Annotated in this window: 53 protein-coding genes and 1 pseudogene (1 of these 54 only partly in view); 29 read left to right on the top strand and 25 right to left on the bottom strand. The window is 73.6% G+C overall.

All coding sequences use genetic code 11. The features are described from left to right. Positions 1-808: the 3' portion of a LacI family DNA-binding transcriptional regulator gene (locus tag L1785_RS03755; protein WP_236087795.1), read on the top strand. Its footprint begins 203 nt before the window's first position; the window shows 808 of its 1,011 coding nt (coding positions 204-1,011); its start codon lies off the left edge, out of view; it ends in the stop codon at positions 806-808. A 171-nt stretch (positions 809-979) separates the two neighbouring features. On the opposite strand, the gene L1785_RS03750 is transcribed toward L1785_RS03755, so the two are convergent. Then, complete coding sequence (locus tag L1785_RS03750) at positions 980-4,444, bottom strand: proline dehydrogenase family protein (protein WP_236087794.1); 3,465 nt, start codon at positions 4,442-4,444, stop codon at positions 980-982. 53 nt (positions 4,445-4,497) lie between these two features. Here L1785_RS03750 and L1785_RS03745 point away from each other — a divergent pair, with 53 nt between their 5' ends. The 5 genes from L1785_RS03745 to L1785_RS03725 all read left to right on the top strand — a co-directional run bounded on the left by L1785_RS03745 (position 4,498) and on the right by L1785_RS03725 (position 9,889). Further along, complete coding sequence (locus tag L1785_RS03745; protein WP_236087793.1) at positions 4,498-5,262, top strand: helix-turn-helix domain-containing protein; 765 nt, start codon at positions 4,498-4,500, stop codon at positions 5,260-5,262. Positions 5,263-5,421: 159 nt separating this feature from the next. Next, positions 5,422-6,021: a biotin transporter BioY gene (locus L1785_RS03740; protein WP_236087792.1), complete on the top strand. Its 600-nt coding sequence runs from the start codon at positions 5,422-5,424 to the stop codon at positions 6,019-6,021. Positions 6,022-6,207: 186 nt separating this feature from the next. Continuing rightward, positions 6,208-7,500, top strand: a complete 1,293-nt coding sequence (locus L1785_RS03735; protein WP_268914815.1) for a Glu/Leu/Phe/Val family dehydrogenase — start codon at positions 6,208-6,210, stop codon at positions 7,498-7,500. 110 nt (positions 7,501-7,610) lie between these two features. Beyond that, entirely contained in the window at positions 7,611-9,098 is a 1,488-nt protein-coding gene (locus L1785_RS03730) for a M48 family metallopeptidase (RefSeq protein WP_236087791.1), read from the top strand. Continuing rightward, positions 9,098-9,889 carry a putative protein N(5)-glutamine methyltransferase gene (locus L1785_RS03725; RefSeq protein ID WP_236087802.1) on the top strand — a complete coding sequence of 264 codons (792 nt, stop codon included), beginning with the start codon at positions 9,098-9,100 and terminating at the stop codon, positions 9,887-9,889. The genes L1785_RS03730 and L1785_RS03725 overlap by 1 nt, the downstream gene beginning before the upstream one ends. Positions 9,890-9,917: 28 nt before the next feature. On the opposite strand, the gene hemQ is transcribed toward L1785_RS03725, so the two are convergent. From hemQ to L1785_RS03705, 4 genes are all read right to left on the bottom strand, one after another. Next, a complete protein-coding gene (gene hemQ, locus L1785_RS03720; protein ID WP_236087790.1) occupies positions 9,918-10,664 on the bottom strand; it encodes a hydrogen peroxide-dependent heme synthase in 747 nt (248 codons plus the stop codon). Further along, positions 10,661-11,815 carry a ferrochelatase gene (locus L1785_RS03715; protein WP_236087789.1) on the bottom strand — a complete coding sequence of 385 codons (1,155 nt, stop codon included), beginning with the start codon at positions 11,813-11,815 and terminating at the stop codon, positions 10,661-10,663. Before L1785_RS03715 ends, hemQ begins: the two co-directional genes overlap by 4 nt. Positions 11,816-11,914: 99 nt before the next feature. After that, on the bottom strand, positions 11,915-13,132 hold the full coding sequence (locus L1785_RS03710; RefSeq protein WP_236087788.1) for an AAA family ATPase: 1,218 nt from the start codon (positions 13,130-13,132) through the stop codon (positions 11,915-11,917). Between the two features lie 52 nt (positions 13,133-13,184). Further along, on the bottom strand, positions 13,185-13,790 hold the full coding sequence (locus tag L1785_RS03705) for a TetR/AcrR family transcriptional regulator (RefSeq protein WP_236087787.1): 606 nt from the start codon (positions 13,788-13,790) through the stop codon (positions 13,185-13,187). 205 nt (positions 13,791-13,995) lie between these two features. Here L1785_RS03705 and L1785_RS03700 point away from each other — a divergent pair, with 205 nt between their 5' ends. Beyond that, positions 13,996-15,507, top strand: coding sequence for an MFS transporter (locus L1785_RS03700; RefSeq protein WP_236087786.1), 1,512 nt, complete (start codon positions 13,996-13,998; stop codon positions 15,505-15,507). 97 nt (positions 15,508-15,604) lie between these two features. Here L1785_RS03700 and ald read toward each other — a convergent pair whose 3' ends face one another. Beyond that, on the bottom strand, positions 15,605-16,690 hold the full coding sequence (ald, locus tag L1785_RS03695; RefSeq protein WP_236087785.1) for an alanine dehydrogenase: 1,086 nt from the start codon (positions 16,688-16,690) through the stop codon (positions 15,605-15,607). 84 nt (positions 16,691-16,774) lie between these two features. Between ald and L1785_RS03690 the strand changes: the two genes are divergently transcribed. The 3 genes from L1785_RS03690 (at position 16,775) to L1785_RS03680 (ending at position 18,395) form a co-directional block, all read left to right on the top strand. Continuing rightward, positions 16,775-17,689 carry a LysR family transcriptional regulator gene (locus tag L1785_RS03690; RefSeq protein ID WP_236087784.1) on the top strand — a complete coding sequence of 305 codons (915 nt, stop codon included), beginning with the start codon at positions 16,775-16,777 and terminating at the stop codon, positions 17,687-17,689. A 288-nt stretch (positions 17,690-17,977) separates the two neighbouring features. Continuing rightward, the gene (locus L1785_RS03685) at positions 17,978-18,235 is read left to right on the top strand and encodes a helix-turn-helix domain-containing protein (protein ID WP_236087783.1); all 258 of its coding nucleotides are present in this window, start codon (positions 17,978-17,980) and stop codon (positions 18,233-18,235) included. Then, entirely contained in the window at positions 18,225-18,395 is a 171-nt protein-coding gene (locus L1785_RS03680; protein ID WP_236087782.1) for a HipA N-terminal domain-containing protein, read from the top strand. The genes L1785_RS03685 and L1785_RS03680 overlap by 11 nt, the downstream gene beginning before the upstream one ends. Before the next feature lie 191 nt (positions 18,396-18,586). Here the strand turns inward: L1785_RS03680 and L1785_RS03675 are convergent, their stop codons facing one another. Then, positions 18,587-18,829: a hypothetical protein gene (locus L1785_RS03675; protein ID WP_236087781.1), complete on the bottom strand. Its 243-nt coding sequence runs from the start codon at positions 18,827-18,829 to the stop codon at positions 18,587-18,589. Between the two features lie 237 nt (positions 18,830-19,066). On the opposite strand from L1785_RS03675, the gene L1785_RS03670 reads away from it, so the two are divergent. The 3 genes from L1785_RS03670 to L1785_RS03660 all read left to right on the top strand — a co-directional run bounded on the left by L1785_RS03670 (position 19,067) and on the right by L1785_RS03660 (position 22,542). Beyond that, a complete protein-coding gene (locus tag L1785_RS03670; RefSeq protein ID WP_236087780.1) occupies positions 19,067-20,404 on the top strand; it encodes an MFS transporter in 1,338 nt (445 codons plus the stop codon). Positions 20,405-20,408: 4 nt separating this feature from the next. Next, positions 20,409-20,765 (top strand): ArsR/SmtB family transcription factor, encoded by a 357-nt coding sequence (locus L1785_RS03665; protein ID WP_236087779.1) that lies wholly within the window; start codon positions 20,409-20,411, stop codon positions 20,763-20,765. Positions 20,766-20,856: 91 nt separating this feature from the next. Continuing rightward, positions 20,857-22,542, top strand: coding sequence for an ArnT family glycosyltransferase (locus tag L1785_RS03660; RefSeq protein WP_236087778.1), 1,686 nt, complete (start codon positions 20,857-20,859; stop codon positions 22,540-22,542). 1,367 nt (positions 22,543-23,909) lie between these two features. Here the strand turns inward: L1785_RS03660 and L1785_RS03655 are convergent. Together L1785_RS03655 and L1785_RS03650 are read right to left on the bottom strand one after the other, a co-directional pair. Further along, positions 23,910-24,386, bottom strand: coding sequence for a MarR family winged helix-turn-helix transcriptional regulator (locus L1785_RS03655; protein ID WP_236087777.1), 477 nt, complete (start codon positions 24,384-24,386; stop codon positions 23,910-23,912). A 62-nt stretch (positions 24,387-24,448) separates the two neighbouring features. Continuing rightward, the gene (locus L1785_RS03650; protein WP_236087776.1) at positions 24,449-25,210 is read right to left on the bottom strand and encodes an isoprenyl transferase; all 762 of its coding nucleotides are present in this window, start codon (positions 25,208-25,210) and stop codon (positions 24,449-24,451) included. A 385-nt stretch (positions 25,211-25,595) separates the two neighbouring features. Here L1785_RS03650 and trhA point away from each other — a divergent pair, with 385 nt between their 5' ends. Further along, entirely contained in the window at positions 25,596-26,258 is a 663-nt protein-coding gene (trhA, locus tag L1785_RS03645) for a PAQR family membrane homeostasis protein TrhA (protein WP_236087801.1), read from the top strand. Between the two features lie 43 nt (positions 26,259-26,301). Here trhA and L1785_RS03640 read toward each other — a convergent pair whose 3' ends face one another. From L1785_RS03640 to mca, 3 genes are read right to left on the bottom strand one after another with little or no spacing between them, the layout of a single operon-like run. Beyond that, entirely contained in the window at positions 26,302-27,153 is an 852-nt protein-coding gene (locus L1785_RS03640; protein ID WP_236087775.1) for a carbon-nitrogen hydrolase family protein, read from the bottom strand. Beyond that, the gene (locus L1785_RS03635; RefSeq protein ID WP_236087774.1) at positions 27,146-27,511 is read right to left on the bottom strand and encodes a hypothetical protein; all 366 of its coding nucleotides are present in this window, start codon (positions 27,509-27,511) and stop codon (positions 27,146-27,148) included. Before L1785_RS03635 ends, L1785_RS03640 begins: the two co-directional genes overlap by 8 nt. Further along, on the bottom strand, positions 27,508-28,401 hold the full coding sequence (mca, locus tag L1785_RS03630; RefSeq protein WP_236087800.1) for a mycothiol conjugate amidase Mca: 894 nt from the start codon (positions 28,399-28,401) through the stop codon (positions 27,508-27,510). The genes L1785_RS03635 and mca overlap by 4 nt, the downstream gene beginning before the upstream one ends. Before the next feature lie 107 nt (positions 28,402-28,508). Here mca and L1785_RS03625 point away from each other — a divergent pair, with 107 nt between their 5' ends. Both L1785_RS03625 and greA read left to right on the top strand, forming a co-directional pair. After that, the gene (locus L1785_RS03625; protein ID WP_236087773.1) at positions 28,509-29,003 is read left to right on the top strand and encodes a DUF4307 domain-containing protein; all 495 of its coding nucleotides are present in this window, start codon (positions 28,509-28,511) and stop codon (positions 29,001-29,003) included. 260 nt (positions 29,004-29,263) lie between these two features. After that, complete coding sequence (greA, locus tag L1785_RS03620; protein WP_236087772.1) at positions 29,264-29,746, top strand: transcription elongation factor GreA; 483 nt, start codon at positions 29,264-29,266, stop codon at positions 29,744-29,746. 117 nt (positions 29,747-29,863) lie between these two features. Here the strand turns inward: greA and L1785_RS03615 are convergent, their stop codons facing one another. The 7 genes from L1785_RS03615 to L1785_RS03585 form a co-directional block, all read right to left on the bottom strand. Then, a complete protein-coding gene (locus L1785_RS03615) occupies positions 29,864-31,354 on the bottom strand; it encodes an RNA polymerase sigma factor (protein ID WP_236087771.1) in 1,491 nt (496 codons plus the stop codon). After that, positions 31,351-31,725, bottom strand: coding sequence for a YciI family protein (locus L1785_RS03610; RefSeq protein WP_236087770.1), 375 nt, complete (start codon positions 31,723-31,725; stop codon positions 31,351-31,353). Before L1785_RS03610 ends, L1785_RS03615 begins: the two co-directional genes overlap by 4 nt. 1 nt (position 31,726) lies before the next feature. Beyond that, the gene (locus L1785_RS03605) at positions 31,727-32,062 is read right to left on the bottom strand and encodes a YciI family protein (protein WP_236087769.1); all 336 of its coding nucleotides are present in this window, start codon (positions 32,060-32,062) and stop codon (positions 31,727-31,729) included. A gap of 96 nt (positions 32,063-32,158) precedes the next feature. Then, positions 32,159-33,418 (bottom strand): threonine ammonia-lyase, encoded by a 1,260-nt coding sequence (gene ilvA / locus L1785_RS03600; protein WP_236087768.1) that lies wholly within the window; start codon positions 33,416-33,418, stop codon positions 32,159-32,161. 80 nt (positions 33,419-33,498) lie between these two features. Continuing rightward, positions 33,499-34,824 (bottom strand): AI-2E family transporter, encoded by a 1,326-nt coding sequence (locus tag L1785_RS03595; protein ID WP_308113245.1) that lies wholly within the window; start codon positions 34,822-34,824, stop codon positions 33,499-33,501. 50 nt (positions 34,825-34,874) lie between these two features. Continuing rightward, positions 34,875-36,110 carry a cystathionine gamma-synthase gene (locus L1785_RS03590; protein ID WP_236087767.1) on the bottom strand — a complete coding sequence of 412 codons (1,236 nt, stop codon included), beginning with the start codon at positions 36,108-36,110 and terminating at the stop codon, positions 34,875-34,877. Between the two features lie 78 nt (positions 36,111-36,188). Then, on the bottom strand, positions 36,189-36,782 hold the full coding sequence (locus L1785_RS03585; RefSeq protein WP_236087766.1) for a YdeI/OmpD-associated family protein: 594 nt from the start codon (positions 36,780-36,782) through the stop codon (positions 36,189-36,191). A gap of 456 nt (positions 36,783-37,238) precedes the next feature. Here L1785_RS03585 and msrA point away from each other — a divergent pair, with 456 nt between their 5' ends. The 4 genes from msrA to L1785_RS03565 all read left to right on the top strand — a co-directional run bounded on the left by msrA (position 37,239) and on the right by L1785_RS03565 (position 39,515). Continuing rightward, positions 37,239-37,910 carry a peptide-methionine (S)-S-oxide reductase MsrA gene (gene msrA / locus L1785_RS03580; RefSeq protein WP_236087765.1) on the top strand — a complete coding sequence of 224 codons (672 nt, stop codon included), beginning with the start codon at positions 37,239-37,241 and terminating at the stop codon, positions 37,908-37,910. A 146-nt stretch (positions 37,911-38,056) separates the two neighbouring features. Further along, positions 38,057-38,662: a pentapeptide repeat-containing protein gene (locus tag L1785_RS03575; protein WP_236087764.1), complete on the top strand. Its 606-nt coding sequence runs from the start codon at positions 38,057-38,059 to the stop codon at positions 38,660-38,662. A gap of 73 nt (positions 38,663-38,735) precedes the next feature. Beyond that, complete coding sequence (locus L1785_RS03570) at positions 38,736-39,146, top strand: hypothetical protein (protein ID WP_236087763.1); 411 nt, start codon at positions 38,736-38,738, stop codon at positions 39,144-39,146. Positions 39,147-39,170: 24 nt separating this feature from the next. Beyond that, positions 39,171-39,515 carry a hypothetical protein gene (locus L1785_RS03565; protein ID WP_236087762.1) on the top strand — a complete coding sequence of 115 codons (345 nt, stop codon included), beginning with the start codon at positions 39,171-39,173 and terminating at the stop codon, positions 39,513-39,515. Here L1785_RS03565 and L1785_RS03560 read toward each other — a convergent pair. Then, positions 39,512-40,390, bottom strand: coding sequence for a family 1 glycosylhydrolase (locus tag L1785_RS03560; protein WP_236087761.1), 879 nt, complete (start codon positions 40,388-40,390; stop codon positions 39,512-39,514). The genes L1785_RS03565 and L1785_RS03560 overlap by 4 nt on opposite strands. A 212-nt stretch (positions 40,391-40,602) precedes the next feature. On the opposite strand from L1785_RS03560, the gene L1785_RS03555 reads away from it, so the two are divergent. Both L1785_RS03555 and L1785_RS03550 read left to right on the top strand, forming a co-directional pair. Then, on the top strand, positions 40,603-43,203 hold the full coding sequence (locus L1785_RS03555; RefSeq protein ID WP_236087760.1) for a glycoside hydrolase family 2 protein: 2,601 nt from the start codon (positions 40,603-40,605) through the stop codon (positions 43,201-43,203). 19 nt (positions 43,204-43,222) lie between these two features. After that, complete coding sequence (locus L1785_RS03550) at positions 43,223-45,355, top strand: alpha-galactosidase (RefSeq protein WP_236087759.1); 2,133 nt, start codon at positions 43,223-43,225, stop codon at positions 45,353-45,355. Between the two features lie 81 nt (positions 45,356-45,436). On the opposite strand, the gene L1785_RS03545 is transcribed toward L1785_RS03550, so the two are convergent. Together L1785_RS03545 and L1785_RS03540 are read right to left on the bottom strand one after the other, a co-directional pair. Beyond that, positions 45,437-46,045, bottom strand: coding sequence for a RodZ family helix-turn-helix domain-containing protein (locus tag L1785_RS03545; RefSeq protein ID WP_236087758.1), 609 nt, complete (start codon positions 46,043-46,045; stop codon positions 45,437-45,439). 120 nt (positions 46,046-46,165) lie between these two features. Then, positions 46,166-47,011: a LysR substrate-binding domain-containing protein gene (locus tag L1785_RS03540; RefSeq protein WP_236087757.1), complete on the bottom strand. Its 846-nt coding sequence runs from the start codon at positions 47,009-47,011 to the stop codon at positions 46,166-46,168. A gap of 136 nt (positions 47,012-47,147) precedes the next feature. Between L1785_RS03540 and L1785_RS03535 the strand changes: the two genes are divergently transcribed. The 3 genes and pseudogenes from L1785_RS03535 (at position 47,148) to L1785_RS03530 (ending at position 48,788) form a co-directional block, all read left to right on the top strand. Continuing rightward, positions 47,148-47,564 carry a DUF5997 family protein gene (locus L1785_RS03535; RefSeq protein ID WP_236087756.1) on the top strand — a complete coding sequence of 139 codons (417 nt, stop codon included), beginning with the start codon at positions 47,148-47,150 and terminating at the stop codon, positions 47,562-47,564. A 134-nt stretch (positions 47,565-47,698) separates the two neighbouring features. Next, positions 47,699-47,860, top strand: a pseudogene (locus L1785_RS23560) (SAM-dependent methyltransferase); the annotation flags it as partial. A 34-nt stretch (positions 47,861-47,894) separates the two neighbouring features. Continuing rightward, positions 47,895-48,788, top strand: a complete 894-nt coding sequence (locus L1785_RS03530; RefSeq protein ID WP_308113242.1) for a class I SAM-dependent methyltransferase — start codon at positions 47,895-47,897, stop codon at positions 48,786-48,788. 49 nt (positions 48,789-48,837) lie between these two features. Here L1785_RS03530 and L1785_RS03525 read toward each other — a convergent pair whose 3' ends face one another. Next, positions 48,838-49,827, bottom strand: coding sequence for a DMT family transporter (locus L1785_RS03525; RefSeq protein WP_236087755.1), 990 nt, complete (start codon positions 49,825-49,827; stop codon positions 48,838-48,840). A gap of 82 nt (positions 49,828-49,909) precedes the next feature. Here L1785_RS03525 and L1785_RS03520 point away from each other — a divergent pair, with 82 nt between their 5' ends. Then, positions 49,910-50,869 carry a LysR substrate-binding domain-containing protein gene (locus L1785_RS03520; protein WP_236087754.1) on the top strand — a complete coding sequence of 320 codons (960 nt, stop codon included), beginning with the start codon at positions 49,910-49,912 and terminating at the stop codon, positions 50,867-50,869. Positions 50,870-50,874: 5 nt separating this feature from the next. Then, positions 50,875-51,276, top strand: a complete 402-nt coding sequence (locus L1785_RS03515) for an FKBP-type peptidyl-prolyl cis-trans isomerase (RefSeq protein WP_236087753.1) — start codon at positions 50,875-50,877, stop codon at positions 51,274-51,276. Positions 51,277-51,411: 135 nt separating this feature from the next. On the opposite strand, the gene L1785_RS03510 is transcribed toward L1785_RS03515, so the two are convergent. Both L1785_RS03510 and L1785_RS03505 read right to left on the bottom strand, forming a co-directional pair. Then, a complete protein-coding gene (locus tag L1785_RS03510) occupies positions 51,412-52,734 on the bottom strand; it encodes an RNA polymerase sigma factor (protein WP_236087752.1) in 1,323 nt (440 codons plus the stop codon). Further along, positions 52,731-53,159, bottom strand: coding sequence for a YciI family protein (locus tag L1785_RS03505; protein ID WP_236087751.1), 429 nt, complete (start codon positions 53,157-53,159; stop codon positions 52,731-52,733). The genes L1785_RS03510 and L1785_RS03505 overlap by 4 nt, the downstream gene beginning before the upstream one ends. Before the next feature lie 141 nt (positions 53,160-53,300). On the opposite strand from L1785_RS03505, the gene L1785_RS03500 reads away from it, so the two are divergent. Together L1785_RS03500 and L1785_RS03495 are read left to right on the top strand one after the other, a co-directional pair. After that, positions 53,301-54,566 (top strand): AI-2E family transporter, encoded by a 1,266-nt coding sequence (locus tag L1785_RS03500; RefSeq protein ID WP_236087750.1) that lies wholly within the window; start codon positions 53,301-53,303, stop codon positions 54,564-54,566. A 52-nt stretch (positions 54,567-54,618) separates the two neighbouring features. After that, the gene (locus L1785_RS03495) at positions 54,619-56,643 is read left to right on the top strand and encodes a glycoside hydrolase family 15 protein (RefSeq protein ID WP_236087749.1); all 2,025 of its coding nucleotides are present in this window, start codon (positions 54,619-54,621) and stop codon (positions 56,641-56,643) included. Positions 56,644-56,766 lie beyond the last annotated feature (123 nt).

Here is a 56,766-nt window from a genome sequence, read left to right as displayed (position 1 = left end):
GCTCGTCGTGCCCGAGCCGGACGGCCGCATCCTCACGGACCCGTTCCTCTCTGGCACGCTGCGCGGGGTCTCGGACGGGCTCCTGGGCACCGAGCTGCAGCTGGTCCTGCTGCTCGCCCGCCCGGGCGAGCACCCGGGCCAGATGGCGCGCTACCTGCGCAGCGGCCACGTCGACGGCGTCATCGTCGCGTCGCACCACCGCGACGACCGGCTCGAGCCGGAGCTCGGGCGCGGCTCGCTCCCGGTCGTGTTCGTGGGGCGCCCGTTCTCCGACGAGGCCGACCTGTGCTACGTCGACGTCGACAACGTCGAGGGCGGCCGCATCGCCACCCAGCGCCTGATCCAGGCCGGGCGGCGCCACATCGCCACCGTGACGGGCCCGCTCGACATGACCGCAGCCGTGGACCGCGCCGCCGGCTGGCGCGCCGCCCTCGCCGAGGCCGGCCTGCCCGACGACGCCGTCGTCGAGGGCGACTTCACGACCATCGGCGGGGCCGCCGCCACCGAGCGGCTGCTCGCCGAGCACCCCGACACCGACGCGATCTTCGTCGCGTCCGACCTCATGGCCCAGGGCACGCTGCGCGTGCTGGCCGCCCACGGCAAGAGGGTGCCCGACGACGTCTCCGTCGTCGGCTTCGACAACCTCGGGATCGCCGAGGCGCTCCGACCCCGGCTCACGACCGTGCAGAACCCCGTCGTGGAGATGGTGGAGGCGGCCACGGGGACGCTGCTCGACCTGCTCGCCGGTGCCCCGGTCCCGAGGGCCCGGGTGCTCGCACCGGTGCTGGTCGAGGGCGCGTCGGTGTAGCCCGGCGTGAACGTGCCTGGGTAGAACGTCGGCGGAGAACCCGCCGGAGGAGAACGGGGCGCGGAGGTCGTCGCGCCAGGCTGGATGGGCCTGGCGGGAGGCCGCGAGGAACGAGCGGCCGGATGGTCGCCTGGCGCGACGACCTCCGCGCCCCGTTCTCCGTCCCGACAGCTACCTCGCGTGCACGTGGCCGTACCGGTGCAGCGTCCGGCTCACCGCCTGCTCGCGCAGCACCGTCAGCAGCTCGCGCCGGCCGCTCGCCAGCACGGGCCCGTCGAGCACCGTGACCGTCCCGAGCCGCGACGCCGCGGCCTCGCGCAGCCCCGGCGCCTCGCCGACGACGCGCACGCGCCCCGTCCACCGCCCGTCGGCCACGACCTCGGCGAAGTCGTCGTGCGTGACGTCCTCGCCGACGACGGTCGCCGGCACCCCGGCCCGCTCCGCCGCTGCGAGCACCCGCGTCACCTCGACCGGGAGCGCGCCCTCGCCGACCCGGACCACGAGCGACGGCACCGGCCGGTACCGGAACACGTTCGCCTCGACGCGCAGGCCGGTCGGGTCGTGATCCGCCGAGAACTCCTGCAGCCACCAGCGGTCGTCGTCGGCCAGAGCCCAGGCCAGCCAGCCCTCGGGGTCCTCCTCGCGCGAGGGCACGTCGGCGGCGTCGGCCCACGCACCGAGCTGGGCCACGTAGTTGGGTCCGCCGGCCTTGGCTCCCGGGCCGACGACGGACGCCTTCCAGCCGCCGAACGGCTGCCGCTGCACGATCGCGCCGGTGATGTGCCGGTTCACGTACGCGTTGCCGACCTCGACCCGGTCGAGCCACCAGGCGATCTCCTCCGCGTCGAGCGAGTGCAGGCCGCCCGTCAGGCCGAACGCGACGGCGTTCTGCAGTGCGATCGCGTCGTCGAGCGTCGGCGCGGACATGATGCCGAGCACCGGCCCGAACGCCTCGGTGAGGTGGAAGAACGAGCCGGGCCGGACGCCGTCGCGCACGCCGGGGGTCCACAGGCGGCCAGACTCCAGAGGGGCGCCGCCCAGCCTTCTCGGCCGCACGAGCCAGGACTCCCCCGGCTCGAGCGTCGTCAGCGCGCGCAGCAGCTTGCCCTGAGCGGGTTCGGTGAGCGGCCCCATGACGGTGGACAGCGACGTCCCCGGGCCGACGGCGAGCGAGCGCACCGAGTCGACGAGCTGGCGCCGGAACCGCTCGCCGGTCACCGTGGCCGGGTCGCCCACGGAGCCCACGAGGATCACGAGGGACGCGGCGGAGCACTTCTGCCCCGCGTGGCCGAACGCGGAGCGCACGACGTCGGCGACCGCCAGGTCCAGGTCGGCAGACGGCGTCACGACGATCGCGTTCTTGCCCGACGTCTCGGCGAGCACCGCCAGCCCGGGCCGCCACGACGCGAACATCTCGGCGGTCTCGATCGAGCCGGTCAGCACGACGCGCGCCACGCCGGGGTGGGTGACGAGGTGACGGCCGAGGTCTCCGTCGGGCACCCGGACGAACTGCACGACGTCCCGTGCGACGGCGGGGTCCAGCCCGATCTCGGGCGCGACCTCGTCCAGCGCCGCGTGCACCGCCTCCGTGGCGACCTCCAGGCAGCGCGGCGTGGGCGGCGCGGGCTTCGCGACGACTGCCGACCCGGCCGCGAGCGCCGCGAGGACGCCGCCGACGGGGATCGCGACGGGAAAGTTCCACGGCGGGGTCACGAGGGTGACGCCGTCGGGGCGGAAGTCGGCGCCCGGGACGGCGGCGAGCAGCTCGGCCTGCGCCGCGTAGTACGCGGCGAAGTCGACGGCCTCGCTCACCTCGGGGTCGGCCTCGGCGACGGTCTTGCCGGCCTCGTGCACCATCGTGGCGACGAGGTCCGTGCGGGCGGCCGCCAGGTGCGTCGCGGCTGCGCGCAGCACGCGCCCCCGGTCGCGCGGGGTGATCCGGGCCCAGGCGGCGGCCGCCCGGGCGGCGCGCGCGACGACGTCGTCCACCTCGGCCGTGGTCGCCAGGGGCGACGCGATCGCCGGGACGAAGCCCGACCGCGCGCTCACCACCTGCTGCGCCCAGGCCCGGTGCTCGGCCACGGCGGGGTCGGTGTCGACGGCGTTGCGGAACGCGTCCCGCGCCGCTGCGGCGTCGTGGACGTCGTCGCGGGGCCGTCGTCGCGGGGCGACGTCGTCTGGCCCGTAGTCCACGCCGAGGGTGACCGACGCACGGAAGGCGGCCTCCTGCCGGTCCATCGCGCCGGTGCCGCCCTCCGAGGGCGCGAACATCGCGTGCAGGAAGTTCTGCTCCGCCGCGTTCTCCTCGAGGCGGCGCACCAGGTAGGAGATGGCGACGTCGAAGTCCTCGTCGCGCACGACCGGCGTGTAGAGCACGACCCGGCCACCGTCGCGGGCCACCTCGTCCCGCACGGCACGCGCCTCCGCGGGCGCCATGCCCTGCAGCATCTCGACGTCGAGCGCCTCGGCGACGCCGCGGGCGCGGCCCAGCAGGACGGCGAGCGCCACGTGGAACAGGTTGTGGGAGGCGGCCCCGATGCGGACCGCCTGCGTGCGCTCCGGGCGCAGGGCGCGGTCGAGGAGCCGCACGTAGTTGGCGTCCACGTCCGGCTTGGTGGGGTACGGCGCCTGCGGCCAGTCGTGCAGCTCGGCCTCGACCTGCTCCATCGCGAGGTTCGCGCCCTTGACGAGGCGGACCTTGATGCGGGCACCGCCCGCCGCGACACGCTCCGTGGCGAACGCCGTGAGCCCGTCCAGCGCGCCGAGCGCGTCGGGGAGATAGGCCTGCAGGACGATGCCCGTTTCGAGGTCGCGGAACTCGTCGCGGGCCAGGATCTCGGTGAAGACCGCCGTCGTCAGGGCGAGGTCGCGGTACTCCTCCATGTCGAGGTTGAGGAACACCCCGTGCTCCTGAGCCGCCCGGTACAGCGGCAGGAGCCGCTCGACGACGCGGTCGCGCGATCCCTCCAGGTCCCAGGTGACGAGCTGCGCGGCGACCGACGACACCTTGACCGACACGTAGTCGACGTCGGGCCGCCGCACCAGCGCGATCGTGCGCTTCAGCCGGGCGCGCGCCTCGTCCTCGCCGAGGACCGCCTCGCCGAGCAGGTTCACGTTGAGCGCGTAGCCCTCTGCCCGGGTGCGGGCGAGGTGCGTGCCGAGGCCGGCTCCGGCGTCGGCGACGAGGTGGCCGACGAGCTGCTTGAGGCGGGCGCGGGCGGCCGGGACGACGAGGCCCGGCAGCGCCCGGGCAGTCAGCGCGCCCGCGCGGAACAGCGTGCGGTCGACCGGGCCGAGGAACGAGGCGGCCCCGGCGTCCCGGCCCAGGCGGGCGAGAGCTTTGGCTGCGACGCGGGAGTCCTGCGGTCGTGCGACGTCGTCGACGAAGCCGACGGCCAGCTCCAGGCCCGCCGGGTCGGAGACGAGGGCGCCGAGGCGCTCCGCGGTCGCACGGGCGCGGGCCGTGGCACGGTCGGTCGCGCCGGCGGCGGCACCGTCGCCGGCAGCAGTGGCGTCGATCCAGCGGCGGGCGAGGGCGACGGCGTCGTCGGCCAGGTCCTGGGCGGTGACGGCGTGCAGCTCGGGGGCGGGCGCGTGGTCGTGGTCGGCGGGGTGGGCCGGGACGGTGGTGCTCATTCCTCCACTCTGCACCCGCCCGCCGGAGCCCGTCTTGTACGATCGGGCACGCGATGACAGCCGTTCCCGACAACGCGGCGTGGCCCGAGGCCCAGACCCTCCTGGCCGCGCTCAGCCCCGCGATGGTGGCGCTCATGGACGAGCTGTCGGACGTCATGTTCTGCGCGAAGGACGCAGGTGGGCGGTATGTCCTCGTCAACCAGGTCTTCGTCCGGCGCACCAGCGAGCGCTCCCGGCGCCAGGTGGTCGGGCGTCGCGCGCCCGACCTGTTCGTCCCGGAGCTCGCCGAACGGTACGAGGCGCAGGACGCCGAGGTACTGCGCACGGGGCGGGCTCTGCGCGGCGAGCTCGAGCTGATCCGCCGTGTCGGCGGCACGCCCGGCTGGTTCCTCACGTCCAAGCTCCCGGTGCACGACGACGGCGCCGTGGTCGGGATCGTGTCCGTCTCCCAGGACCTGCGGGAGGACGACGCCGACGACGCGACCATGGACGCCATGGCCCGGCTGCGCGGCTGGGTGGAGCACAACCTCGACACCCGCCCCGGGGAGACCCTCACGGTCGCGGAGATGGCCGAGGTCGCGGGCTGCTCGCCGGCCGCCCTGGACCGGCGGGTGCGCCGTGTCTTCGGGCTGTCGCCGCGCCAGCTCGTGCTGCGGACCCGGGTCGACCTCGCCGCGCACCTGCTCACGTCGACCGCCACGCCGCTCGCCCAGATCGCCGTCGTGGCGGGCTTCTACGACCAGCCGTCGTTCACGCGCACCTTCGCGCGGCTCACCGGGGAGACGCCGTCGTCGTTCCGCCGCCGGGCGGTTCGCTGACCACGTGTGGCGCGGCCCGATTGTCGGACCTCGACAATCTCAGGCAGTCCCGCAGGGCCGCAGCCCCCCTCCGTTGCGGGAACCGCACAACGAACCCCGCGCAACACAGGGCGGGGCGAACGACGACGCGGCTCGCCTCCCGCCGCTAGCGTCGTCGGCATGACAACCCTCGCGTTCCCCCTCGTGCCGCGCGCCAACCCGCGCCGCGTCCTCGCCGACCTCCTGCCCGGCGCGCTCGTGCGCGACGTCGCGCTGGTCCTCGGCGTGGCCGCCCTGACCGCCCTCGCCGCCCAGATCCGGATCCCCGTGCCGGGCCTGCCCGTGCCGATCACGGGCCAGACGTTCGCGGTGCTCCTCGGCGCCGCCGCGCTCGGCCCGGTCCGCGGCTCCCTCTCCCAGGCGCTGTACGTGGCGTTCGGCATGGTCGGGCTGCCGGTCTTCACGGGCGGCGCGTCCGGCGTCGAGACCGTGTTCGGCGCGACGGGTGGCTACCTCGTCGGATTCATCGTGGCCGGCTTCGTCGTCGGGGCGCTCGCGCGGCGCGGCCTGGACCGTGGCGTGCTGGGCACCGTGCTCGCCTTCGCCGCGGGCACCGCGGTCATCTACGCGATCGGCGTGCCGTGGCTCGCGCTCTCGACCGGCATGGCGCCGACCGCGGCGCTGTGGGCAGGCGCCGGCACGTTCCTCGTCGGCGACGCGATCAAGGCCGTCCTGGCGGGCGCCCTGCTGCCCTCGGCCTGGCGGCTCGCGGAGCGCTGACCGGCTGCTGATCGGCTCAGGTGGCCCTGCCGCGCGGCAGGGCCACTCGCGCCTGCCAACCACGCTAGGTTGGTACTGAGGCGCACGACCCGCGCCGCGCCACCCGCGCCCGGACCACACAACGGCCGGGGCGCTCCTTCTCCGGAGGACCCGTTGACGACGACGTCATCGAACCAGCCCACCACCCTGCAGACCGCCCATGGGCCCGCCCAGGAGGCGGGCCAGGAGGGGCCGCGCGAGGGATCACCCCTCGCCACCGCCCACGCCCAGCTCGCGAGCGCCGTCGAGATCCTCGGCTACGACGACGGGCTGCACACCATGCTGCGCACGCCCCGCCGTGAGATCCACGTGGCAGTGCCGCTGCGCCTCGACACAGGCGACATCCGGCTGTTCCACGGCTTCCGTGTGCAGCACAACGTGAGCCGCGGGCCCGGCAAGGGCGGCCTGCGCTACCACCCGGCGGTCGACATCGAGGAGGTGCGCGCCCTCGCGATGTGGATGACCTGGAAGTGCGGCGTCGTCGACCTCCCGTACGGCGGCGCCAAGGGCGGCGTCGCGATCGACCCGCGCGACTACTCCAAGTCCGAGCTGGAGCGCGTCACGCGGCGCTACACGTCCGAGATCATGCCGATGATCGGTCCGGACACCGACATCATGGCCCCCGACATGGGCACCGACGAGCAGACCATGGCCTGGGTCATGGACACCTACTCGGTGAACCGTGGCTACACGATCCCCGCCGTCGTGACGGGCAAGCCGCTCGCCGTCGGTGGTTCGCTGGGCCGCGGCACCGCGACCAGCGCCGGCCTCGTGCACGTCACCGCGTCGGCGCTCGCCGAGGCGGGCGCAGACCTGCAGGACGTCACCGTCGCGATCCAGGGCTTCGGCAAGGTCGGCTCGCACGCGGCGGCGATCTTCGCCGCGCGCGGCGCGCGCGTCCTCGCCGTGAGCGACCAGTACGGCGGCATCAAGTCCGACGACGGCCTCGACGTCCCCCGGCTGACGGACTACGTGCAGGCCACGGGCTCGGTCGTCGGGTTCGACGGCGGCGACCCGATCACCAACGCCCAGCTGCTCACCCTGTCCGTGGACGTGCTCGTGCCGGCCGCGATCGAGGGCGTGCTCGACGAGTCGACCGCCGACGGCGTCCGCGCCCGCTGGGTGGTCGAGGGCGCGAACGGCCCGACGACCGCCGCGGGCGACGTGCTGCTCAAGAAGAACGGCGTCACGGTGGTGCCGGACGTCCTGGCGAACGCGGGCGGCGTCGTCGTCTCGTACTTCGAGTGGGTCCAGGCGAACCAGACGTACTGGTGGACCGAGCAGGAGATCGCGGACAAGCTGGAGCAGCGGATGGTCGCGTCATACCGGGAGGTCGCGGCGCTCGCCCGGCGCGAAGACATCTCGCTGCGCGACGCGGCGCTCGTCATCGGCGTCAAGCGCGTGGCGGACGCGCACCTGATCCGGGGCCTGTACCCGTAAATCTCGGCAACCGCCGCCCCAATTCTGTGTCAACCTCCTGGTAGGGGCGAAGTCTCCTCGCTAAGGTCCCAGGGCTGCCCGGCCACAGCCCTGGGACCCGACCGAGGAGGATGACGTTGACCACCCCGCTCCGCGCCGCACTGTCAGTGGTGCTGCTCGCCGGCTTCTACGTGCTGGCGCTCGGCCTGATCGGCGTGCTCGGCGGACTCACGTTCGTCGCGGTGACGGAGGGCCGGGTCGGGCCCGCGCTCCAGCTCGGCGTGCTCACCCTCGTCTCGGTGACGGGTGTCGTCCTGGCGCTGGTCCGCGTCACCCGGGCGGCGCGCGCGGCCGGCCGTGGTGAGGCGGGCATTCTGCTCACCCGCCAGGACGCGCCCGAGCTGTGGCGCCACCTGCACGAGGTGGCGCGCATCGTGCGGACCCGCATGCCCGACGAGGTGCGGCTCGTCCCCGAGGTGAACGCCGCCGTGTCGGAGGACACGCGGTTCCTCGGCCTCGTGGGCGGCCGACGCCGCCTCTATCTGGGCGTGCCGCTGCTCCAGGGCCTGACCGTCGGTCAGGTCCGGTCCGTTCTGGCGCACGAGCTGGGGCACTACTCCAGCGCGCACACCCGGCTCGCCCCGGTCGCGTACCGCGGGCGCGAGGCCGTGCTCGCGACGGTCGCCGAGCTGCACGACAACGTCGTGGGCAAGGTCCTCGAGCGGTACGCCTACCTGTACCTCCTGGTCAGCGCGGCCGTCAGCCGGTCCCAGGAGCTGGAGGCGGACCGGCTCTCGGTCGCCGCCGCCGGCCGGGACGTCGCCCAGGGCGCCCTGCGGGAGCTGCCAGTCCTCGACGCCGCGTGGGACACCTACCTCGGGCAGTACGTCTCGATCGGCCTGCGCCACGGGTACGCCCCCACGTCGGCGGGGTTCTTCGCCGGCTTCGGCGCGATGCTCGCCGCCCGCACCGAGGAGCTTGGACGCCTGCGGACGCAGGCGCCCCTCGCGCGACAGTCGCGCTGGGACTCGCACCCACCGATCGCGGCCCGCGTCGAGGCTATGGAGGCCATGCCCGACGCCGGCTTCGCCGTGCACGACACCCGGCCAGCCACCCGGCTCGTCGCCGGTTTCGACCGGGTGGCCGCGACCGTCGTCGACGCGGCGTTCGAGTTCCGCGGCGTCCCGCAGCGGCTCGAGTGGGCACCGCTCGTCGCGCTGTCGGTCGGCAAGCACACCGAGGAGGTCGCGGCCGGCTTCCTGGAGACCGTCGCGCGGCTCGCCCAGCGCCCCTCGGCGGACGTGCCGCTGCTGCTCGACCTGCTGACGGCCGGCTGGTTCGCGGAGCTCGCGCGAGCCGTCGCTCCCGGCGAGCCCGCCGAGGAGGCGGCCGACCACACCCGGTACCTGATCCGGACGGCGTTCCAGGTCGAGGCCGTCCGGTCCGGCGCCGGTACCTGGCAGGGCTCGTGGGCCGGGCCGGCGATGGTCGTCGCGCCGAACGGCGCGGTGCTCGACATCGCGCAGGTCGCCGAGCTCGCGTCCACGACGCAGGGCGTGCCGGCCGCCCGGAAATGGCTGGAAGCGGCGGGGGTCCTGGCGCCTACGATCGCCGGGTGATCACCGACCTCGACCTCGTCTCCCGGCTCCGCGCGGCGGGCTGCGTCTTCGCCGAGGAGGAGGCCGCCGTCCTGCGCGAGGCGGCGGCCGGCGACCCCGCCCTCCTGGGCACGATGCTCGCGGCCCGCGTCGCGGGCGAGCCGCTGGAGCACGTCGTCGGCTGGGTGGACTTCGCCGGGCGGCGCTGGGCCGTCAAGCCCGGGGTCTTCGTCCCGCGACAGCGCACGGAGCTGCTGGTGCGGGAAGCGGTCGCCCTCGGCCTCGCCGGCGGGCACTCGGTAGTGGTCGCGGACCTGTGCTGCGGCTGCGGCGCCGTGGGCGGAGCGGTCGCGGCAGGCCTGTCCGACGCCGGACGCGTCGTCGAGCTGTGCGCCGTGGACATCGACCCGGTCGCCGCCGCGGTCGCCGCCCGGAACCTGACGCCGTGGGGCGGACAGGTCGCGGCCGGCGACCTGGACGCGCCGCTCCCCCAGACCCTGCGCGGACGCGTCGACCTGCTGCTGTGCAACGCGCCCTACGTCCCCACGGACGCCGTCGCGACCCTCCCGCCCGAGGCCCGGGAGCACGAGCCGCTCGTCGCCCTCGACGGCGGCGCCGACGGGCTCGACATCCTGCGGCGCGTCATGGACGCCGCCCCCGGGTGGCTCCGCCCGGGTGGCCACCTCCTCTTCGAGACGGGCGAGGACCAGGTGAGCTCCGCCGTCGGGCACGCGGAGAAGGTCGGGCTGACTGCCCGGGTGATCGAGGACGAGGAAGCCGGCGCCCTGGGCGTGGTCGCGACGCGACCCTGACGCCTATCCCGAGTGGTCCGGCTCAGGCTCAGGAGCGGGGCTGGCGCTCCGCCCAGGCCTGCAGGGTCGTGCGGGGGCCCGTGAAGAACGGGACCTCCTCCCGGACGTGGCGGCGCGCCTCGGTGGCGCGCAGGTCCCGCATCAGGTCGACGATGCGGTGCAGCTCGTCGGCCTCGAACGCGAGGATCCACTCGTAGTCGCCGAGGGCGAACGCGGAGACCGTGTTGGCGCGCACGTCCTTGTACCCGGCGGCGGCCATGCCGTGGTCGCGGAGCATCGTACGGCGCTCGTCCTCCGGCAGGAGGTACCAGTCGTAGGACCGGACGAACGGGTACACGCACAGGTAGTCGCGCGGCTGCTCGCCCGCGAGGAACGCGGGCACGTGGCCGCGGTTGAACTCCGCGGGCCGGTGCAGGGCCGCGACGGACCAGACGGGGTCGAGCGTCCGGCCGAGCGCGGACGCGCGCAGGCGCTGGTAGGCGCCCTGCACGGCCTCGATCGAGGGTCCGTGCGTCCAGAGCATGAGGTCGGCGTCGGAGCGCAGGCCGCCGACGTCGTACCAGCCGCGCAGGACCAGGTCGCCCTCCACGGCGGCCGGGTCGGCTCCACCGCCCACCGCGGACTCCGCGTCGGCGACGAGGTCCTTCAGCTCCGCGGGGTCCTCCGGGAGCGTCTCGGACAGCGAGAAGACCGAGAACATCGTGTAGCGGATGGCCTCGTTGATGGCGGCCGTGTCGACCTCGTGGCCGGTGTCGCCGTGCACATGGGTGGTCACTGGTGCATGTCCTCCGAGCAGAGTGCCGGGATGCCGCTGGGTTCCTCGTGACGACGAAGGCAGCAGCCCGGCGGGGTGACGGACGGGAAGGCGGGCAGGTCGCCCACCGTGGCCTCGGCCACCGACTCGCCGCGGGCCAGCGCGGCCCGCTCGAGCAGGAGGTCGACGAGGCCTTGGACGAACGGCGCGCGGGTCCCGACGGTGCCCGCGCGAACGGCCGTGATGCCGAGCTCCTTCGCCGTGGCGAGGGCCTCGGTGTCGAGGTCGTAGGCGACCTCCATGTGGTCGGACACGAAGCCGATGGGGGACAGCACCACGTCGGTGGTGCCGTCGGCGGCGAGCGCGGCGAGGTGGTCGTTGACGTCGGGCTCCAGCCAGGGCTGGCTGGGCGGGCCGGAGCGCGAGCAGAAGGCGAGGTCCCAACCGACGTCGTGCCCGAGCGACTCGGAGACCGCCGCCGCGACCAGGCGCGCGACCGACCGGTGCTGGTCGGAGTAGGTCGCGTGACCCACGCCGGAGGCGGCCTCCATCGTGTCGGGGATGGAGTGCGTGACGAAGACGAGGCGGGCCTTCGCCGCGTCGCCGCCGGCCTCCGCCAGGTTCGCGAAGCCCTCGACCACCGCGTCGACGTTGGCCCGCACGAAGCCGGGGTGGTTGAAGTACGACCGGACCTTGTCGAACTGGATGCCCGTGGAGCCGTCGGGGCCGAGCTGCCCCCGCTTGTCGAGCGTGAGCGCGAGGTCCTCCCGGTACTGGCGGCAGCCCGAGTAGGAGGAGTAGGCCGAGGTCACGAGCGCGACCGCGCGCCGCGCACCCATCGCCTCCAGCTCGTCGATCGCGTCGTTCGTGTACGGCGCCCAGTTGCGGTTGCCCCACACGACCGGCAGGTCGATCCCGCGGGCGGCGATCTCGGCCTCGAGCGCCGCCTTCAGCGCGAGGTTCTGCTCGTTGATCGGGCTCTTGCCGCCGAAGCCGTAGTAGTGCTCGCCGACCTCCTCGAGGCGCGAGTCCGGGATGCCCTTGCCCGCGGTCACGTTCCGCAGGAACGGGACGACGTCCTCGGGCTTGTCGGGGCCGCCGAACGAGTACAGGAGCAGGGCGTCATACGGCGCGACGTCTGACACCGCCGCCTGGGGGGAGGTCGAAGGCATGCGGCCATCCTTTCATCCGGTCGGGCGCCCCGGGTGCCCGTCAGAGAGGGAGGGTGACGTGACATTGACGGGACGTCCTGTCAGAACCCGCTCGCATCCTCAGCGGCGCGCCCAGTGCCACGCCGGCTGGTCCAACAGTCCCTCGCGGCCTGCCACGACCGTGGCACCGAGGTCCTTGACCAGCTCGAGGCGCACCACTTCCTCCTCCGGCAGCATCCCCCGCCGCCCGACGACGTCCGGCGCGCCCAGCGCTTCGACCAGCGGTCGCGAGTGGGTCACCACGAGCACCTGGGTGACCGTCGCGGCATGGGCCACGAGCGCCGCGAGCGCCGGGACGAGCTCCGGGTGCAGCGACGTCTCGGGCTCGTTGATCACCAGGAGCCGGGGCGGCCGCGGGCTGAGCAGCGCCGCGACCCACAGCAGGTAGCGCAGCGTGCCGTCCGACAGCTCCGCCGCGCGCAGCGGCCGGAGCAGGCCATGCTGGCGCAACGTGACCTCGAACCGCCCGTCGTCGTACGTCACCTCCAGGCGGGCGCCCGGGAAGGCGCGAGCCACGGCCTCGTCCAGCTCGTCGCCGCGGCCGAGGTCACGGACGGTCTCCAGGGCCGCCGCGAGGTCCGAGCCGTCGTGCGCCAGGACCGGGGTACGGGTGCCGACCTGGACCGCGCGTGCGGGTGCGCCCGGGTCGGTGCGGAACTGGTCGTAGAACCGCCAGGAACGCAGCCTCTCCCGGACCGCGACCAGCTCCGGCGCGCCCGCCGGGTCCACCACCTCCGTGAGCAGCGAGTCGAACGACCGCAGGCTCGCCGTCGGGACGTCCCACTGCCCGTCCGGGTTGCGTAGCCGGACCGCCGGGCCGCGGCGCTCGGCGACGAGAGTGCCCGGGCGCAGCACCTGCCCGGCCCACACGGACTCCACCTTGATCTCGGGATCCCGCCCGAACGGGTCGGGCGGTCGCTGCGGCAGAGGAAGGCCCAGGTCGATCGCGTACCCGAGGTCGTCGCCCGCGAAGCCGAGGCGCAGCGCCACCGGGCCCGTGCGCATCGTCCCCTGGACAGGCGCCCTGCCTTCGCGGACGGCCCGGCCGTGCACCTCGGGTCCGGCCCAGAGCGTGGACTGCAGCCCGCCCTCCCGGGCCAGTGCCCCGACCGCTCCGCCGAGCGCCACCTCCGCCAGCAGCCGCAGCGCCCGGTAGAGCGACGACTTCCCGACGCCGTTCGCGCCCGTCACAACGGTGAGCCGGCCCAGGGGCAGCACGAGCTGGCGCAGCGAGCGGTAGCCCTCCACGGCGACGGTGCGTATCTGATCCTCGGTCACGCCGCCACCGTACGTGCCGCCACCGACACCCACCCGGTCCCGACGGGCGACGTCAGTCGCGCGGCCGGCCCGTCGCGAGCGGCACGACGATGTCCTCCGAGAGCGACCGGAGAAACTCGGGGTCGAGCGGCTCGTGCGTGACGAGAAGGCGGTAGGCGATCATCGAGGACGGCACGCGCGAGAGGAGGTCCACGTTCACACCCGGCAGGAGCTCACCCCGGTCCCTGGCCCGCTCGAGGAGCCCGCGAATCAGCGCGACCCTGGGCCCGACCACCCGCTGGTCGACCACCCGGGCCAGCTCCGGCGAGTGCGGGAGCTCGGAGACCAGGCCGACGAGGGCCCGCCACGTGCTCTCGTCACGGCTCTTCAGGGCCCGCAGCGCGGCGAGGTCGCCGCGCAGCGAGCCGGTGTCGGGCACGTCGTCGACGGTGATCGCGAGGCTCCCGCTGCATGCCAGCACGTCGATCACGAGCTCCGCCTTGGACGCCCACCGCCGGTACACGGTCGCCTTGCCGGCGCCCGCGCGTGCTGCGATCTCCGCCATGGTGGTGCGCTCGTAGCCCCGCTCGGCCAGGACCGCGCGGGCCGCCTCCAGGATGTCGGCGTCGCGCGTCGCGTCCCGCGGCCGCCCGCCCTTGCGCTGCCGTTCCTCCAGCACCCCGGTCCTCCTGTCCTGTACCGCCTCGCTGCCCGACGACGTCCCGCGCGGCCTCGCGCCTCGTCTCGCCCGGGCGGCACCCGGTCCGGCGAAACACTATCCCGGGCGGATCAGCAAGCCCCATCATAACGGAACTTAGGAGTTCCAGAACTGGCGAGTTCCGTATAGTCTGGCGGCGACCGCCCACGTCGTCCCCGGAGTCCTCATGCCCAGCCCGTCCTCCCCAGCCGTCGCGCCGAGCGCGTCCGGCACCCAGGCGGCCTCCCGCCGCTGGTGGGTGCTCGCCACGGTGGCGCTCGCACAGCTCATGGTGGTGCTCGACGCCACGATCGTGAACATCGCCCTGCCGTCCGCGCAGGCCGACCTCGCCTTCACCGACAACGACCGGCAGTGGGTCATCACCGCCTACGCGCTGGCGTTCGGCAGCCTGCTCCTGCTCGGCGGGCGCCTGTCCGACCTTGTCGGACGCCGCACCACCTTCCTCGTCGGCCTCGTCGGCTTCGCGGGCGCCTCGGCCCTCGGCGGCGCCGCCCAGTCGTTCGAGATGCTCGTCGCGGCCCGCGCGCTGCAGGGCGCGTTCGGCGCCGTGCTCGCCCCGTCGGCACTCTCGGTGCTGACCACCACGTTCACCGACCCCAAGGAACGCTCCCGGGCGTTCGGCGTCTTCGGCGCGATCGCCGGCGCGGGCGGCGCCGTCGGGCTCCTGCTCGGCGGGTTCCTGACCGAGAACCTCGACTGGCGGTGGACGCTCTACGTGAACCTCGTGTTCGCCGCTCTCGCGGTCGCCGGGGCGACGGTCTTCCTGAGGGGCCTGACCGGGACGGTGAAGCAGCGCCTCGACGTCGTCGGCGCGGTCCTCGGCGGCGGTGGGCTGTTCCTGCTGGTCTACGGCTTCTCGCAGGCCGAGCCCAAGGGCTGGGAGTCGACCTGGACGTGGGCGCCGCTCGCGGCCGCCGTCGTGCTGCTCGTCCTGTTCGTGGTGCGGCAGCGCGCGGCCCGGGACCCGCTGCTCCCGCTCCGCGTGCTCCTGGACCGCAACCGCGGCGCGTCCTTCCTCGCGATCCTCGCGGTCGGCGCGGGCATGTTCGGCGCGTTCCTCTTCGTCACCTACTACATGCAGACGGTCCTGGGCTTCGACCCCTGGACTGCGGGCCTGGCGTGGCTGCCGCTGATCGTCGTGCTGGTGACCGCGGCGCAGCTCACCACGAACCTGTTCCTGCCGCGGTTCGGCCCCAAGGTGATGGTGCCGATCGGCCTCGTGCTCGCGAGCGCCGGTCTGCTCCTGCTCACGCAGCTCACGCTGGACAGCGCGTACGCGACGCACCTGCTGCCGGGCCTGATGCTCATGGGCGCCGGCATGGGCACCGCGATGCCGTCGTCGATCCAGACCGCCACGCTCGGCGTGGACCGCGAGCACGCGGGTGTCGCCTCCGCCCTGGTCTCGACCAGCCAGCAGGTCGGCGGCGCCGTCGGGACCGCCGTGCTCAACACGCTGGCGACGACGGCCGCGACCGCCTGGGTAGCCGACCACGCGACCACCGTCCCGCCGGCCGCCGCCGTCGTCGCGGAAGCCGCGATGCACAGCTTCACGACGGCGTTCTGGTGGTCGGCAGCCATCTTCGCGACGGGCGCCGTCGTGACCGGGCTGCTGTTCCGCCGGCGGGGGAAGCTGCCGATAGCCGTGCCGGAACGGACGGAGGCCCTGGCGGCCGCCTGACCCACCAACCCCTCCCCCTCCCGCTGTGGGCGGAGAAAGTGCCGGGTCGCGAGGTGCGAACCCGGCGCCTTCTCCGCCCACACGGCTGTTCGCGGGCTTAGCCGGCGAAGGCCGCCGCGACCGCGTCGTTGGTGATGCGGCCCGCGTGCGTGTTGAGGCCCTTGGCGAGGGCCGGGTCCGCGGCGAGGGCGGCCTCCCAGCCGCGGTCCGCGAGGGCGACGACGTAGGGGAGGGTCGCGTTGGTGAGCGCGCGCGTCGACGTGGCGGGGACCGCGCCCGGCATGTTCGCCACGCAGTAGTAGACGGAGTCGTGCACGCGGAAGGTCGGCTCGTCGTGCGTGGTGGGGCGCGATCCCTCGAAGCAGCCACCCTGGTCGATGGCGATGTCGACAAAGACCGAGCCGCGCTTCGCGGCCGCGACCATGCCGTCCGTGACGAGCTTCGGCGCAGCGGCACCCGGCACCAGCACCGACCCGATGACGAGGTCCGCGGCCGAGACCTGCTCCGCGATCTCGTACTGCGTGGAGGCCCGCGTCTGGATCGCGCCGCCGAACTGCGCCTCGAGCTGGCGCAGGCGCGGCAGCGAGATGTCGACCACTGTCACGTCGGCGCCCATTCCTACGGCGTTCGCGGCCGCGTGCTCGCCCGCGACGCCGCCGCCGATCACGACGACCTTCGCCCTCGGGGTACCGGGCACGCCACCGAGAAGGAGCCCCGCACCGCCGGCCGCGGTCATCAGGTGGTACCCGCCGACCTGGATCGACAGCCGCCCGGCCACCTCGCTCATGGGCGACAGGAGAGGGAGCGAGCGGTCGGGCAGCTGGACGGTCTCGTAGGCGATGGCCGTGGTGCCCGCCGCGAGCAGCGCGTCGGTGCAGGGCTTGGACGCGGCGAGGTGGAGGTAGGTGAAGAGGACCTGGCCCTCACGCAGCAGCGCGTACTCGGGCTCGACGGGCTCCTTGACCTTGACCAGCAGGTCGGCCTCGGCCCAGACCTCCTCGGCGGTGGGGACGGTCGCGGCCCCGGCGACGCGGTAGGCGTCGTCCGTGAACCCCGAGCCGACCCCGGCGCCGGCCTGGACGAGAACGCGGTGACCGCGGGTCGCGAGCTCGTGCACGCCGGCGGGCGTGATCGCGACGCGGTTCTCGTTGTTCTTGATCTCCGTGGGGATGCCGATCTTCATACCTGTGACGCTACGACCGGAGCGCTGTGCAGGTCCATGTCGCATTTCCGATGTGTTTGTTCGGCCCTCCCGTACAGTAAAGGGGTGCTGAACCCGTGGCGTCTGCGCCTGCTGCACCAGTTACACCTGCTCGGCACGGTCCGGGCGGTCGCGGACGCCGTGCACCTCAGCCCGTCGAGCGTGTCGCAGCAGCTGGCGGTGCTGGAGAGCGAGGTGCAGGCGCAGCTCTTCGAGCGCGTCGGACGACGGATACGGCTCACGCCCGTCGGCGTCGTGCTGGCCGGGCACGCCGCCGAGATCCTCGACCACCTCGAGTCCGTCGAGGCCGACATCGCGAGCCTCCACGCCGAGCCGACGGGCCTCGTGCGCGTCGCCGCGTTCACCAGCTCCTTCCACAGCATCCTGGTGCCCGCCGTGCTGCGGCTGCGGTCCGAGCACCCACGGATCTCGGTCGAGGTGCGGGAGGCGGAGCCGATCGCCGGGCTCGACACGTTGCGGCGGGGCGAGACCGACGTCGTCGTCGCCGCCGAGTTCGGCGACGTCCCGGTCTCGCCCGACCCGCTGCTCGTGCGCGTGCCGCTCTCCGGGGACCGCGTCGTGCTCGTCGCGTCCCGCGACCGGGACGACCTCGCCGGCGCCACCGGGCTTCCCGCGCTGTCCGGCGAGGACTGGGCGTTCGAGCTGCCTGGCGCCCACCTCGCCGACCTCGCCGAGCGGCTGTGCCTGCGCGCCGGCTTCGTGCCCCGGGTGGTGGGGCGGTTCGACAGCCACGGAGCCCTGCTGCGGCACGTCGAGGCCGGGCTGTCCGTCACGCTGCTGCCGCTGCTCGCCGTCGACGACCGCCACGCCGTGCAGGCGATCCCGCTGCCCGGCCTTCCACCCCGCAACATCCAGCTCGTCACCCGACGCGGCGCGACCTCACGGGTCGCGGTGCGCGAGACCGTCGCGGCGCTGCGCGCGGCGGCGCGGGAGGCGCTCCCTCCGGGTCCGACGACGTAGCGGTCGCCGGGGTCGGTCGGCCTTGAGGAACTCGGGGGCGGATGACTTCACGCAGAGCGGTCGCCACGGCGCCCAGGCTGATCGGTTCTGCGGGCCGTGCCGGTGATTCGAGGCCGGCGAGGATCGCCAACCGGGCCATCTTCGAGACCGGCAGGTCTCGCTGCTGCGCGGCCGCGGTCAGCGGGTCGTACTGCTCCGCGGACAGGCGCATCGGGCAGCACCCGGGGGGCGGGAGCTCAGACTGCTCAAATATGATTCACCTGTCGCCACGGGGGAGATGAATCACTTATGAAGCAGCACTGGTACCGGGCGCGCGGCCTGGCCGCCATCGGCGCCGCAGTCCGCGGTGCTCGCGAGTCAACCGGGCTCACCCAGAATCAGATGGCCGAGCACATCGGTTCCTCGCGCCCCACGATCTCTCGCCTTGAGCGAGGCGTCGTCGTCTCGACCGACGTTCTCGCGGGTGCACTCGCCGAGGCCGGCTACGAGCTGTACGTCGTCCCGCGCGGCGCTCGCGTCACCGTGGAACTGCCCCGTGAGGAATAGCGACGAGCTCGACGTCTGGCTCTACGGCACGCGCACGGGAACGCTCGCCCGGCTCCGCAACGGCGCCCTCCGGCTGCGATTCACCGACGATGCCCTCGACCGATGGGGCGAGCGATCGCGTCCTCTGTCGCTGTGGCTCCGGGCGGACAGGTTCTCGTAGTGCCGCCGGTCGGGGTCGTTGGACTTCCACGCGTTCGCACCGGAGGGTGCCGCCGCTCCGAAGCACCTTACGATCGGCTCCCGGGTCCGGCCGTCGACCGAGAAGTTGCGTCAGGACGTCCGGCATGGTCTGCGTCCCGGCCGACCGCCTGACCGGCCCGTCGCACTGCTCGGACCTACGCACAACCCGCCTCAGAACTCGATCTCGATGCGCCCAAGCCGTTCGACCTCGTCGTCAACCGTGTGTCGGCAGACCGCGATGTACGCGCCCGCTGGGGCTCCGCCCTCATCGAGCGCGACCCGCACCGCATCGACCGCCAGGTCGGAGTCAGTGACATCGTCCAGGAAGAACACCCGCCCCCAGGTTCCGTCTTCCATCGATTCGTCGGTGCTGGCGTCAACCCTGAAGGCCTCACCGTCCTGCGGTGAGGCCATCAAGCTCAGCTCCACAGCCCTCCGCCGGGTCGACGGTGGCAACGAGCGGGATGCGCAGCTGGTAGTTCGGGTTCGACATCGCGCAAACGTACCGAGTCAGACCCGCCCGAGGGACGCACGATCAAGAAGTGCACACCGTCGAGCCTGTCTTCGCGCGCACTCTGGCGGCCCCGTCCGGGAGCCGGCGGTACAGGATTGTTGTTTGCGTATGTGCGCAGATAAGCAGATGATAAGCAGGTGCTCCGCGCCCTCTCCCATCCCGTCTACCGGCGCCTGTTCCTCGCGCAGGTCGTCGCCCTCGCCGGGACCGGCCTGCTGACCGTCGCCCTTGGCCTGCTCGCCTACGACCTGTCCCCCGGCGACGCCGGCGGCGTCCTCGGCACCGCCCTCGCGATCAAGATGGTCGCGTACGTGGTGGTCGCGCCTCTCGCCACGGCCGCCGTGGCACGGCTCCCCCGCCGGGCCGTCCTCGTTGGGTCCGACGCCGTGCGGCTGGCCGTCGCGCTCTCGCTGCCCATCGTCGGCGAGGCGTGGCAGGTGTACGTCCTGGTCTTCGTGCTGCAGGCGGCGTCCGCGGCGTTCACCCCGACGTTCCAGTCGGTCATCCCGGACGTCCTGCCCGACGAGGACGACTACACCGCGGCGCTGTCCCTCTCGCGACTCGCCAGCGACCTCGAGGCGGTGGCGTCACCGCTGCTCGCGGCGATCCTGCTCCTCGTCGTGCCGTCGTCGGCCCTCTTCCTCGGGACCGCGGCGGGCTTCGCCGGCTCAGCCCTGCTCGTGCTGTCGGCCGCCCTGCCGAGACGCGGCAGCACGGTGTCCGACGCCGGCGGGCCGGGTCAGGCGGGCGGCGCGCCCGGGACTGTTCCCGGGGTGGCGCCCGGGACTGTCGACGAGGACGTCCCCGAGATGCCGTTCGGGCGGCGCGCCCAGCACGGCATCCTGCTGTTCTGGCGCACGCCCGCGCTCCGTCCGGTCCTGGTGCTCAACCTCGCGGTCGCCGCCGCGGGCGCGTTCGTGCTGGTCCAGACCGTCACGATCGTGCGGGCGACGTTCGGCGCGGGCGAAGACCTCGTCGCGGTCCTGCTCGCCATGAACGGCGCGGGGTCGATGGCTGCGGCCCTCGCCCTGCCTGCAGTGCTGCGCCGCGCGCCGGAGAAGCGCGTCATGCTCGCGGGTGGCGCGCTGCTCGCCGTCGCGACCGCGCTCGTGCCCCTCGCGCTGCGGGCGTCGTGGGGTCTGGCCGCCGTCGCCGTCCTGTGGGTGCTCGTCGGGCTCGGGTGGGCCGCCGCCGAGACGCCGGTGGGCAGGATCCTGCGCCGGAACGTCGCTCCCGCCGACCTGCCCGACGCCTTCGCCGCCGACTTCTCCCTCTCGCACGCCTGCTGGCTCGTCACGTACCCGCTCGCCGGGTGGCTCGGGTCCACCGGCCGGGCGGGCCTCGGGACCACGGCCCTCGTGCTCGCCGTCGTCGCGGCGTCGGCCACGCTCGCCGCCGCGGCGCTCTGGCCGCGCGCCGGGCGGGACCCGCGGTTCCAGGTGCCGCCCGCCGACCGGGCCGGGATGGGATCATGAGCCGATGACGACCGTGCCGAGCGCACCGACACCGGCCGCGGCGAGGGTCCGGCCTGACGCCGAGCTCGACCACGCCGTCGACGTCCTGCGGCTGCTCGCGGACCGGACCCGGCTCGCGATCCTCGCCATGCTCGAGGGGACCGAGATGTCCGTGTCCGCCATCGCCGCAGCGCTCGACCGGCCCGGTCCCGCCGTCTCCCAGCACCTCGCCAAGCTCCGCGCGGGACGCCTGGTCACCTCGCGCCGCGACGGCACGACCGTCTACTACGGCCAGCCGGACGAGCACGTCGCCGCGCTCGTCACCAACGTTCTGCAGCACACCGAGCACGCGCTGTACGACACGCCTCCACATCACGGTTGAGGCACGCCCCATGGGCGGATGAGCGGATGTCCGGCAGACTGAACCTGGCAACGGCGCCGACACACACATGTGGAGTCGACGGAAGCAGACGATGAGCCTCGTACCTGACCGCCCGCACGACCCGACCGAGCGGCGCTACCGCACGGCCCTGACCTCCATCTGCCTGCTCGTGGCGCTCGTCGCCACCTTGTGGGCGACGGTCACCCCGGGGTTCCGCGCCCCCGATGAGACCCAGCATGTCAACAGCGTCGTCCGCCTCGCCCACGGCGGCGGCTGGCCCGCACCGGGCGACGCGTACCTCGGCCCGGCGATCGTCCAGGCGCAGGAGCAGGCGGCACGTGGCGCCGACCTGCCCGGCAGGTACGTGTACCGCGCGCACAAGCCCCAGTTCATCGACGTGGCGCCGGTCCCCGACGCCGACCGGGTGCGCATCACCCCGGACAACGCCCTGCCCGGGCCCGACGACGGCATCCTCACCCCTGTCGTCGACCAGATGACCCAGCACCCGCCGCTGTACTACGCGCTCGGCGCGGCGGTTCTCCACGTCACGGGTCTCACCGACGCCCGCTGGGACGTCGTGCTGCTCGCCCTGCGGCTCCTGGACGTGGCGCTCCTGGTACCGCTCGCGCCGCTCGCTGCCGCAGCCGTGCGCCGCCTGACCGGGTCGCGCGCCGCGGCCCTCGTGGCGGCGACGTTCCCGCTGCTCGTCCCGCAGTCGGGGCACATCCTGGGCAGCGTCACCAACGACGCGCTGGTGACGCTCACGGGCGCCGTCGTGACGTACCTGTGCGTGCGGGTCCTGACCGGCGACCTGTCGTGGCGCACCGCCGGGCTGCTGGGGCTGTCCGTGGGGATCGGCCTGCTCACCAAGATCATGCCCGGCTTCGCGCTGCCGACCATCCTGCTGGCGTACCTGTTCGCGGCCGGTGCGCCCACGCTCGTCGCGGGGGCCCCGGGCCTGCTTGCCGTCCGCGGCCTGCGGGCGCTGCTCGCGCTCGTCGTCGCGTTCGCCGTCGGCGGCTGGTGGTGGGCCCGCAACCTCCTGGTGCTCGGGACGGTGCAGCCCGTGGGCCTCCCTCCGACGATGCCCGACCAGCCGGCCGACAGCTTCGGCTACTACCTCGGGACCGCGTGGCGGATGCTCACCCGTTCCTTCTGGGGCAACTTCGGGTGGCTCGAGCTGCGGGCGAACCCTGTCGTCGTGCTCATCGCGACGTGGCTGCTCGTGCTGGTGTGCGTTGCTGCCGTCGTGGCACGCGAGCACCGGCGCCCGGTCGCGGTGCTCCTGGTCCTGCCCGTGCTGCTCACGCTGTTCGTGCTGCTCAACGGCTGGTCGTTCTACCAGGAGCACGGCTGGATCGCCGCTGTGCAGGGGCGGTACCTCTTCATGGGGCTCACCGCCCTGGCCGTCGCGTTCGCCGTCGGGCTGCGAGCACTCCTCGCGCGCTGGCCGCTGGCGATCGACCGTGCCGTGCCGGCGGTCGTCGCCACCGGCGTGGCCACCGCATGGGCCGGGCTGGCCTTCGCGTCCGCGGGCATGTACCGCGGGCCGGGCGAGTCGCTGGCCACCGCGGGCGCGCGGTGGATCGCCTGGAGCCCGCTGTCCGGGCTTCAGGCGGGGCTGCTGCTCGTGCTCGCGGTGTCGGCGGCCGTCGCGGCCGTGCTGGCGGCGATCGCGTACGCCCGGACGGTGCGCAGCACCAGCCAGGCCGAGATCGCGCCCACCACCACGGCGAGCACCGCGGCCGCCACGGCGGGGACCGGCGCCGAGGTGTAGCGCCCCGGCTCCACCGGCGTCGTCAGCCGGATCCCGACCCACACGGCGAGGTCGACCAGGACGAGGCCGGTCCACGCAGGGACCAGCAGGCGCGGGCGTACCAGCAGCCCCGCCGCGACGGCCAGCGTGAGCGGCACCGCGACGGGCAGCAGGTAGCGCGGGTACAGGCCGCCGCCGTTCGTCGCATAGATCAGCTGGGTCGCAGCGGCGACGGCGAACGCGACCGCCGGCAGGGCAGGCAGGAGGACCCGGTCGGCGGTCGCGGACGCCGCGCCGGCCGTCGCACGAGCCCGCGCGGCCGCCGCCCGCCGCACGAGCCACACGGCCCCGAGCAGCACCGGCACCCACACGAGGAGCACCGTCGTGACCGTCATCGTGACGGCCGGGTATCCGCGGGCGGGCACGGGCCCGGCCCACCAGAACAGGTCGGGCAGCCGTCCCCAGGTGATCGGGTCGGCGAGCACCTCCGCAAGCGTCCGGATCACGCGGTGCTGGTTCTCGGACGACCAGTCGAAGTGGCTGCCGGTCAGGTTGCCAGTGAGTCGCACGTTGCGCAGGTAGAACCAGCCGCTCGCCGCCAGGACGGCGACCGGGGCGCCGAGCGCCAGGGCGATCGTCGGGCCGACCGCCCGTCGGTCGCGGCGGCTGCGCAGCACGGCCGCCAGGAGCGCGACGGCGCAGCACACAGCCGCGACGACCGTCGCCGAGGTGCGCGTCACCGAGCAGAGCGCCGCCACGACGGCGACCGCGGCGACGAGCCGCGCGGTGGGCCCGTCCCGCACGATGCGCGCGCAGAGGCCGAGCAGCAGCGCGGCGAGAACGGCCGCGAGCAGGTCGTTGTAGGCGGACCCGCCGAGCCGGGCGGCGGCCGCCGCGAGGGCCATGACCAGCGCCGTCACCATGGGCAGGGCACTGCCGGGCCGCGCGAGCCGGCGCACCGTCCACCAGGTGACGAGCACGAGCATGCCGTGCAGCAGCGAGTTCACGGCCCGCACCGCGTACACGGCGGCGACGGGGTGACCGGCGTCGGCCAGCGGGCCTACGACCGGCGCGACCAGGAGGTAGAAGAGCGGCGGGTGCTGCGCCGTCCACTGCACGGGGGCCAGCCAGGCGCCGTCGGGCCGCAGGACGAGCCCCTCCTCGAAGACGGGCAGGCCACCGTGCCACAGCTGGTAGGCGTAGTCGACGTGCGGCGCCTCGTCGCCCGTGACGTAGGGCGGGTCCGCGAAGGTCGCGGTGAGCGAGCACAGGACGGCGGTGATGACCGCGCCGAGCAGCGCCCACCGCTCGACAGCCGGCCGGGCGCCGGCTCGGGTCAGGGCTCGGAGCACGACGGCAGCCTACGGGACTGCCTGCGAGCGCCCGGCTCAGGAGTCCCTGTGGTCCGGGATGTCCGCCTGGGCCGCTCGCAGGCGGTCCAGCAGCCCGCGCAGGGTCGCCATCTCGCCGGCGTCGAGCACACCGCCGACATAGTGGTCGATCGACCGGACGTGTGCCCGCCCGAGCTCCTTCTGGATGCGGGCGCCCTCCACGGTGAGGGCGACCAGGGTGCCGCGACCGTCGTCGGGGGCGGGCGCGCGGACGACGAGCCCGCGCGCCTCGAGGCGCTCGACCATGCGCGACAGTGACGACTGCGCCATGAGGATCGCCTCGTTGAGGTCGCGCAGCCGCAGGCTTCCCCCGGGTGCGCCGGACAGCGTGAAGAGGACGTCGTACTCGCGCATGCTGAGGTCGCCCCAGATGTCGTCGGCAAGGAGGCGCCGCATCAGCGTCACCTGGGTGCGGAAGATCGACTCCCAGGTCTGCGCCGTATCACGGGCAGACGCTCGCGCCGGCCGCTCCATCTCTCCATCTCCCCCCGTCGTTCGTCCCCCACCACCAGAAACGCTACCTGCGGCCGATCGGGTCAGCGTCCGAGGCGACGCTCCCGCAACGAGTAGTCGCGCAGGGCGCGCAGGAAGTCGACACGGCGGAATGCGGGCCAGTACGCCTCGCAGAAGTAGAACTCGGAGTGTGCGCTCTGCCACATGAGGAAGCCGCCGATGCGCTGCTCGCCGCTCGTGCGGATGACGAGCTCGGGGTCGGGCTGACCCTTGGTGTAGAGGTGCTCGGCGATGTGCTCGACGTCGATGCTCTCGGCGAGCTCGGCGAGCGTGGCGCCGTTCTTCGCCTGCTCGGTGAGGTACGCGCGCACGGCGTCGGCGATCTCGTGCCGGCCGCCGTACCCCACGGCGACGTTGACCTGCAGGCCCTGCACCCCGTCGGTCCGCTCGGCGGCCTCGCGCAGTGCCGCGGCGAGCCGCGTGGGCAGCAGGTCCAGGCGGCCGACGACGCGCAGGCGCCACCGGCCCGAGTCGGCGAGGTCGCGCACCGCGTCCTCGATGATGTCGAGCAGGTTGGTCAGCTCCTCGGCGGAGCGCGCGAGGTTGTCCGTGGACAGCATCCACAGGGTGACGACCTCGATGCCGAGCGGCTCGGCCCAGCCCAGGAACTCCGCGATCTTGTCCGCGCCCTGCCGGTGTCCCGTCACGGCGGTCTTGCCGAACGACTTCGCCCAGCGGCGGTTACCGTCCAGGATGACGCCCACGTGCCTCGGCAACGTCGCGCCGACCAGGGTCGCGGCCAGGCGACGCTCGTAGAGCCGGTAGAGCGGGCGGGGCAGGCGCACGGACACCTCTGTCAGGTCGTCGAGAGGCGCCCGCCTCCCGGCGGGCGGCGCGGGCGGACCGGCCGACCGGCGGGACAACGCTACCTCGCCGCACCAGCCCCTCTGCGCCGCCACGAGGCGGCGTGGACGGCTTCCGAGCACCTCCCCCGATCCGGCCGCAGTATCTTCACAACGCGTGGCATGAACCTACGGCCGCGTAACCTACGCTTGCGTAAGTTAGAGCGTAGGCGGCACCGGGCGGACCGTGGCCGCGCCCCGCGACGGAGGAGGATCCGTGGTAGCTGAAGACCAGCGGCAGGGCCGCAAGGCCGACCGCTTCGACCTCGCCAAGGTCGGTGACACCCTCGGCGACGTGCGCGAGAGCGTCGGTGAGGCAGTCGCCAACGTGGCCGCCGGCGTCGCCGGGACGGTGGAGCAGATCAAGCCCCGTCTGCGTGGCTGGATCCACGCCGGGACCTTCCCCCTGACGCTCGCCGCCGGCATCGTGCTCGTCGTGCTCGCACCGCCCGTCGCCGGGAAGGTGGCGTGCGCGATCTTCGCGCTCACGGCGTGCCTGCTGTTCGGCACCAGCGCGGTGTACCACCGCGGTACGTGGTCCGCCCGCGTCGCGGCCGCCCTGCGGCGGGCCGACCACTCGAACATCTTCCTCATCATCGCGGGTACGTACACGCCCCTCGCGGTGCTCCTGCTGCCGCCGCGCACCGCCACGATCCTGCTCGCCATCGTGTGGGGCGGCGCCCTGCTGGGCCTGCTCGCCCGCATCCTGTGGCTCAACGCCCCGCGCTGGGTCTACGTACCGGTCTACGTCGCGCTCGGCTGGGTCGCCGTCGGGTACATGGGGCAGTTCTGGGCGGGCGGCGGGCCTGCGATCGTGTGGCTCGTCGCGGGTGGCGGCCTCGCCTACACCCTGGGCGCGGTCGTGTACGGGACCAAGAAGCCCAACCCCAGCCCCCGCTGGTTCGGCTTCCACGAGATCTTTCACGTGCTCACCGTCGTCGGCTTCGCGTGCCACACGGTCGCGATCTTCCTGGCGGCGACGGCGAGGTAGGACCTGCCGAGGTAGGACCTGTGCGGTTCTACCTCGGCCCGTTCTACCTCGGCACGACCGTGTAGCGCCGGTTCTCGAGCGAGGGGTTCGCCGCCCGCACCGCTGCCACACCAGCCGGGTCGAGGTCCACCGTGCGGATGTCCGGCTTGTCACCCAGCTCCAGCCCCACGACGCCGTCCGGGCCCACGAGCACCGACCGCCCGGTCACGCCCTTCCCCGCCATCCCCACGCCGATCGCTATCGACGTGTTCTCGATCGCTCGAGCCTGCAGCAGCGTGCGCCACTGCTCGGCCTTGAGCGGGCCGGCCACCCACGCCGACGGGTACACGAGCACGTCCGCGCCCGCGTCGACCACGCGCCGCGCCGATTCCGGGAACCGCAGGTCGTAACAGGTCAGCACCCCGAACGTCAGCGCTCCGACGCGCAGCACGAGCGGCGGCGCGTCGGCCTGTCCGGGCTCCAGGCGGTCAGACTCGCGCGTCCCGAACGCGTCGTACAGGTGGACCTTGCGGTACACCCCGGCGAGCTCGCCCGCCCCGTCGACCGCCACGACCGCATTCACGGCCCGGCCCGACGACCCGGGCAGCGTCGTCCCCGCGATCACCGCGATCCCGTGCTCTCGCGCGAGGCGCCGCAGGTTCGCGACGAACGGCCCTTCGAGCGGCTCCGCGTGCTCGGCCCCGACGCCGCCCCGGTCGTAGCCCGAGGCGTACTCCGGCAGCACCAGCAGCTCGGCGTGCACGCGCGCCGCCGACCGGAACGCGTCAGCCGCGACCACGCGGTTCGCGACGTGGTCGTCCGAGACGGCCACCTGAGCCACGGTCACACGCACGGTCTCGCTGCCCGACGCCGGACGCCCGTCCCGGTGCACCGCGTCAGCCCCGGCGTCAGCCACCCGAGACACCCCGGCCGCCGTCGGCCTCCTCGCTGCCAGGCGCCTCGCCACCACGGGCAGCGTCGCCGCGCGGCCCGTTGCCACCCTCGGCCGGAGCCGAGGCCTCGTCGTCGCGGCGGAAGCCGATGCTCTGTCGCCGCTCGACAGGCAGGCCCAGGTCCTCGGCGTTGCGCCGCGCCTTGCGCAGGTGCTTGGTGAGCGAGACGAAGAGCAGGACACATGCCGCGGCGATCGCGAACGTCACGAGGAAGCCGATGAGGCCCGGCGACACGTCGGTCTCGGTGAGGCCCGGGCGCAGCGTCCCTCCGGTGGGGTTCGGCGACGGGTCGGCGGCGGCCAGGAGCAGGAACGCGTTCACGCGGACACCTCTGCGCCCTCGCGCACGCCCGCGAACAGGTCGTCCTCGTACGTGCCCGGCTCCGGCTGCGGGAGCGGCACGCGGGACTCGGCCAGCTCGTACTCCTCCCACGGCCACACGTCGGCCTCCAGGTCGCGCGGGACGGCGAAGAAGAAGCCGTTCGGGTCGATCTGCGAGGCGTGGGCGATGAGCGCCGCGTCCCGCTGCGGGAACCAGGCCGCGACCGGCACGCGCGTGGTGACCGGGCGCTCCGGGATCTCGCGCGCGGTGCGGGACTCGACCCACTCCCCGAACGGCGACTCCAGGCCGGCGCCCTCCATCGCCTCGTGGACGGTGCGGATGCTGTCCATCGAGAAGCCGTGGTCGTAGTACAGCTTGCGCACGGCCCACGCCTCGCCCGTGCCCGGGTAGCGCTCCGGGTCCGCCGCGGCGTGGAACGCCTCGAACGCCACCTCGTGGGACTTGATGTGGTCGGGGTGGGGGTAGCCGCCCGACGGGTCGTACGTCGTCATGACGTGCGGGCGGAACTCGCGCACCAGCTCGACCAGCGGGCGCGCCGCCTCCTCGAGCGGAACGAGTGCGAAGCAACCCTCGGGCAGCGGCGGCAGCGGGTCGCCCTCCGGCAGGCCCGAGTCGACGAAGCCGAGCCAGTGCTGGCGCACGCCGAGCACGGCCGCCGCGGCGGCCATCTCCACGCGTCGCAGCGCGGCCGTGCCCTCCAGGGACGACATGTCGTGGCCCTCGGGCAGCGCGAACGTCGGGTTGAGCACGTCACCGCGCTCACCCCCCGTGCACGTGACGACGAGGACCTCCACCCCCTCGGAGACGTAGCGGGCCATGGTGGCGGCCCCCTTGCTGGACTCGTCGTCGGGGTGCGCGTGCACCGCCATCAGGCGCAGCGGCTCGCGCTGGGCTACGGACACCGGTTCCTCCGTGTGTGGTCGAGGCGTCATGGTTGCCGGGTCGGGATCGGCCGAGGCTCAGGGACAATGGAATCATGAGCCACCCACACGAACCGTCACCGAAGGTCGGCACCGAGGCCGGTTCCGCGGTCGGCCCGCAGGCCGGCGCGGACGCCGCCGCCGTGGCCGCCGACGACGAGTACCTCGCGGACAGGTACGGTCACGGCCGCGCCCGCGGGCGCCTCGGTGCGGGCGCTCGCGTGGCGATCGGGGTCGCGCTCGCCGCCGGCGTGGCGGTCGCCGCATGGTTCGCGGTGGAGCAGCAGCGCCAGGACCCCGTGTCGTTCACGGACGTGGGCTTCTCGATCGTGAGCGCCGAGCAGGTCGACGTGACGTTCGACGTCAGCATGCCGCCCGGCATGCGCGCGACCTGCACGCTCGTCGCCCTGAACCCCTCGTACGCCCAGGTCGGCGCGCTCCAGGTCCAGGTCGGGCCGAACGAGGACCGCACCGCGCGGTACACGGCCGAGGTGCGCACCACGGAGCGAGCGACGACCGGCGTGGTCGACGACTGCGTCGTCGAACCCTGAACCCCTGGTCATCGAGGCGCCGCGGACCTATCCTTGACGGAACCTTGATCCCGTCCAGTCCTTGACTTTGCATCTGGCGATGCCACGAATCGGACGGGGCTCGGAATACCCTGACCTCGGAACGGGCATTTGGTATCCTAAGAGATTCACACGCTGTGTTGATCGGCCGACGCGCGTGCTCTCACCCGGTGGAGCTCCCGTCGGTGGGCACGCGCGCGGCCACTGTCGCTCGAACGAGCAACCACGAAAGGAGAGCCCCCGTGACCGACGCTTCTGTCACCTGGCTCACCCAGGAAGCGCACGACCGGCTCAAGGCGGAGCTGGAGCACCTGTCCGGCCCTTACCGCACTGAGATCGCCGAGCGCATCGCCGCGGCCCGTGACGAGGGCGACCTCAAGGAGAACGGCGGATATCACGCCGCCCGCGAGGAGCAGGCCAAGAACGAGGCGCGCATTCGCGAGCTCACGGAGAAGCTGCGCAACGCAGAGATCGGCACACCGTCCGACAGTGGCACGGTCGAGCCCGGCATGGTCGTGACCGCTCTCGTCGCGGGCGACGAGATGGCCTTCCTCCTGGGCTCCCGCGAGATGGCCGGGACCACCGACCTCGACGTGTTCTCTCCGACGTCCCCCCTGGGCGCGGCGATCCTCGGCAAGACCATCGGCGAGACCACGAGCTACACGGCGCCGAACGGTCGCGAGATCTCCGTGGAGATCACGGACGCCAAGCCCTTCCAGGGCTGAAGCGCTCCCGACCCACGCCGGCGGTGTGCGGTCCGCCTCGCACGTTGTCAAAGCTCCCCGCGGACCACCGCGGGGAGCTTCTGACGCGCGCCGCATGATCCTTGTCCCGCCGGCCTTTCAGGACGCTCCACGGGGAGCCTCTGCCGGCTCCGCGCCGACCTCGGCCAGCCGCCGTGCCAGCAGCCTCCGGTCACCCTCGCGGTCCACCAGGGCCAGCGCGCGCCGCAGCTCGGTCGCCGCCTCCAGGGGCCGGCCGGCGCGGCGGAGCAGGTCGGCGCGTGTCGCCGGGAGCAGGTGGTACGCCGCCAGCTCCGGGGCGTCCGCCACCACGCCCAGCGCCTCGAGGCCTGCGTCCGGCCCGCGCAGCATCGCCACCGCGACCGCCCGGTTCAGCAGCACGACGGGCGAGGGCGTCATGGTGACCAGCACGTCGTAGAGCCCGACGATCTCCGCCCAGTCCGTCTCCCCGGCCGACGGCGCTGAGCTGTGCAGCGCCGCGATCGCGGCCTGCACCTGGTACGGCCCCGGCCTCCGCTCGGCCAGCGCGTCGTCGAGGACCCGCAGACCCTCCGCGATCTCGTCCCCGCGCCACAGCGTCCGGTCCTGCTCCTCCAGCAGGACCGGCTCCGACACCGGCACCGTCGCTGCCGCGGGCGGGGCGGCAGCGGGCGGAGCGGCGAGGCGGGCGTCCCGCCGGGCGTGCTGCAGCAGGAGCAGCGCGAGGAGGCCGCGCGCCTCCGGCTCGTCGGGGAGGAGCCGTGCGACGAGGCGGGCGCAGCGCACGGCGTCGTCCGCGAGGGCACGCCGCTCGGCGCAGCCCGCGACGTGCTGCGCGGGCTCGGCCCACGCGTCGTACCCCTCGGTGAACAGGACGTACAGGACGGCAAGCACCGCGGACACCCGCTCCCGCAGCAGCTCCGGCGGCGGCACGCGGAAGGTGATGCCCGTGGAGCGGATGCGGCGCTTGGCGCGAGTCAGGCGCTGCGCCATCGTCGTCTCCGGCACGAGGAACGCCCGGGCGACCTGCGCCGTCGTCATGCCCGTCAGGGAACGCAGCGTGAGCGCCACCCGACCCTCCAGCGGCAGGGCAGGGTGGCAGCACGCGAACACGAGGCGCAGCAGGTCTTCGTCGCCCTCGGCGTCGGGCCACTCGTCGAGGGCGTCCGCGACGGCCGCGCCCACCGGGTCCGGGCCCGCGACGCCGGTGCCGTCCGTACCGGGCACGCCGTCGACCCGCTCCGCGAGCCGGGCCGCCGTCGCCACCTTGGCGCCCTCGACGCGGCGACGGCGGAGCCGGTCCAGCGCGTGGTTCCGCGCGGTCGTCGTCAGCCAGGCGCCGGGGCGCTGGGGGACGCCGTCACGCGCCCACGTCCGCAGCGCGGTCGCGAACGCCTCCTGCGCGCACTCCTCCGCCAGGTCCAGGTCACCGGTGCTCCGGGCGACCGCCGCCAGCACGCGGCCCCACTCGGCACGGAAGGCCTCGGTGACGGCCGTCCCGACATCACTGGCCGACGTCGGTCGCTCGCCCGGGTGCGCCTTGTCACCCGGGCCGCTCGGCACCCCGGGCGGGGTGACCGCCCGGGGCGACCGGCCGGCGGCGGACCTCACGAGGCGCTGCCGCCCGGCGTCCAGGCTGTGGCACCGGCAGTGCCGTCCGTGGGCCAGAACGGGTGCACCTCGATGGTGCTGGCCCCGTGCGCGCCGGGATGCTCGGCCGCGATGGCGAGCGCCTCGTCGAGGTCGGCCGCCTCGATGACGTCGAACCCGCCGAAGACCTCCTTGGTCTCCGAGAAGGGGCCGTCCGTGACCACTGTGCGGCCGTCGCGGACCTGGACCCGTCGCACGTCCGCTGCGGGCCGGAGCCGCTCGCCCATGACGCGGGCGCCGCTCGCGTCGTGCTTCGCGACCCAGTCCGCGATGTCGGGGGTGGGTTCCCGGACAGGAGTGTCGGCCTCCAGGATGAGCATGAGGTAGCGCATGTCAGGCACCTTCCTCGGCCCAGAACGGGCGGAGCTCGAGCGCCCCGTGGTACGCCATCGGGTGGCCGGCGGCGATCGCGACGGCCTCGTCGAGGTCCGCCGCCTCGATCACGTCGAACCCGAAGACCTGCTCCTTCGTCTCGGCGAACGGTCCGTCCGTGACGAGCACCTCGCCCTTGCGGACACGGACGCCGACCGCGTCCTCCTGCGGGCGCACCCTGTCGCCGAGGATCCGGGCGCCGCTCGCGTCGTGCTTCGCCACCCACTCCTCGATGTCGGGCGCCGGGCCGTCGTCCGGCTCGTCGGGGGCGGACACGACCAGCATCAGGTACCGCATGATGAGCTCCCTTCCCGGGATGGTTCCCGGTCATCGTCGCGCGGCCGGAGCGGCCGCGTCACCCCGACGACGAACGGGGGACGCCCCGCACGACACCTAGTTCGTGACGACCTCGTACCCCGTCCCGCGGAGGCGCTCGACGACGGCGCCGCAGTGCTCGGGGCCCTTCGTCTCGAGCTGGATGTTCACCCACACCTCGGAGACAGCGAGCGAGACGTCGGTGCGCGTGTGCTCCACGTGCACGATGTTCGCGCCCGCGGCGGCGATCGCGTCCACCAGCCCCGCGAGCGCGCCCGGCCGGTCCACCAGCCGTACCTTGAGCTGCACGTACCGGCCGGCAGCCACGAGGCCGTGCTGGACCACGCGCAGCAGGACGAGCGGGTCGACGTTCCCGCCCGAGAGCACCGCGACGACCGGGCCCTCGAACTCCCCCGGGGCGGCAGCCAGCAGCGCTGCCACTCCGGCCGCGCCGGCCGGCTCGATCATGAGCTTGTTGCGTTCCAGCACCGCGAGCAGCGCCCGCGAGAGCTGGTCCTCCGACACGGTCCGCACCTCGACACCGCGGTTCCTCACGATCGTGAAGGGCACCTGCCCCGGCAGCCCGACGGCGATGCCGTCCGCCATCGTCGGCCGCAGCAGGGCGGCGCGCGGCGTGCCCGCGGCCAGCGACTCCGGGTACGCTGCCGCCTCGCTCGCCTGCACGCCGACCACCCGGACCTGCGGCGCCACCTCGGCGAGCACCTCGGCGATGCCGGCGACGAGCCCGCCGCCGCCGAGCGGCACCAGCACTGTCCGTACGTCCGGCACCTGCTCAAGGATCTCCAGCGCCACCGTGCCCTGACCCGCCACGACGTCCACGTGGTCGAAGGGGTGCACCAGGATGCGTCCGGACCGGGCCGCCTCCACGCGGGCGGCGACCAGCGCCTCGTCCACGCTCGCACCGACGAGCCGCACGTCCGCGCCGTAGCCGCGTGTCGCCGCGATCTTCGGCAGCGCCGCATCCTGCGGCATGAAGACCATCGCGTCGATCCCGAGCATGCCCGCGGCGAGCGCCACGCCCTGCGCGTGGTTGCCGGCGCTGGCCGCGACGACGCCGCGTGCCCGCTCCTCCTCGCTCAGTCGGGCAAGGCGCACGTAGGCGCCGCGCACCTTGAACGAGCCGGCGCGCTGGAGGTTCTCGCACTTGAGGACCACGCGCGCGCCCGTGAGCTTCGACAACGCGCGGCTCTCGACGACCGGCGTGCGGGTGATCACGCCCTCCAGCAACTTCGCGGCGGCGCGCACGTCGTCGACCGTCACCGGGGGCAGCGCGGGAACCGGCTCGACGGCCGGGAGAGAGTCATGCGTTCGGGGCACAGCGCGCATGCTTCCGCAGAAGGGCCGCAGATGCACGTTGTGCGGCGGCTGCCGCCGGCGTGCCTCGGAACCGGCGGCGCTCAGCCCTTGCGCGAGCCGTCCTTGACCTCGTCGATCGCCTGCTCGGTGACCGCGCCGTCGGACGTGCCGCCCTCAGCGGCGTCCGCGGCGACAGCACCGGCCGAGGCGCCCTGCATTCCGATCCGGCGCAGCCGGATCGGCGGGGCCGACGGCGGTCTCCAGCGCAGCGGCAGCCTGTCGCCGTCGCCGAGCTCGGGGAACTTGTCGTGCCCGTGCAGGTAGAGGATCACGGTGTTGAGCAGCGCCGCGAGCGGCACCGAGAACAGCGCACCCACGATGCCCGCGACGAAGCTGCCTGCGGCGACCACGAGGATCACGGCCACCGGGTGCAGCGACACCGCCTGGCCCATCAGGAACGGCTGCAGCACGTGGCCCTCGATCTGCTGCACCAGGACCACCACGCCGAGCATGATCAGCGCCGCGACCCAGCCCTTCGCGACGAGCACCACGATCACCGCGACGACGCCCGTCACGATCGCACCGACGACCGGGACGAACGAGCCGACGAACACCAGGACGGCGATCGGCAGGGCCAGGCTCGGCACGAAGAAGGCCGACCCGATGCCGATGCCCACGCCGTCCACGAACGCCACGAGGATCTGCGTGCGCACGTACGCCGAGAGCGTGACGATGCCGCGCCGCCCCGCCTGGTGAACCTTCTCGCGGGTGCTGAGCGGGAGCAGGTTGACGAGCCACGACCAGATCCCGCGCCCGTCGTGCAGGAAGAAGAACGTGCAGAAGAGCGCGATCAGGATGCCCACCGCAACGTGCCCCACGGTGGTCGCCGCACCGAGCGCCCCGGAGATGATGGCGGACTGCTGCTCCTGCAGCTGCGTCATCAGCTCCTCGCTGTAGGTCGACAGGTTCACGTTGAACCGGGTCTGCAGCCAGGAGATCACCTCCTCGATGCCGGCCGTGGCCTGGAGGCGCAGGTCCGCGAAACCACTCGCGATCGACCGGCTGGACACCGTGATGAGGCCGGCCACGATCGCGATGAGAGCGATCAGCGACAGGCCCGACGCCGGGCCGCGGCCCAGGTGCAAGTTCCTCTGGAAGAACCGCCGCATCGGCGTCAGCAGGACCGCCAGGAGCAGCGCGACCGCCACCGGCACCACGATCACCTTGAGGAGCGTCAGGAGCCACAGGGCGCCCGCGAGGAGCGCCGCGATGAGCAGCACCCGCCAGGCCCAGGCGGCCGCCGCCTGCACGGCGTAGGGCACGGCGTCCGTGCCCGTGCGCGGCGCCGCGACCGGGACGCCGGGGAGCGGCTCGATGGGCGCGTCAGGGCCGGTCGCGGCCAATGTGGTGTCGGTCTTCTCGCTCACGTGGCCCACCCTAGAGGGAACCTCTGACAGTCACGTCACTGGCGCGCGCCTCAACGCAGCGCCTGCTCCAGGTCGGCGATCAGGTCGGCCGCGTCCTCGATGCCCACGGAGAGGCGCACCAGGTCGTCCGGCACCTCGAGCGCCGAGCCGGCGACGGACGCGTGCGTCATCCGGCCCGGGTGCTCGATCAGCGACTCGACGCCGCCCAAAGACTCCGCCAGCGTGAACACCTTCGTGCGGGCGCACACGTCCAGCGCGGCCTCCTCCGTGGCCACGCGGAACGAGATCATCCCTCCGAAGTCGCGCATCTGGCGCTTCGCGAGCCCGTTGCCCGGGTGCGACGGCAGCCCCGGGTAGATCACCTCGGTGACCTTCGGGTGCGCAGCCAGGAAGTCGGCCACCGCGGACGCGTTGTGGCAGTGCCGGTCCATGCGGACGGCGAGCGTCCTGAGCCCGCGCAGCGTCAGCCAGGCATCGAACGCGCCGGCCACCGCGCCCGACGCGTTCTGGTGGAACATCACGGCGTCGGCCACGCTCGTCGCGCCGTTCGGGGCGGCGAGCCCGCCCGGGAGCGCGACGTCGTCGGGCACCACGAGGGCGCCGCCGACGACGTCGCTGTGGCCCCCGATGTACTTGGTGGTGCTGTGCACCACCACGTCCGCGCCGAGTGCCAGCGGCTGCTGGAGGTACGGGGTGGCGAACGTGTTGTCGACGACGAGCAGCGCGCCCGCGTCGTGCGCCAGGTCCGCGAGCTCGCGGATGTCGCTGATGGCGAGCAGCGGGTTCGTGGGCGTCTCGACCCACACGACCTTGGTGCGACCCGGCACGATCGCGTCCGCCACCGCCGCCAGGTCCGGTTGGTGCGCCGCCGTGTGGTCCACGCCCCACGGCCCGAAGACGCGCGCGACCAGGCGGTACGAGCCGCCGTAGGCGTCGTCCGGGATCACGACGTGGTCGCCGGGGCGCAGGACCGCGCGCAGCAGCGTGTCCTCCGCCGCCAGGCCCGAGGCGAAGGCGAACCCGCGCACCCGGGCGGAGACCGGCCCGCCCGGCGTGGCCTGGGGCGTCTCCGCAGCGGCGAGCGCCTCCTCCAGCGAGGTGCGCGTCGGGTTGGCCGACCGCGAGTACTCGTAGCCGCCCCGCAGACCGCCCACGCCGTCCTGCTTGTACGTCGACGTCAGGTAGACGGGCGGGATGACGGAGCCGGTGGTGGGGTCCGGTTCCTGCCCTGCGTGGATGGCGCGGGTGGCGAAGCCGGAGAGGGTCCAGTCGTGATCTGTGCTCACCCGGTCAGCCTAGTTCTCCCGGCCGCGTGCCACACCGACGAGGTGACCGACGCCGGCGGCCTCACGGTTGGGCTCCACCTAGTCGTCGAGCGTCCGCTTCTGCGGGTACACCGTCTCTCCCCGCTCCAGCATCGCGACGAACTTGTCGACGTTGCGGACGCGGGTCGCCTCCTGCTTGGCCGTGGCGATCCGGTACAGGATCGCGTAGCGGTTCTGCGCCGTGAGGATGGCGAACATCGCCGCGGCACGCGGGCTCGCGGCGAGCGCCTCGGCGAGCGCCGGCGGCACCAGGATGTCGCGGCCGCCGTCGTAGGCCGCGTCCCACCGCCCGTCGGCCTTCGCGCGCTCCACCTCGGCCCGCCCCCGCGGCCGCATGCGGCCCTCCTCCTCGAGCCGGGCGACGATGCCGACGTTGCGGGCCGACCACTGGCTGCGCGACCGCCGCGGCGTGAACCGCCGCAGGCTGGTCGCCTCGTCCCGGCCACGGGCCTGTCCGTCGATCCACCCGCTGCACAGCGCCTCGTCGAGCGCGGCGTCGTAGGTGAGCGTCGTGGGCGAGGCCTTGCCCTTCTTGGCCAGCACGAGCCAGACGCCGTCGGACGTGTCCTCGTGCTCGTCCAGCCATGCCCGCCACGCGGTGGCGTCGGCCAGGACGAGTGGCTCGATCTCCATGCGGGAACCCTATGCGGAGCCACCGACACGGCCCCCAGGACTGTGGCTCAGGACGCGTCCCTGGATGCGCCACGATGAGCGGGCACTCATCGGGCGGGGCTACGCCCGCGCAGACGGCAGCCGGTTCGTCCGCACCGCGGACGCCAGCACACGGGTGATCGACATCCTGGTGCCCTCGTACCAGGGTCGCCATGAGAGCAACCAGCGATCGGGAGCCTCGTGGTCGACGCCATCCCGGGACTCCTGAAGGCGCTCTCGCTCACACCCACCGAGGTCGACCTCAGTACCGAGCTCTCGGACGGGACGCGGCTGATGCTGAGGGTGCCGGTCCCGGATCCGCCTGCTCGTGCAGAAGGTCGTTCCCCAGCCGATGTGATCGCGCCGCCGGAACACCGCTCCGGCCGATCCCGTTGGACATCGTGGGCGCGCGAACGGCGCCCGCAAAGGAGGAAAGAGATGTCGTTCTTCGAGCAGTTCTTCGGGTCGTCCGCCAAGACCACGATGGTGGAGCCGGAGGCGGCCCTGCCGGGCCGGCAGTCGCCGGTGCTGCAGACCCCGCGGCCCCACACGGTGCTCGGCACCTCGATCACCGGGCCGTGGGCCCCGGGCACGCGCGTGCTGTACCTCGCGATGGGGTGCTTCTGGGGCGCGGAGGAGATCTTCTGGCAGGTCCCTGGCGTCGTGAGCACCGCCGTCGGCTACATGGGTGGCACCACGCCCAACCCCACGTACGACGAGGTCTGCACCGCACGGACCGGCCACACCGAGACCGCGATGGTCGCGTACGACCCGTCGAAGGTCTCCGAGGAGGAGCTCCTGGCGATCTTCTGGGAGCGCCACGACCCGACGCAGGGCTACCGCCAGGGCAACGACGTGGGCACGCAGTACCGGTCGGCCGTCTACTGGACGACGCCGGAGCAGGCCGCGGCCGTGCAGGACACCGCCAAGCGCTACACCGAGGTGCTCGACGCCAAGGGCTACGACCCGATCACGACGGAGCAGCGGCCCGCCGTCGAGGCCGGTCCGTTCTACCTGGCCGAGGACTACCACCAGCAGTACCTGGACAAGAACCCGAACGGGTACCGCTGCCACGCGACGACGGGCGTCCCGTTCCCGGCAGCCGTCTGACAAGACGCACTCAGCTGCTGTGGGTATGACGTGTGGCGGGGATCCGGTGTCGGACTCCCGCCACACGCATACCCACGGCCGCGGCCCACGCGGCGATCCAGACGCCCAGAGGTCAGGCTGTGGGTGGCGCCGCGTAGGGTCGGGCCATGGCTTCGAGCATGCCCCCCGTGGACACCCGGATCGCCGGCGAGGACTGGTACGGCCGCGACCTGTCGGGGCTCGCCTACGAACGCACGCTCTTCGCGGACGTGGACCTGACGGAGGCGACGGGCACCGGGGCCACGTTCGCGGAGTGCACGTTCCGCGGGGTCCGCTTCAACGCCGCGGTCCTGCGTGACTGCGCGTTCACGTCCTGCATCTTCGACCGCTGCGTGTTCTTCGACGCCGCGCTCGAGCGCTGCAAGCTCGTGGGCTCGATCTTCACGAGCTGCACCTTCGACCTGCTCAAGGTCGACGGCGGCAACTGGTCATTCGTGAGCCTCCGGCGCGCCGGGCTGGGGTCGGCGCGGTTCACGGGCGTGCGGCTGCGGGAGGGGGATCTCGGCGACGTACGGGCGCACGGGGGCGTACTGAACGGGTGCGACCTCTCCGCCGCCGTCCTGGACGGCGCGGACCTGTCCGCCGCCGACCTGCGGGGCAGCGACCTGTCGTCCCTCGACCCACGCACCGTGACTCTCACCGGCGCCGTCGTCGACGCCGACCAGGCCGTCGTGGTCGCCGAGGCGCTCGGCCTGGTCGTCCGGCCGGGCTGACCCGGGAGGCGTGCGCGGCGCGCTGCGCCGGCCCACGGCACGCGGCGCACCTCCGGAACCTCCGGCGGCGAGCGTGGCAGCGGCGGTCACGGCGACGGGGATCGCCACGGTCGGCAGCTCCTCGGTCCGCACCACGGCCACGGCGGACCGCCGCCACCGCAGGAACACGATCGCCGCCCAGCAGGCCACGACGACGCCTGCGATCACCGCGAGCACCACGGGCAGCGGGTTCCCGGCCGGCTCGGCCTCGTCGTCGCCGGCCTGCCTCCCGACGCCGGAGCCTGCCTCGGCCGGAGCCTCAGGTGCGGCCGGGGCGGGGGACGACGAGGAGGCGGCGGGAGCGGATGCAGACGGCTCCGGCGAGGGTGACGCGGAGGTGCCCGGGGTCGCAGAGGCGCCAGGGGTCGCGGAGGCCGACGCCGAAGGGCTCGGCGACGGGCTGGGCGTCGACGCGGCGGCACCCTCCGCGGGTGCCGGCATGTAGTTGAGCGTGTAGTACTCGATCGGCTTGCCCGAGCTGTGCGCCACCGTGACGGTCTTCGCAGGGGTGCTGAGCAGCACCTGCTCGGGCCCGGCCGGCCCGGCCGCAGCCCCGGCGCGCACGCAGAAGCCGGCGATCACCAACCCGTCGGGCGCGGTCGCCTGGGCGGACGACGACCGCTGGTTCAGCTCGACGCGCGCGTCCGCCGCAGGGCAGTCGCCGGCGAGCGGGACGATGGTGTCTGCCGCGGCGGGCGCAGCGAACCCACCGATCCCTGCGGCCAGCCCTGCGAGCAGGGCGAGGGACGCTGCGACGGCAGCACCTCTCACGACGGTGTTCTCCTTCGGCATGGGGGACGCCCCCGCACACTAAGGCACGCGCCGCCGTTCGCCTACTCGCCACGGGCCCCGGACGTACCAGGCGCGCACCTTCACCCCCGTCGCCAGCGCCTCCTCCACGGCTCGGCGGTGAACCGCCAGACCGCCCTCACCAGCCAGGTCCTCGGTGCCGACCACGGGCGGCAGGACGTGGCCGTACCGCTCGACGAGCCCGGCGACGAGCCCGGTGAGCGACCCAGCAGGACCGGGCCGCCGTCCGACGCCGTACCAGTCGACGGGCTCCGAGACGGTGCCGAGGTCGGCCAGCGCCCAGGCGGGCAGCCGGTCGGTCACCTCCTCGGGGTAGCTGCCGAGGAGCACGGGGTCGGCGAACAGCCGGTCGAGCACCACGTCGTCGGACCCGACCGGCCCCCGGACGTCCACGATCCCCACGTCGGTGACCCCGGCTGCTCGCAGCGCCCGCACCGCGAGCCCGTGCGCCACGAGCAGGTGGTGGGCCACGGACATGTTCTCCGACCACGACCACGGCGCCCCCAGGGCCGGTCCGTCGACGGTGATCCAGCTGCCGGCCCGGTCGCCGAGGCGCCGGGCGGCGTGACCGACCTGGTCCGCGTACCGCTCGGCGGTGTCCCGGGCGGACCAGCCGCCCTCCTCTGCCACGTCGCCGGGCAGGTCCCACGGGCCGAGCGTCGGCACGGGCCTCAGGCCGGCGGCCAGCAGCTCGTCCACGAACCGGTCGTAGGTGTCGAGACCGTCGGCCAGGCTCACCTGCGGCCAGGACATGGTGAAGCGGCAGGCGCCGAGGCCGAGCTCTCCGGCGAGGGCCAGGTCGGCCGCCGTGTCCCCCGAGGCGACCATCCCCCAGAGCATCCCGAAAGGGTCCTCGTGCGACGAACCGGACGTCGACATGCTTGGGATCATCCCGCGGTCCCGCGAGGTCGGCATCTGGACACGCCGGACGAATCACCGCCCCGGCGTGGCGAGCTCCGGCGTGGCGCCGGCGACGGTTCCGTCGTCCCTGCTGGGTAGCCGGAGGCCGTCTCCGGGCGGGCCTTTTGACGAACTTTCTTCAATCTCTGAACAATGGGCCCGACCACCTGTTCGAGCGACGAGGATCGACGATGATCAGCCGTGACCTGACCGCCTGGACGCTGACCGCGACCGGGGGGCCCGTGCCCCCCGCCCTCGCGGACCGGCTCCGCGACCTCCCGGCGACGGTGCCCGGCACGAGCCACACCGCCCTGCTCGACCACGGCCTGATCCCCGACCCGTACCTCGGTACGAACGAGACCTCCGTCGGGTGGATGAAGCGCGCGTCCTGGCGGTACGCGACCTCGCTCGACGAGGCGCCCGCCGCGGACGACGAGCGCGTGGACCTCCTCCTCGAGGGCGTGGACACCGTCGCGGCGATCACCCTGGGTGGCGCGACGCTGGGCACGACAGCGAACATGCACCGGTCCTACCGGTTCGACGTGCGGGACCTCGTCGGCGGCCCGAGAGAGCTCGCCGTCGGCCTCGCGTCCGCGCTCGACGAGGCGGAGGCGGAGGCCGAGCGGATCGGCCCGCGCCCCATGGCCTACGCCCAGCCCTTCAACATGGTCCGCAAGATGGCCTGCTCGTTCGGCTGGGACTGGGGGCCCGACCTGCAGACGGCCGGTCTGTGGAAGCCGGTGCGGGTGCAGCGGTGGCGCGTCGCACGCCTTGCGGAGGTGCGGCCGCTGGTCACTGTCGACAGCGCCGGCACGGGGATCGTCGACGTCCACGTCAGGATCGAGCGCTCGGGGATCGGCGACGACGGCCCGCTCGTCGTGGACGCCGCCGTGGCCGGCCACGGCGTGAGCACGCTGGTCCCGGCCGGGACGAGCTCCGCCGTCGTGCGCGTCGAGGTGCCCGGCGTCGCGCTGTGGTGGCCCACCGGCTACGGCGACCAGCCGCTGTTCGGGTTGGAGGTGACGCTGTACGCGGGCACCGGCGAGGACCGGTCGGCGCCGCTCGACGCGTGGACCCGCCGCGTCGGCTTCCGCACCGTCACCGTCGACACGTCGCGGGACGAGCACGGCACGCGCTTCACGATCGTCGTCAACGGGCAGCCGGTGTTCGCGCGCGGCGCCAACTGGATCCCCGACGACCACCTCCTGACCCGGATCACCCGCGAGCGTCTGGCGCAGCGCGTGGACCAGGCCCTCGGCGCGAACCTCAACCTGCTGCGGGTGTGGGGCGGCGGGATCTACGAGACCGACGACTTCTACGACGTCTGCGACGAGCGGGGCGTCCTGGTCTGGCAGGACGTGCTGCTCGCCTGCGCCGCGTACCCGGAGGAGGAGCCGCACCGCACCGAGGTCGAGGCGGAGCTCCGGGAGAACGTCACGCGGCTCGCGTCGCACGCTTCGCTCGTGCTGTGGAACGGCGGCAACGAGAACATCTGGGGGCACGAGGACTGGGGCTGGAAGGACGGCCTCGGCGGCCTCACGTGGGGCGCCGGCTACTACTACGAGCTGTTCCCGAAGGTCCTCGCCGAGCTCGACCCCACCCGTCCCTACGCCGACGGTTCCCCGTACTCCCCCGGTCTCACGCCCGAGGAGGCCCACCCGAACGACCCCCGCCACGGGACGCACCACGAGTGGGACGTGTGGAACCGGATCGACTACGTGCACTACCGGGACAACGTGCCGCGGTTCTGCTCCGAGTTCGGCTTCCAGGGTCCGGCCACGTGGGCCACGACGGAGCGCGCGCTCGGAACCACGGAGGGGTTCGCAGGCCCGGGATTCAAGGAGTCCGAAGCCTTCCTGCTCCACCAGAAGGCCGACGACGGCAACGGCAAGCTCGACCGCGGCCTCGCCGCCCACCTCGGCGTGCCGGAGGACTTCGCCGACTGGCACTGGGCGACCCAGCTCCTCCAGGCGAACGCCATCCGCTTCGCGCTGGAGCACTACCGCTCGTGGTGGCCGCGCACGGCCGGCGCCGTCGTGTGGCAGCTCAACGACTGCTGGCCTGTCACGTCGTGGGCCGCGGTCGACGGCGACGGCCGCCGCAAGCCCCTCTGGTACGCCATGCGGCACGCCTTCGCGCCCCGCCTCCTCACGATCCAGCCGCGGGTGGCCGATCCTCGGGGGCCCCGCGACGTACCGCAGCGCAGCGAGGACACTTCGTGGGGTGAGGGCGGCGCCGGCGCGGCCCCTGAGGTCTCGGCTCTCCAGGGCGCCGCCGCCTCGCTCGTGGTCGCCGTGGTCAACGACACCGCCGAGCCGTGGACCGGTGCGGTCGCCGTCGCCCGGACCACGCTGGGTGGCGAGGTGCTGGCGTCGTCGGACCTCGCCGTCGACGTCGCACCGCGCTCCGTGGCGCTCGTGCCGCTGCCCGACGACGTCGTGGCGGTCGGCGACACGCGGGACGAGGTGCTCGTCGCGTCGCTGGACGGCGTGCTTACGGTGAATCCGTGGCGGGAGGACAAGGACCTGGCACTGCAGCCGGCGCCGGTCTCCGCGGAGGTGACCGCCGTACCCGGAGGGTACGAGGTGGCGGTGACCGCGCGGTCCCTCGCCCGGGCGGTGACGCTCCTCGTGGACCGGCTCGACCCGGACGCCACGGTGGACGACCAGGTGGTGGACCTGCCGGCCGGCACGTCGGTGACGTTCCACGTGCGCACCGCGCTCGACCTCGACCCGGCGGCTCTCACGTCCGCCCCCGTCCTGCGGACCGCGAACGACCTCGTCGCCCGCTGACCCATCGAAGGAGACACTCATGAACGCTGCCTGGTCCACGCTGCGCCGGGACGGGGTCGGCGTCGTCGTCGCGCACCCCGAGCAGGGCCTGCCGATGGTCCTGCACTGGGGCTCCGACCTCGGCGACCTCACCGCGAGCGACCTCACCGCGTTCGACCTCGTGACCAGCAGGCAGACCGCGCCCGGGACGCTCGACGCGGCGTGGCGGCTGAACCTCGTGCCGCAGGAGGCGGACGGCTGGGCCGGGCGGCCCGGCCTCCTCGTCACCGCGAGCGGGCGGCCGCTCTACCCGCGCTGGACCGTGACGTCCGTGGAGCGGAAGGCGTCGGAGCTCGACGTGACCGCCCGCGACGAGGAGAACGGGCTCTCGCTGCGCACGGTCCTCGAGATCGCCCACGGCGGCGTGGTGCGGCTGACGCACGCCCTGACCAACGACGGCCCGGCGGCCGTCGACGTCGCCTGGCTCGAGGCCACGCTCCCGGTACCCAAGACGGCCTCCCACGTGACGCAGTTCTCCGGGCGCTGGAGCCGCGAGAAGTCCCCCGTCACCGTTCCCATGCCGCCCGGCAGCACCACCCGGGAGGCGCGCCGCGGCCGGGGCGGGCACGACGCGCCCTGGGTGACCCTCGCGTCGTCGGGCACCCCGCGGAACCGGACCGGGGAGGTCTGGGCCGTCCACCTGGGGTGGAGCGCCGACGTGACCTACCGGACCGACCACGTGACCGAGCACGTCACGCTCGTCGGCGCGGGCGAGCTGCTGCGGCCCGGCGAGATCCGCCTCGCCCCCGGCGAGACGTACACGACTCCCGTCGCGTACTTCGTGTACTCGGGCGCGGGGCTCGACGGGGTGAGCGAGCGGTTCCACGCCTGGATGCGGGCGCGCCCGCAGCACCCCGTGACGCCCCGCCCCCTCGTGCTCAACACGTGGGAGGCCGTGTACTTCGACCACTCCCCCGCCAAGCTGGAGCGGCTCGCCCGCAAGGCCGCCGAGGTCGGCGTGGAGCGCTTCGTGCTCGACGACGGCTGGTTCCACGACCGGCGCTCCGACACCGCGGGGCTCGGCGACTGGGCCGTCGACCGCGCCGTGTGGCCGGACGGTCTCGAACCGCTGGCGGACCTGGTGCACGGGCTCGGCATGCAGTTCGGGCTCTGGTTCGAGCCGGAGATGGTCAACCTCGACTCCGACCTGGCCCGCGCCCACCCCGACTGGGTCCTGTCGAACCCTGCCGCGGTGCCGTCGCCCGACGGGCTGTCGTTCCGCACCCAGTACGTGCTGGACCTGGCGAACCCCCTGGCCTGGGAGCACCTCCGCTCGCAGATCTCCGCGCGGGTGAGCGAGCTCGGCATCGACTTCATCAAGTGGGACCACAACCGCGACCTCGTCGAGGCCGTGCACGACGGGTATCCCGGCACGCACGAGCAGACCCTCGCCACGTACGCGCTGATCGAGCGGCTCAAGGCCGACCACCCCGGTCTGGAGATCGAGTCCTGCTCGTCCGGCGGCGGCCGCACCGACCTCGGGATCCTCCAGCTCACCGACCGCGTGTGGGCGTCGGACTCGAACGACCCCGTCGAGCGGCAGGACATCCAGCGCTGGACGGAGCTCGTCCTGCCGCCGGAGCTGGTGGGCGCACACGTGGGTCCGTCGCCGGCGCACTCGTCCGGCCGAGCCACGGACCTGTCCTACCGGGTCGCGACCGCCCTGCAGGGGCACGCCGGCTTCGAGTGGGACATCCTCACGTGCACCGAGGACGAGATCGCCTCGATCACGGCCTACGCCCAGCTCTACAAGGAGCTCCGCGGGCTCGTGCACACGGGGACCGTGGTGCACGCCGACACGGCCGACCCCGCGCTGCGCGTGACCGGCTTCGTCGCCCCGGACCGCTCCGCCGGCGTGTGGACCGTCGCGACGGTCGCCTCCCTGACGGAGGCCTTGTCGGAGCGGGTGCGGCTCGACGGTCTCGACCCGGAGCGGCACTACCAGGTGCGCGTCCGCGAGGAGGCCGGCACGGCGCTGTGGGGCTGGATCACGCCCGCCTGGCTCGGCAAGGAGCCTCTGGTGGTGTCCGGGCGGGTGCTCACGCAGGTGGGGCTCCAGCTTCCGACGCTGTGGCCGGCGCAGGCGCTGATCCTGCACGTGACGGCGGCTTAGCACCGCCGGCCGGCCGGGTCGCCCGCCGGGGACGCAGGAAGGCCGCAGCCCGACGGGCTGCGGCCTTCCTCGTGGTGCGGGTCAGGACATGCGACGGCGACGCAGCACGAGCAGCGTCACACCCCAGCCGGCCAGGGCCAGCGCGATGAGCGACACGCCTGCGACGCCCGCGGCGCCGGTGTTGGCGAGCACGGGCGGATCGCCGGCGGCGGTGTCGGTCGCACCGGCCACGGCGGTCGACGGGGTTGCGGTCGGGTCACCGGCGGCGCCCGACGGCGATGCGCTGGGCGACGTGCTGACGAGCGGCGACGGGGACACCGACGGGTCGGCGGACGGGTCCGTCGAGGGCTCCGGCATCGGCGAGTCCTGCGTGTACACGGCGTAGTGGCTGATGGCCTTCTCCGCGTTCGGGTACGTGATCGTGACCGTCGAGGCGGGCTTCTCGAGGGTGACCAGGACAGGGCCCAGACCCTGCTTCACCGACCCGGCCTTGACGCAGTACGACGTGATGAGATCGCCGTCCTCAGCGTCGATCACGATCGACATCGGTTCGCCCGTCGTGTCGACCTTGAGCTCCTTGGGGCACGTGTCGGACGTGAGCACCTCGATGGTGTCCGCCGCCACGGCCGGGCCGGCGCTTGCGCCGACGATCAGGAGCGCGAGGGCTCCGAGAACAGAAAGCTTGCGCATAGTGCGCTCCTTCACCCCTGGTGCTGCACCGTGCCGAGTTCGACACGGTCCGGCGGGATGCTAGCGCGTACCGCTCAATTCTCCAATTTCCCTTTTCATCGCTATAACGGTCAAAGTCAGTTATCGACGGCCTTTTCCGTCTCTTTTACCTTTACCGGACGGTCGCCCGCCCCGGGCGGTGCCCCCGCTTGTACGCGGCCCGGCCTTCGCGGAACGCGGGCGTCCCTTCGCGGCATCGCCCGCGGCTCGGCCGGCGCCCTGACCTGCCTCCCTGCGCGGGCCTTCGCCCGCAGGACCACCCGCCGCGCGGTCCGCCGTCTGGGCGCTGCGCCCACGTGAGCTGTTGACCGTGCGCCCGCGGACGATGCCGATCATCTCCTCGACCAGGTCGGTCGTACGGTCGGCGACCCAGACCAGTCCCACGGGCGCGAGGGGCGCGCCCTCGAGCCGCCGGTAGACCACGTCCTTGCGGTGGTGCAGGCGCGCCACGGACTGCGGCACGATCGTCACCCCGGCGTCGGCGGCGACGACCGCCAGCGCGTCCGGCGTGGTCGCGGGCCGCTCGAGCGGCTCGCCGTCGGGCGTGACGGGTGCGCGCCCGGGCACGGTCGCGTCGCCGAAGAGGACGTCGTCGAGGGGCAACCACACCGTCTCGTCGGCGAGGTCCTCGACCGGCACCGCCTCCTCCGCGTCGAGCGCGGCCAGCAGGTGGTCCCGCGAGACGCACACGACGGGCACCTCCTCGTACAGGGGGATGGCGGAGAACACGTCGCGGTCGACGGGCAGGCGGCCGACGGCGGCGTCGGCGCGGCCCTCGGCGAGCGCCGCCGGGACGTCGGCCGCCTCGACGGCCACGAGCTCGAGCCGCACGTCGGGCAGCCGCTCGCGCCACACGCTCGCCCACTTGCCGGGCGTGGCGCCGGGCACGTACGCGAGCCGGAACCGGGGGTCGGAAGGTGGCTGCACGCTGCCAAGGCTACGTGTCCCCCCGAGCGCTGCGGGCGGAGAAGGTGCCGCTTCCCGGACGTGAGACCCGGCACCTTCTCCGCCCACAGCGACTCGGAGCCCGGAGGGTCCGGGCCTCGCCCCGTAGGCTGGTGACATGAGCACCTCCTCGTTCGCCTCCCAGCAGTTCAAGCCGTCCAACGCGGCCAAGAGGCTCGGGGTCTACCTCCCGGCCACGCCGCAGGAGTTCCAGGAGAAGCCGATCTCGCGGGCCGAGCTCGAGGAGTTCGAGAAGAACCCGCCGGAGTGGCTCGCCGAGCTCCGCCGCAACGGCCCCCACCCCCGCCCCGTCGTCGCCGGCCGCCTCGGCATCTCGATCGCCGGCCTGACCCGCAGCGGGCTCACCGAGCCGCTCACGACGGAGCAGATCGACGAGCTGCGGGCGGACCCGCCGGCCTGGCTGGTGCAGGAGCGCGCGGTCGCCGTGAAGGTGCGCGAGGAGGAGGAGCGCCTCGCGGCCGAGCGCGCGGCGGTCGCCGCCGCCGCGGAGCGAAGGGCTCGCCCGGCGCGTTGAGCGGCACGTCGCGCGGTTCGTCGCCGACCGACGCCTCGCCGTCACCGACCGGCGCCTCGCCCGGCCTGGACAGGGTCCTGGCCCGGCTCCTGCCCTTCCCCGAGGACGGCTCGCGCCCGGACGGCCCGGTCGCGGTGGACGCCACAGACCGCCTCCTCCTCGACGAGGCGGGCCGGCTGATCGAGGCGGCCCCGCCCGGCACGGTCGTGACGATCGGCGACCGGTTCGGCGCTCTCACGCTCGGCGCGCTCGCCCTGGGGGCGACGAGCGTGCGCGTGCACCAGGACCCGATCAGCGCCGAGACGGCGCTCGACGCGAACGCGCGCGAGCTTGGCCTCCGCGGGCGACCCGTTCACGCATCATGCGCTCGGCCCGGGCCTCCTGGCGGGCGCGCGGGTGGTGCTGCTGCAGCTCCCGAAGTCCCTGGCGGAGCTCACGGAGATCGCCGAGCAGGTCGCCGCGCACGCCGCCGACGACGTGACGCTCCTCGCGGGCGGCCGTGTCAAGCACATGACGCTCGCCATGAACGACGTCCTCGCTTCCTGCTTCACGCTGGTCCAGGCGTCGCGCGCCCGCCAGAAGTCGCGCCTGCTGGTGGCGCGCGGTCCGCGACCGCCGGCCGCGTTCTCCTACCCGGTCACCGGCGAGGTGAGCGCCCCGGAACTGGCCGGGCCGGCCGGCCGGGAGACCCTCACCGTCGTCGGGCACGGCGCGGCCTTCGCGGGTGCCACGCTCGACGTCGGCACGCGCTTTCTCCTCGCACAGTCGGCGCGCTGGCCCGCGCTGACCGACCCCGCCGTCGTAGATCTGGGGTGCGGCACCGGCATCCTGGCGACGGTGGCGGCGCTGCGCTACCCGGGTGCGCGAGTCGTCGCGACCGACCGCTCGGCGGCCGCGGTCGCGTCGGCTGCCGCGACGGCAGCCGCCAACGGGGCCGACGTCGTCGTGCTGCGCGACGACGCAGGCTCCACCCTGCCGGACGCGAGCGCCGACCTCGTGCTGTGCAACCCGCCGTTCCACGACCGGACCGCGCTGAGCACGGACGCCGCGCACCTGATGTTCGCGACGGCGGGCCGTGTGCTGCGGGAGGGCGGCGAGCTGTGGACGGTGTTCAACACGCCGCTGCGCTACCGGCCGGCGCTCGAGCGCCTGGTCGGGCCGACGGAGCACGTGGCGCAGAACCCGAAGTTCACGGTGACGCGAAGCATCCGACCGAGCGAGTGACCGCGACGGGGATGTTCTTGCCGCGAGGCTGGATGGGCCTGCAAGACGGTCACCGCGCAGGCCGCCGCAGCGTCGCCACCAGCACGCCCGCCAGCGACAGCGCCCCGCCCACGAGCGTGACCGGCCCGGGCACCTCGCCGAGCATCGCCCACGACAGCCCCACGACGAGCGGCGGCACCAGGTAGGTGGACGCAGTCAGGCGCCCCGCCGACGTCCGGGCAAGCACCCAGCCCCACGTCGAGAACGCGATCGCCGTCGGGAAGATGCCGAGGTAGACGAGGCCGAGGGTGGCGTCAACGGGGGCCGCCGCGGCCTCCCGCACGAGCGCCGGCGCGAACGGCAGGCAGGCGATCGTCCCGGCGACGCAGCCCAGCCACGTCATCGTCAGCGCGTCCACGTGCGGCAGCGTCTTCTTCTGGATGATCACCCCGGCGGCGTACAGCACGGCGGAGAGCAGCCCCAGCGTGACGCCGACGCCGTCGTGCAGCCCGGTCGAGGTCGTGATGGCGATCGTCGCGACGCCCGCGAACGCCACGGCCATCCCGACCAGCAGGCGGCGCGGGAAGCCCTCGCCGAGGAACGCCGCAGCGAGCACGGCGACGAGGATCGGGGCAGTGTTGACCAGCAGCGCGGCGGTCCCGGCGTCGAGGTGCTGCTCGGCCGCGTTGAGGGTGACGTTGTAGCCGCCGAACCACGCCACGCCCCACACGACGACCAGCAGCAGCGGGCGTCCGCGCGGCACCTGCAGCCGGCCGGTGACGGCCGCCATGACGGTGAGCGCGGCGGTGCCGGCCAAGAGCCGCCCCAGCGCGAGCGCTCCGGGCGAGTAGTCGTGGCCCGACACGCGGATCCCGATGAAGGCGCTGGCCCACAGCACCACGGTCACGGCGGCCGCCAGCAGCGGCAGGGCGCCCGACGCCGGAGCTCGCGCCGGTGCACCACGCTCGGCCTCGTCGGAGAGCGCCGGGAAGGTCTGCGTCACGACCCCACCGTCGCCCGGCGGGAGGGTCTGTGTCTGGCGGTCTTCGGTCGTCGTCATGAGCCGATCGTCGCCCGGGTCGATCCATTAGCACCAGCGATTCTTCCTTCACATGGATTCAGTCTGGCTGTACGGTTCAGCCATGCTCGACGTCCATCGCCTCCGCGTCTTCCGGTCCGTCGTCGCCTCCGGCTCCGTCCAGGCCGCGGCGGCGAACCTCGGCTACACGCCGTCCGCCGTCAGCCAGCACGTGACGGCGCTGCAGCGCGAGACCGGCCTGACCCTGCTCGCCCGCGCCGGGCGCGGGATCCAGCCCACCGCCGTCGGTCTCGCCCTGGCCGCCGAGGCGGACGAGGTGCTCGCGCGCCTCGGCGAGGCGGAGTCGCTGGTGGCGGACCTGCGGGCCGGGCGCACCGGCAGCCTGTCCGTCGCCTACTTCGCTTCGGTGGGCGCCGCGTGGCTGCCGCGGGTCGTGCGCGAGATCACAACGCGCTTCCCGGGCGTGCGCCTCGACCTCGAGCTGCGCGAGACCATCCCGGACGCCCGCGAGGAGCGCGCGGACCTGCAGGTCGCCGTCGCGCTGGCCGGGTTCGAACCTGGCCAGGGATTCACCGCCCACCACCTGATCGACGACCCGTACGTCGCGGTCCTCCCGGAGGGTCACCGGTTCGCAGGCGCCGCCGAGATCGAGCTCGCCGACCTCGCGGAGGACCGGTGGATCGACAACGACTTCGCGCGCGGCTGGTGCCGTCGCAACCTCGTCGAAGCCTGCCGAGCCGCCGGGTTCAGCCCGCCGTTCCACGTGGAGGCGCACGACTACGCGACGGCGATCGCGTTCGTCGAGGCGGGCATCGGGCTCACCGTCCTGCCCGAGCTCGGGGCCGCGCACCTGCCGGCCGGCACCGTCTCCGTGCCCGTGGTGCGCCCCACGCCCGTGCGGTCCATCTATGCCATCGTGCAGGACGCGGTCGCCGGCACCCCGGCCGCCTGCGCGGCCCTTGAGGCACTGCGCGCGGCGGCGTCGACGCCCGCGTCCACGCCCGCGCCACCGATGTCGACGACACGTAGGCTGGATCCCGTTCTGATCCCGACCGAGAGGTGACCCTCGTGACCACCCTTCCTTCCGTGACCTGGCTGCCGACCGGCAAGCCCGAGCTGTCCTTCCCCGAGGGCAGCGCGCCCGCCGGCCTGCAGGTGCAGGTTCTCGAGGAGGGCAGCGGCCCGGTCGTCGAGGCGGGCCGCACCATCGTCGTGCACTACCTGGGGCAGACCTGGGGCGGGCACGTCTTCGACAACTCGTACGACCGCGGCGCCACGATCGACTTCCCGATCGGCATCGGCGCCGTGATCGGCGGCTGGGACAAGGGCCTCGTTGGCCAGAACGTGGGCTCCCGCGTGCTCCTGTCCATCCCGCCGGAGCACGGCTACGGCTCGCGCGGCGTGCCGCAGGCCGGCATCGGCGGCGGCGACACCCTGGTCTTCGTCGTGGAGATCCAGGGCGTCGAGTGACGTCACGCTGACGCCGACGTAGGGACCCGCTGAGCGGGACCCCCGCCGGGATGTCGTGGCACCAGGCCGGATGGTCGCCTGGCGCCACGACATCCCGGCCTCCCCCGGCCCCCACGCCGAACGGCACGTTCCGGATCAGGCGAGACCCGCAGCCTTGCCTTCCAGCACCGCCCGCTCCGCCGCGTTTCCGCACAGGCGAGCCGCCTCGAGGAACGCCGCCCGCGCCTCCGCGGTCCGCCCGAGCCGGGCAAGGAGCTCACCCCGCACCACGGGCAGCGGGTGGTACGCCGCCGGGAGCCCGTCGATCCGGTCCACGAGGGCCAGCCCGGCCGCCGGGCCGAACGCCATCGCGACAGCCACCGCCTTGTTGAGCTCCACCACCGGCGAGGGCGCCAGCCGCCCGAGCGCCTCGTACAGCAGCACGATCCGATCCCAGTCGGTCTCCGCCACCGACGCCGCCACCGCGTGCTGCTCCGCGATCGCCGCCTGCAGCCCGTACGCCCCCAGCCCGCGGCCGTCCGCCACAGCCCGCGCGAGCGCCGCCCTGCCGCGTCGGATGGCCTGCCGGTCCCACCGCCGTCGGTCCTGGTGCTCGAGCAGCACGGGCCGCCCGGCCTCGTCCACGCGGGCGGGGAACCGCGCCGCCGTCAGCTCCAGCAGGGCGAGCAGGCCGTACGTCTCTGCGATCTCGTGGCTTCCGCCGGCGTTCGACGGCCCGGACCCTCGCGGGAGGCTCGTATACAGATCCGGCACCAGCCGGGTGAGCACGCGGGCCAAACGCACCGCCTCACGGGCCAGGTCGTGCCGGATCCAGTCGTCGCCCGACGTCGCACTCGACCCCTCCGTGAAGATCACGTAGACCACGTGCCGCACCGCCGCCAGCCGCTCCGGCCGCTCGGCCGCGTCCGGCACGCCGAACCCGGCCCGCGCGACCGCGAGCGTCTTCTTGGCGCGCGTGATGCGCGCCTGCACCGTGGGCACCGGCACGAGGAACGCCCGCGCGATCTCCTCGCTCGTCAGGCCGCCGACCACGCGCAGCGTCAGCGCGATCTGGGCCTCCCGCGACAGTGCCGGGTGGCAGGCGGTGAACATGAGGGCGAGCACGTCGTCGCCGATGGCGTCCGGGTCCCACAGCACGTCGCTGCCCGACGGCGGAGCGTCGCCTCCGGACGTCGCCTCGCCTTCCGCGAGGCCGTGGGCGAGGGCGACGTACCGCTCGTCCAGGGCGGACCGGCGCCGGAACGTGTCGATCGCCCGGCGCCGGGCCGTCGTGAGCAACCAGCCGACCGGGTTGGCCGGCACCTGGTCCCGCCACGCGACGAGGGCCTCCGCGAGCGCCTCCTGCGCGACGTCCTCGGCGAGCGCGAGGTCGCCGGTGTAGCGGGCGAGCGCGCCGACGACCCGTGCGGACTCGATCCGCCACACGGCCTCGACGGCGCGCTGCGCCTGGTCGCTCACAGCTGGCCGGTGGTCTCGCGCCACTCCCGCTCCTTGCGGATCCACTCGTTGTCCTGCGGGAACTCGTCGATGGACGGGATGCGGCGGATCTCCGCCTTCATGCCCGGGCCGGCGAGAGGGGCGCGCTTGGCCCACTCGACGGCGTCCTCGATGGTGGGCACGTCAAGGACCCAGAAGCCGCCGAACAGCTCCTTGGTCTCGCCGTAGGGTCCGTCGGTGACCGTGGGCGTCTCGGTGGAGTAGTCGACCACGACCCCGTTCTTCGCGTCGTCCAGACCCTCGGCCTGGAGCAGGACGCCCGCGTCGATCATGGACTGGTTGAACCGGCCCATCATCGCGATGACCTCCTCGAAGCTCACGCCCGAGCTCTCGAACGCGGCGTTCGTCTCGTCCGTCTGACGCATGATCAGCATGTACTTCGACATCTCGGTTCTCCTTGTTCGGTCAGGTCCGTCTCGACCCTCTCACTGGTAGGTCGAACGGCGCACCGCCAGATCGACACGATCGTGCGAGACGTGCCCGAGCACCTTCGGGCGAGAGCCCGTGGACCGCACTACGTTCAGGACATGACCTCGCCGACGTCGCCGCGGAGGGGCCGGGGCGCTGCTCCTGCCGCCGGCCCGCGGCCGGCCGTGCCCCACATCGATGCGCCCCCCGGGCGGCACGACTCGACACGCCCGCCCCGGTGGCTGCCGCGTGCGCTCTTCATGGGCGTGCTGGCCGTCTTCCTGGCGATCTTCGTCTGGTACGCGCTGGGCGCCCTGCAGGGTCTCCTCGTCAACGTCCTCATCGCGTTCTTCGTCGCCCTCGCGCTCGAGCCCATCGTGATCTGGCTCGTGCGCCACGGGTGGCGCCGCGGCGCGGCTGCCGCCGTCGCGCTCCTTGGCTCGCTCGTCCTGCTGGCCGTGGTGATGGCGCTCTTCGGCAATCTCTTCGTCCAGCAGCTCGTCCAGCTGGTGCAGACGATTCCGGACCTCTACGAGACCCTCCAGGACTTCGCCGCCGAACGGTTCGACGTCGTCATCCCGGAGGCCGCCGACCTGGTGCGCCAGGCGATGAGCCAGTTCGGCGAGGATGTCGCGTCCGGGGCGCTGCTGGTCGGCACCACGATCCTCGGTGGCCTCTTCGCGGCGCTGACCATCCTGCTCGTCTCGTACTACCTGCTCGCGGCGGGCCCGCGGTTCCGCGCTGCGGTGTGCGCGTGGCTCACGCCCGCGCGCCAGGAGGAGATGCTCCGGCTGTGGGAGATCACCCAGGCGAAGGTCTCCGACTTCATCACCTCCCGCATCGTCCTCGCGGCACTCTCGAGCGTCTTCACGTTCGTCTTCCTGGCGATCCTGCAGACGCCGTACGCCCTGCCGCTCGCGGTCTTCGTGGGCGTCGTCTCGCAGTTCGTCCCGACGATCGGCACGTACCTCGGCGGCGCCCTGCCGGTCGTCGTCGCGCTGACGTCCCAGGGCCTGCCGCAGGCCCTCGGCGTCCTCGCCTTCATCATCGGGTACCAGCAGGTCGAGAACCTGTACTTCTCGCCGCTGGTGTCGGCACGCGCGCTCCAGATGAACCCCGCGGTGAGCTTCCTGGTGGTGCTCGGGTTCGGGGCGGTGTTCGGCGCGCTCGGCGCGTTCCTGTCCCTGCCCGTCGCAGCCACCATCCAGGCCGTCGCGAGCACGTATTTCCAGCGGCACACGCTCATCGAGTCGCACATGTTCCACGATCCGGGCGAAGCCGCCACCGGCGTCGGCGAGACGCCCGCCGGCACCGGCGAGACGCCGGCCCCCGTCGGCGAGACGCCGGCCCCCGTCGGCGAGGAGGGCGGCACCGGCACCGTGTGAGCGCTCACAAGGGGAATTGCATTGCGAGCCCCCGGTGGGCAACCCTTGGTCCATGACGCCGCCCGAATCGATCGAGGCGCCGGACGTGACGTACGTCGCGCCCGGTCCCGCGGGACCCGCACCCGCCCGCACCGCCGGCTTGGAAGCGCGCCCAGTGCGCGGCCATACCTCGAGCGACGGACCGTCCCCCCGGGCGTTCGACGGGCGCACCCCGTTCCCCAGCATCGCGGACTACGCGTTCCTCTCCGACTGCGAGGCGAACGCCCTCATCGCGCCCAGCGGCGCCGTCGAGTGGATGTGCGTGCCCCGTCCCGACTCCCCCAGCATCTTCAGCGCGATCCTCGACCGCGGGGCGGGCGCGTTCCGCATCGGTCCGTACGGCGTGCGCGTCCCCGTGGCCCGCCGCTACCTGCCGGGCACCCTCATCCTCGAGACGACGTGGCAGACGGGCACTGGCTGGCTCGTCGTCCGCGACGCGATGGCCATGGGCCCGTGGCACGAGGTCGACACCCGGTCGAACACGCACCGTCGCACCCCCACGGACGACGACGCCGAGCACATCCTGGTGCGCACCGTGAAGTGCGTGAGCGGCACGGTCGACCTCGAGGTCACGTGCGAGCCCATGCCCGACTACGCGCGCGGCGAGGCGGAGTGGCAGTACGTGAGCGACGGCTACTCGTCCGTCGTCGCCCGCTGCGGCGGGGTGAACCCCGACCTGCACCTGGAGTCCAGCCTCCGGTTCGGCATCGAGGGCCGGCGCGCCCAGGCCCGGACCCGGATGACCGAGGGCGACACGCACTTCGTCGCGATGTCGTGGGGCTCGCTGCCCGCCCCGACGTCGTGGGCCGACGCCGCCGAGGCGATGTGGCGCACCGAGCAGTACTGGCGCGACTGGATCACGCAGGGCAAGTTCCCCGACCACCCGTGGCGGTCGTACCTCCAGCGGTCGGCTCTGACGCTCAAGGGCCTGACGTACTCCCCCACCGGGGCGCTCATCGCGGCCGCGACGACGTCACTGCCGGAGACGCCCGGCGGCGAGCGCAACTGGGACTACCGGTACGCCTGGATCCGCGACTCGACGTTCGCCCTGTGGGGCCTGTACACGCTGGGCCTGGACCGCGAGGCGAACGACTTCTTCTCGTTCATCCACGACGTCTGCCGCGACAACAAAGAGCTCCAGATCATGTACGGCGTCGGCGGGGAGGAGACGCTCGAGGAGTTCGAGCTGGGCCACCTGTCGGGGTACGAGGGGGCGCAGCCGATCCGCGTCGGCAACGCGGCGTACAACCAGCGCCAGCACGACGTCTGGGGCGCGGTCCTCGACTCCGTCTATCTGCACACGCGCTCGCGCGAGCAGCTCCCCGAGTCGCTGTGGCCGATCCTGAAGCGGCAGGTCGACGAGGCGGCGAAGCACTGGCACAAGCCGGACCGGGGCATCTGGGAGGTGCGTGGCGAGCCGCAGCACTTCACGTCGTCCAAGCTCATGTGCTGGGTCGCGATGGACCGCGGCGCCAAGCTGGCGCGCATGTACGACGAGCCGGACTACGCCGAGCAGTGGCAGAAGCTCGCGGACGAGATCCACAAGGACATCCTCACCAAGGGCCTGGACGAGCGCGGCGTGTTCACCCAGCGCTATGGCGCCCCCGCGCTCGATGCTTCGCTCCTGCTCGTGCCGCTGCTGCGCTTCCTGCCGCCCGACGACGAGCGGGTCCGCGCGACGGTCCTCGCGATCGCCGACGAGCTCACCGACGACGGCCTCGTGCTGCGTTACCGCGTCGACGAGACGGACGACGGCCTCTCGGGCGAGGAGGGCACGTTCACTATCTGCTCGTTCTGGCTGGTGTCCGCGCTGGTGGAGATCGGCGAGCTCGACCGGGCGCGGGCGCTGTGCGAGCGCCTGCTGTCGTACGCGTCGCCGCTCAACCTGTACGCCGAGGAGATCGACCCGAAGACCGGCCGGCACCTCGGCAACTTCCCGCAGGCGTTCACGCACCTGGCCCTCATCAACGCGGTCATGCACGTGATCCGCGCTGAGGAGGGCGCTGTCGACGGGTACTTCGGAGCCCCCCGGACCTGAGGCCCGGCGGCCCCGCGCCCGGCGGCCCCGCGCCCGGCGTCGTCGTGGGGGGGGGGGGGGGGGGGGGGGGGGGGGGGGGGGGGGGGCGCGGCCCCCCCCCCCCCCCCCCGGCGGGGGGGGGGG

Source organism: Antribacter soli, assembly GCF_021568775.1.
Classification (GTDB): Bacteria; Actinomycetota; Actinomycetes; order Actinomycetales; family Cellulomonadaceae; genus Antribacter; species Antribacter soli.
The sequence above is the reverse complement of the archived record's forward strand: the minus strand, read 5'-3'. Positions and strand labels throughout refer to the sequence as shown.

Coding starts and splice junctions, on each gene's coding strand:
- L1785_RS03685 (WP_236087783.1), top strand. CDS start 17,978: ATGAAGCAGCACTGGTACCGGGCGCGCGGCCTGGCCGCCATCGGCGCC.
- L1785_RS03495 (WP_236087749.1), top strand. CDS start 54,619: ATGACGCCGCCCGAATCGATCGAGGCGCCGGACGTGACGTACGTCGCG.
- L1785_RS03625 (WP_236087773.1), top strand. CDS start 28,509: ATGAGCCACCCACACGAACCGTCACCGAAGGTCGGCACCGAGGCCGGT.
- msrA (WP_236087765.1), top strand. CDS start 37,239: ATGTCGTTCTTCGAGCAGTTCTTCGGGTCGTCCGCCAAGACCACGATG.
- L1785_RS03730 (WP_236087791.1), top strand. CDS start 7,611: ATGACGTTGACCACCCCGCTCCGCGCCGCACTGTCAGTGGTGCTGCTC.
- L1785_RS03535 (WP_236087756.1), top strand. CDS start 47,148: ATGAGCACCTCCTCGTTCGCCTCCCAGCAGTTCAAGCCGTCCAACGCG.
- L1785_RS03520 (WP_236087754.1), top strand. CDS start 49,910: ATGCTCGACGTCCATCGCCTCCGCGTCTTCCGGTCCGTCGTCGCCTCC.
- L1785_RS03610 (WP_236087770.1), bottom strand. CDS start 31,725: ATGCGCTACCTCATGCTCATCCTGGAGGCCGACACTCCTGTCCGGGAA.
- L1785_RS03660 (WP_236087778.1), top strand. CDS start 20,857: ATGAGCCTCGTACCTGACCGCCCGCACGACCCGACCGAGCGGCGCTAC.
- L1785_RS03505 (WP_236087751.1), bottom strand. CDS start 53,159: ATGTCGAAGTACATGCTGATCATGCGTCAGACGGACGAGACGAACGCC.
- ald (WP_236087785.1), bottom strand. CDS start 16,690: ATGAAGATCGGCATCCCCACGGAGATCAAGAACAACGAGAACCGCGTC.
- L1785_RS03715 (WP_236087789.1), bottom strand. CDS start 11,815: ATGCCTTCGACCTCCCCCCAGGCGGCGGTGTCAGACGTCGCGCCGTAT.
- L1785_RS03550 (WP_236087759.1), top strand. CDS start 43,223: ATGAACGCTGCCTGGTCCACGCTGCGCCGGGACGGGGTCGGCGTCGTC.
- L1785_RS03585 (WP_236087766.1), bottom strand. CDS start 36,782: ATGGAGATCGAGCCACTCGTCCTGGCCGACGCCACCGCGTGGCGGGCA.
- L1785_RS03700 (WP_236087786.1), top strand. CDS start 13,996: ATGCCCAGCCCGTCCTCCCCAGCCGTCGCGCCGAGCGCGTCCGGCACC.
- L1785_RS03545 (WP_236087758.1), bottom strand. CDS start 46,045: ATGCGCAAGCTTTCTGTTCTCGGAGCCCTCGCGCTCCTGATCGTCGGC.
- L1785_RS03605 (WP_236087769.1), bottom strand. CDS start 32,062: ATGCGGTACCTGATGCTGGTCGTGTCCGCCCCCGACGAGCCGGACGAC.
- L1785_RS03740 (WP_236087792.1), top strand. CDS start 5,422: ATGACAACCCTCGCGTTCCCCCTCGTGCCGCGCGCCAACCCGCGCCGC.
- L1785_RS03675 (WP_236087781.1), bottom strand. CDS start 18,829: ATGGCCTCACCGCAGGACGGTGAGGCCTTCAGGGTTGACGCCAGCACC.
- L1785_RS03665 (WP_236087779.1), top strand. CDS start 20,409: ATGACGACCGTGCCGAGCGCACCGACACCGGCCGCGGCGAGGGTCCGG.
- L1785_RS03525 (WP_236087755.1), bottom strand. CDS start 49,827: ATGACGACGACCGAAGACCGCCAGACACAGACCCTCCCGCCGGGCGAC.
- L1785_RS03745 (WP_236087793.1), top strand. CDS start 4,498: ATGACAGCCGTTCCCGACAACGCGGCGTGGCCCGAGGCCCAGACCCTC.
- L1785_RS03575 (WP_236087764.1), top strand. CDS start 38,057: ATGGCTTCGAGCATGCCCCCCGTGGACACCCGGATCGCCGGCGAGGAC.
- L1785_RS03750 (WP_236087794.1), bottom strand. CDS start 4,444: ATGAGCACCACCGTCCCGGCCCACCCCGCCGACCACGACCACGCGCCC.
- L1785_RS03655 (WP_236087777.1), bottom strand. CDS start 24,386: ATGGAGCGGCCGGCGCGAGCGTCTGCCCGTGATACGGCGCAGACCTGG.
- mca (WP_236087800.1), bottom strand. CDS start 28,401: ATGGCGGTGCACGCGCACCCCGACGACGAGTCCAGCAAGGGGGCCGCC.
- L1785_RS03555 (WP_236087760.1), top strand. CDS start 40,603: ATGATCAGCCGTGACCTGACCGCCTGGACGCTGACCGCGACCGGGGGG.
- L1785_RS03500 (WP_236087750.1), top strand. CDS start 53,301: ATGACCTCGCCGACGTCGCCGCGGAGGGGCCGGGGCGCTGCTCCTGCC.
- L1785_RS03560 (WP_236087761.1), bottom strand. CDS start 40,390: ATGTCGACGTCCGGTTCGTCGCACGAGGACCCTTTCGGGATGCTCTGG.